Annotated in this window: 55 protein-coding genes, 2 tRNA genes, 2 other RNA genes and 1 riboswitch; of the genes, 9 read left to right on the top strand and 50 right to left on the bottom strand. The window is 28.4% G+C overall.

The window, feature by feature from the left end; translation table 11 throughout:
* Nucleotides 1-143: 143 nt before the first annotated feature.
* The 11 genes from ACVHXK_RS10390 to ACVHXK_RS10340 form a co-directional block, all read right to left on the bottom strand.
* On the bottom strand, nucleotides 144-533 hold the full coding sequence (locus tag ACVHXK_RS10390) for an ACT domain-containing protein (protein ID WP_461206322.1): 390 nt from the start codon (nucleotides 531-533) through the stop codon (nucleotides 144-146).
* A gap of 90 nt (nucleotides 534-623) precedes the next feature.
* A riboswitch (guanidine-I (ykkC/yxkD leader) is annotated at nucleotides 624-720 on the bottom strand.
* Nucleotides 721-768: 48 nt separating this feature from the next.
* Nucleotides 769-1,245, bottom strand: coding sequence for a GNAT family N-acetyltransferase (locus tag ACVHXK_RS10385; protein WP_461206338.1), 477 nt, complete (start codon nucleotides 1,243-1,245; stop codon nucleotides 769-771).
* 83 nt (nucleotides 1,246-1,328) lie between these two features.
* Nucleotides 1,329-1,862: a dihydrofolate reductase family protein gene (locus tag ACVHXK_RS10380; protein ID WP_461206321.1), complete on the bottom strand. Its 534-nt coding sequence runs from the start codon at nucleotides 1,860-1,862 to the stop codon at nucleotides 1,329-1,331.
* Nucleotides 1,863-1,877: 15 nt separating this feature from the next.
* Nucleotides 1,878-2,228 carry a hypothetical protein gene (locus ACVHXK_RS10375; protein ID WP_461206320.1) on the bottom strand — a complete coding sequence of 117 codons (351 nt, stop codon included), beginning with the start codon at nucleotides 2,226-2,228 and terminating at the stop codon, nucleotides 1,878-1,880.
* A 52-nt stretch (nucleotides 2,229-2,280) separates the two neighbouring features.
* Nucleotides 2,281-2,859: a hypothetical protein gene (locus tag ACVHXK_RS10370; protein WP_461206319.1), complete on the bottom strand. Its 579-nt coding sequence runs from the start codon at nucleotides 2,857-2,859 to the stop codon at nucleotides 2,281-2,283.
* A gap of 197 nt (nucleotides 2,860-3,056) precedes the next feature.
* A complete protein-coding gene (locus tag ACVHXK_RS10365; protein ID WP_461206318.1) occupies nucleotides 3,057-3,191 on the bottom strand; it encodes a DUF1361 domain-containing protein in 135 nt (44 codons plus the stop codon).
* A 162-nt stretch (nucleotides 3,192-3,353) separates the two neighbouring features.
* Nucleotides 3,354-5,126 (bottom strand): methyl-accepting chemotaxis protein, encoded by a 1,773-nt coding sequence (locus tag ACVHXK_RS10360; RefSeq protein WP_461206317.1) that lies wholly within the window; start codon nucleotides 5,124-5,126, stop codon nucleotides 3,354-3,356.
* A 479-nt stretch (nucleotides 5,127-5,605) separates the two neighbouring features.
* The gene (locus tag ACVHXK_RS10355; protein WP_461206316.1) at nucleotides 5,606-6,028 is read right to left on the bottom strand and encodes a hypothetical protein; all 423 of its coding nucleotides are present in this window, start codon (nucleotides 6,026-6,028) and stop codon (nucleotides 5,606-5,608) included.
* A 210-nt stretch (nucleotides 6,029-6,238) separates the two neighbouring features.
* Complete coding sequence (locus ACVHXK_RS10350) at nucleotides 6,239-6,400, bottom strand: hypothetical protein (protein ID WP_461206315.1); 162 nt, start codon at nucleotides 6,398-6,400, stop codon at nucleotides 6,239-6,241.
* Between the two features lie 309 nt (nucleotides 6,401-6,709).
* On the bottom strand, nucleotides 6,710-7,390 hold the full coding sequence (locus ACVHXK_RS10345) for a DUF1361 domain-containing protein (protein WP_461206314.1): 681 nt from the start codon (nucleotides 7,388-7,390) through the stop codon (nucleotides 6,710-6,712).
* Between the two features lie 177 nt (nucleotides 7,391-7,567).
* Nucleotides 7,568-8,254, bottom strand: coding sequence for a hypothetical protein (locus ACVHXK_RS10340; protein ID WP_461206313.1), 687 nt, complete (start codon nucleotides 8,252-8,254; stop codon nucleotides 7,568-7,570).
* A 339-nt stretch (nucleotides 8,255-8,593) separates the two neighbouring features.
* Between ACVHXK_RS10340 and ACVHXK_RS10335 the strand changes: the two genes are divergently transcribed.
* Nucleotides 8,594-8,950, top strand: coding sequence for a NifB/NifX family molybdenum-iron cluster-binding protein (locus ACVHXK_RS10335; RefSeq protein ID WP_461206312.1), 357 nt, complete (start codon nucleotides 8,594-8,596; stop codon nucleotides 8,948-8,950).
* A 62-nt stretch (nucleotides 8,951-9,012) separates the two neighbouring features.
* Here ACVHXK_RS10335 and ACVHXK_RS10330 read toward each other — a convergent pair whose 3' ends face one another.
* The 4 genes from ACVHXK_RS10330 to ACVHXK_RS10315 form a co-directional block, all read right to left on the bottom strand.
* Nucleotides 9,013-9,237, bottom strand: coding sequence for a hypothetical protein (locus ACVHXK_RS10330; RefSeq protein ID WP_461206311.1), 225 nt, complete (start codon nucleotides 9,235-9,237; stop codon nucleotides 9,013-9,015).
* Nucleotides 9,238-9,391: 154 nt separating this feature from the next.
* Complete coding sequence (locus ACVHXK_RS10325) at nucleotides 9,392-9,571, bottom strand: DUF4177 domain-containing protein (RefSeq protein ID WP_461206310.1); 180 nt, start codon at nucleotides 9,569-9,571, stop codon at nucleotides 9,392-9,394.
* 67 nt (nucleotides 9,572-9,638) lie between these two features.
* A complete protein-coding gene (locus ACVHXK_RS10320) occupies nucleotides 9,639-10,577 on the bottom strand; it encodes a TRM11 family SAM-dependent methyltransferase (protein WP_461206309.1) in 939 nt (312 codons plus the stop codon).
* On the bottom strand, nucleotides 10,578-11,144 hold the full coding sequence (locus ACVHXK_RS10315; protein WP_461206308.1) for an NUDIX hydrolase: 567 nt from the start codon (nucleotides 11,142-11,144) through the stop codon (nucleotides 10,578-10,580).
* 238 nt (nucleotides 11,145-11,382) lie between these two features.
* On the opposite strand from ACVHXK_RS10315, the gene ACVHXK_RS10310 reads away from it, so the two are divergent.
* Nucleotides 11,383-13,389, top strand: coding sequence for a sensor histidine kinase (locus ACVHXK_RS10310; RefSeq protein WP_461206307.1), 2,007 nt, complete (start codon nucleotides 11,383-11,385; stop codon nucleotides 13,387-13,389).
* 139 nt (nucleotides 13,390-13,528) lie between these two features.
* Here the strand turns inward: ACVHXK_RS10310 and ACVHXK_RS10305 are convergent, their stop codons facing one another.
* The 5 genes from ACVHXK_RS10305 to ACVHXK_RS10285 all read right to left on the bottom strand — a co-directional run bounded on the left by ACVHXK_RS10305 (nucleotide 13,529) and on the right by ACVHXK_RS10285 (nucleotide 18,374).
* Nucleotides 13,529-14,509: a D-isomer specific 2-hydroxyacid dehydrogenase family protein gene (locus ACVHXK_RS10305; protein ID WP_461206306.1), complete on the bottom strand. Its 981-nt coding sequence runs from the start codon at nucleotides 14,507-14,509 to the stop codon at nucleotides 13,529-13,531.
* 211 nt (nucleotides 14,510-14,720) lie between these two features.
* Nucleotides 14,721-14,910, bottom strand: a non-coding RNA gene (ssrS, locus tag ACVHXK_RS10300) — 6S RNA.
* 101 nt (nucleotides 14,911-15,011) lie between these two features.
* Nucleotides 15,012-16,295, bottom strand: coding sequence for a hypothetical protein (locus ACVHXK_RS10295; RefSeq protein ID WP_461206305.1), 1,284 nt, complete (start codon nucleotides 16,293-16,295; stop codon nucleotides 15,012-15,014).
* A 105-nt stretch (nucleotides 16,296-16,400) separates the two neighbouring features.
* Complete coding sequence (locus ACVHXK_RS10290) at nucleotides 16,401-17,606, bottom strand: class I SAM-dependent rRNA methyltransferase (RefSeq protein ID WP_461206304.1); 1,206 nt, start codon at nucleotides 17,604-17,606, stop codon at nucleotides 16,401-16,403.
* A gap of 60 nt (nucleotides 17,607-17,666) precedes the next feature.
* The gene (locus tag ACVHXK_RS10285) at nucleotides 17,667-18,374 is read right to left on the bottom strand and encodes a putative ABC transporter permease (RefSeq protein WP_461206303.1); all 708 of its coding nucleotides are present in this window, start codon (nucleotides 18,372-18,374) and stop codon (nucleotides 17,667-17,669) included.
* Between the two features lie 314 nt (nucleotides 18,375-18,688).
* Between ACVHXK_RS10285 and ACVHXK_RS10280 the strand changes: the two genes are divergently transcribed.
* Nucleotides 18,689-19,678, top strand: coding sequence for an ornithine cyclodeaminase family protein (locus ACVHXK_RS10280; RefSeq protein WP_461206302.1), 990 nt, complete (start codon nucleotides 18,689-18,691; stop codon nucleotides 19,676-19,678).
* Nucleotides 19,679-19,772: 94 nt separating this feature from the next.
* Here the strand turns inward: ACVHXK_RS10280 and ssrS (ACVHXK_RS10275) are convergent.
* From ssrS (ACVHXK_RS10275) to ACVHXK_RS10245, 7 genes are all read right to left on the bottom strand, one after another.
* Nucleotides 19,773-19,962, bottom strand: a non-coding RNA gene (ssrS, locus tag ACVHXK_RS10275) — 6S RNA.
* A 75-nt stretch (nucleotides 19,963-20,037) separates the two neighbouring features.
* Nucleotides 20,038-20,123: transfer RNA gene (locus ACVHXK_RS10270), tRNA-Leu, on the bottom strand.
* A 61-nt stretch (nucleotides 20,124-20,184) separates the two neighbouring features.
* Nucleotides 20,185-20,793 carry a lytic transglycosylase domain-containing protein gene (locus ACVHXK_RS10265; RefSeq protein WP_461206301.1) on the bottom strand — a complete coding sequence of 203 codons (609 nt, stop codon included), beginning with the start codon at nucleotides 20,791-20,793 and terminating at the stop codon, nucleotides 20,185-20,187.
* Nucleotides 20,790-21,401 carry a dephospho-CoA kinase gene (gene coaE, locus ACVHXK_RS10260; protein ID WP_461206300.1) on the bottom strand — a complete coding sequence of 204 codons (612 nt, stop codon included), beginning with the start codon at nucleotides 21,399-21,401 and terminating at the stop codon, nucleotides 20,790-20,792. Before coaE ends, ACVHXK_RS10265 begins: the two co-directional genes overlap by 4 nt.
* Before the next feature lie 239 nt (nucleotides 21,402-21,640).
* Nucleotides 21,641-24,286: a DNA polymerase I gene (polA, locus tag ACVHXK_RS10255; RefSeq protein WP_461206299.1), complete on the bottom strand. Its 2,646-nt coding sequence runs from the start codon at nucleotides 24,284-24,286 to the stop codon at nucleotides 21,641-21,643.
* 33 nt (nucleotides 24,287-24,319) lie between these two features.
* A complete protein-coding gene (locus ACVHXK_RS10250; protein WP_461206298.1) occupies nucleotides 24,320-26,131 on the bottom strand; it encodes a DUF2194 domain-containing protein in 1,812 nt (603 codons plus the stop codon).
* Nucleotides 26,132-26,337: 206 nt separating this feature from the next.
* Entirely contained in the window at nucleotides 26,338-27,294 is a 957-nt protein-coding gene (locus ACVHXK_RS10245) for a ribose-phosphate diphosphokinase (protein ID WP_461206297.1), read from the bottom strand.
* A 212-nt stretch (nucleotides 27,295-27,506) separates the two neighbouring features.
* On the opposite strand from ACVHXK_RS10245, the gene ACVHXK_RS10240 reads away from it, so the two are divergent.
* The 5 genes from ACVHXK_RS10240 to ACVHXK_RS10220 all read left to right on the top strand — a co-directional run bounded on the left by ACVHXK_RS10240 (nucleotide 27,507) and on the right by ACVHXK_RS10220 (nucleotide 33,859).
* Nucleotides 27,507-27,588, top strand: a tRNA-Leu gene (locus ACVHXK_RS10240).
* A gap of 432 nt (nucleotides 27,589-28,020) precedes the next feature.
* Nucleotides 28,021-30,474, top strand: a complete 2,454-nt coding sequence (locus ACVHXK_RS10235; RefSeq protein WP_461206296.1) for a response regulator transcription factor — start codon at nucleotides 28,021-28,023, stop codon at nucleotides 30,472-30,474.
* Nucleotides 30,475-30,726: 252 nt separating this feature from the next.
* A complete protein-coding gene (locus ACVHXK_RS10230; protein ID WP_461206295.1) occupies nucleotides 30,727-30,927 on the top strand; it encodes a hypothetical protein in 201 nt (66 codons plus the stop codon).
* A 17-nt stretch (nucleotides 30,928-30,944) separates the two neighbouring features.
* Entirely contained in the window at nucleotides 30,945-31,937 is a 993-nt protein-coding gene (locus ACVHXK_RS10225; RefSeq protein ID WP_461206294.1) for a hypothetical protein, read from the top strand.
* Nucleotides 31,938-32,284: 347 nt separating this feature from the next.
* The gene (locus ACVHXK_RS10220; protein WP_461206293.1) at nucleotides 32,285-33,859 is read left to right on the top strand and encodes a MutS-related protein; all 1,575 of its coding nucleotides are present in this window, start codon (nucleotides 32,285-32,287) and stop codon (nucleotides 33,857-33,859) included.
* A 99-nt stretch (nucleotides 33,860-33,958) separates the two neighbouring features.
* Here ACVHXK_RS10220 and ACVHXK_RS10215 read toward each other — a convergent pair whose 3' ends face one another.
* From ACVHXK_RS10215 to ACVHXK_RS10190, 6 genes are all read right to left on the bottom strand, one after another.
* A complete protein-coding gene (locus tag ACVHXK_RS10215; RefSeq protein ID WP_461206292.1) occupies nucleotides 33,959-35,941 on the bottom strand; it encodes a methyl-accepting chemotaxis protein in 1,983 nt (660 codons plus the stop codon).
* Nucleotides 35,942-36,137: 196 nt separating this feature from the next.
* Complete coding sequence (locus tag ACVHXK_RS10210) at nucleotides 36,138-36,809, bottom strand: response regulator (RefSeq protein WP_461206291.1); 672 nt, start codon at nucleotides 36,807-36,809, stop codon at nucleotides 36,138-36,140.
* A 4-nt stretch (nucleotides 36,810-36,813) separates the two neighbouring features.
* The gene (locus tag ACVHXK_RS10205; RefSeq protein ID WP_461206290.1) at nucleotides 36,814-38,475 is read right to left on the bottom strand and encodes a sensor histidine kinase; all 1,662 of its coding nucleotides are present in this window, start codon (nucleotides 38,473-38,475) and stop codon (nucleotides 36,814-36,816) included.
* Between the two features lie 301 nt (nucleotides 38,476-38,776).
* The gene (locus ACVHXK_RS10200) at nucleotides 38,777-39,373 is read right to left on the bottom strand and encodes a biotin transporter BioY (protein ID WP_461206289.1); all 597 of its coding nucleotides are present in this window, start codon (nucleotides 39,371-39,373) and stop codon (nucleotides 38,777-38,779) included.
* A gap of 288 nt (nucleotides 39,374-39,661) precedes the next feature.
* On the bottom strand, nucleotides 39,662-39,853 hold the full coding sequence (locus tag ACVHXK_RS10195) for a hypothetical protein (protein ID WP_461206288.1): 192 nt from the start codon (nucleotides 39,851-39,853) through the stop codon (nucleotides 39,662-39,664).
* Nucleotides 39,854-40,116: 263 nt separating this feature from the next.
* Entirely contained in the window at nucleotides 40,117-40,245 is a 129-nt protein-coding gene (locus ACVHXK_RS10190) for a hypothetical protein (protein WP_461206287.1), read from the bottom strand.
* 634 nt (nucleotides 40,246-40,879) lie between these two features.
* Between ACVHXK_RS10190 and ACVHXK_RS10185 the strand changes: the two genes are divergently transcribed.
* Nucleotides 40,880-41,467 (top strand): 3'-5' exonuclease, encoded by a 588-nt coding sequence (locus ACVHXK_RS10185; protein WP_461206286.1) that lies wholly within the window; start codon nucleotides 40,880-40,882, stop codon nucleotides 41,465-41,467.
* A gap of 344 nt (nucleotides 41,468-41,811) precedes the next feature.
* Here the strand turns inward: ACVHXK_RS10185 and ACVHXK_RS10180 are convergent, their stop codons facing one another.
* The 17 genes from ACVHXK_RS10180 to ACVHXK_RS10100 form a co-directional block, all read right to left on the bottom strand.
* On the bottom strand, nucleotides 41,812-43,893 hold the full coding sequence (locus tag ACVHXK_RS10180; protein ID WP_461206285.1) for a complex I subunit 5 family protein: 2,082 nt from the start codon (nucleotides 43,891-43,893) through the stop codon (nucleotides 41,812-41,814).
* A 49-nt stretch (nucleotides 43,894-43,942) separates the two neighbouring features.
* Nucleotides 43,943-45,391 (bottom strand): complex I subunit 5 family protein, encoded by a 1,449-nt coding sequence (locus tag ACVHXK_RS10175; protein ID WP_461206284.1) that lies wholly within the window; start codon nucleotides 45,389-45,391, stop codon nucleotides 43,943-43,945.
* Between the two features lie 11 nt (nucleotides 45,392-45,402).
* On the bottom strand, nucleotides 45,403-46,869 hold the full coding sequence (locus ACVHXK_RS10170) for a complex I subunit 5 family protein (protein WP_461206283.1): 1,467 nt from the start codon (nucleotides 46,867-46,869) through the stop codon (nucleotides 45,403-45,405).
* A gap of 3 nt (nucleotides 46,870-46,872) precedes the next feature.
* On the bottom strand, nucleotides 46,873-47,229 hold the full coding sequence (locus ACVHXK_RS10165; protein ID WP_461206282.1) for a sodium:proton antiporter: 357 nt from the start codon (nucleotides 47,227-47,229) through the stop codon (nucleotides 46,873-46,875).
* A 2-nt stretch (nucleotides 47,230-47,231) separates the two neighbouring features.
* Nucleotides 47,232-47,651: an MnhB domain-containing protein gene (locus tag ACVHXK_RS10160; protein WP_461206281.1), complete on the bottom strand. Its 420-nt coding sequence runs from the start codon at nucleotides 47,649-47,651 to the stop codon at nucleotides 47,232-47,234.
* 14 nt (nucleotides 47,652-47,665) lie between these two features.
* The gene (mbhE, locus tag ACVHXK_RS10155; RefSeq protein WP_461206280.1) at nucleotides 47,666-47,938 is read right to left on the bottom strand and encodes a hydrogen gas-evolving membrane-bound hydrogenase subunit E; all 273 of its coding nucleotides are present in this window, start codon (nucleotides 47,936-47,938) and stop codon (nucleotides 47,666-47,668) included.
* The gene (locus tag ACVHXK_RS10150; protein WP_461206279.1) at nucleotides 47,935-48,174 is read right to left on the bottom strand and encodes a hydrogenase subunit MbhD domain-containing protein; all 240 of its coding nucleotides are present in this window, start codon (nucleotides 48,172-48,174) and stop codon (nucleotides 47,935-47,937) included. The genes mbhE and ACVHXK_RS10150 overlap by 4 nt, the downstream gene beginning before the upstream one ends.
* On the bottom strand, nucleotides 48,161-48,472 hold the full coding sequence (gene mnhG, locus ACVHXK_RS10145; protein WP_461206337.1) for a monovalent cation/H(+) antiporter subunit G: 312 nt from the start codon (nucleotides 48,470-48,472) through the stop codon (nucleotides 48,161-48,163). The genes ACVHXK_RS10150 and mnhG overlap by 14 nt, the downstream gene beginning before the upstream one ends.
* A 177-nt stretch (nucleotides 48,473-48,649) precedes the next feature.
* Nucleotides 48,650-48,907 carry a monovalent cation/H+ antiporter complex subunit F gene (locus ACVHXK_RS10140; RefSeq protein WP_461206278.1) on the bottom strand — a complete coding sequence of 86 codons (258 nt, stop codon included), beginning with the start codon at nucleotides 48,905-48,907 and terminating at the stop codon, nucleotides 48,650-48,652.
* A 2-nt stretch (nucleotides 48,908-48,909) separates the two neighbouring features.
* On the bottom strand, nucleotides 48,910-49,380 hold the full coding sequence (locus ACVHXK_RS10135; protein WP_461206277.1) for a Na+/H+ antiporter subunit E: 471 nt from the start codon (nucleotides 49,378-49,380) through the stop codon (nucleotides 48,910-48,912).
* Nucleotides 49,381-49,639: 259 nt separating this feature from the next.
* Nucleotides 49,640-51,649, bottom strand: a complete 2,010-nt coding sequence (locus tag ACVHXK_RS10130; RefSeq protein ID WP_461206276.1) for a sigma-54-dependent Fis family transcriptional regulator — start codon at nucleotides 51,647-51,649, stop codon at nucleotides 49,640-49,642.
* A gap of 244 nt (nucleotides 51,650-51,893) precedes the next feature.
* Nucleotides 51,894-52,025 carry a hypothetical protein gene (locus ACVHXK_RS10125; RefSeq protein ID WP_461206275.1) on the bottom strand — a complete coding sequence of 44 codons (132 nt, stop codon included), beginning with the start codon at nucleotides 52,023-52,025 and terminating at the stop codon, nucleotides 51,894-51,896.
* Between the two features lie 119 nt (nucleotides 52,026-52,144).
* Nucleotides 52,145-53,068 carry a ribonuclease Z gene (locus tag ACVHXK_RS10120; protein WP_461206274.1) on the bottom strand — a complete coding sequence of 308 codons (924 nt, stop codon included), beginning with the start codon at nucleotides 53,066-53,068 and terminating at the stop codon, nucleotides 52,145-52,147.
* A gap of 95 nt (nucleotides 53,069-53,163) precedes the next feature.
* Complete coding sequence (locus ACVHXK_RS10115) at nucleotides 53,164-53,826, bottom strand: deoxynucleoside kinase (protein ID WP_461206273.1); 663 nt, start codon at nucleotides 53,824-53,826, stop codon at nucleotides 53,164-53,166.
* A 318-nt stretch (nucleotides 53,827-54,144) separates the two neighbouring features.
* Nucleotides 54,145-56,481: a hydratase gene (locus ACVHXK_RS10110; RefSeq protein WP_461206272.1), complete on the bottom strand. Its 2,337-nt coding sequence runs from the start codon at nucleotides 56,479-56,481 to the stop codon at nucleotides 54,145-54,147.
* A gap of 156 nt (nucleotides 56,482-56,637) precedes the next feature.
* Nucleotides 56,638-56,784 (bottom strand): hypothetical protein, encoded by a 147-nt coding sequence (locus ACVHXK_RS10105; protein WP_461206271.1) that lies wholly within the window; start codon nucleotides 56,782-56,784, stop codon nucleotides 56,638-56,640.
* 384 nt (nucleotides 56,785-57,168) lie between these two features.
* Entirely contained in the window at nucleotides 57,169-57,429 is a 261-nt protein-coding gene (locus ACVHXK_RS10100; protein ID WP_461206270.1) for a hypothetical protein, read from the bottom strand.
* Nucleotides 57,430-57,671: the final 242 nt, after the last annotated feature.

Below are 57,671 nucleotides of genomic sequence, written 5' to 3'. Positions count from 1 at the left end.
TCTTTCTTATAATTTAATATAGAAAAGGACAACCTCTTTTTAAACTGCTCATATAAAGTATACACTACGCAGTTATCTTCGAAGGTTGTCCTTTCATCTGAACTTGAATAAAATTATAAAATAACTCTATCTGCTCACCTAAATTATTTTATTACTTCATATCTTTCATCAGATAATGCACCAATCGTATTATCTATCTCCTCATCTTTAACAAGAATATAGTCTGTATCATATGTAAAAATGGCAAATATGCTTATTCCTTTCTGTGCAAGTATTGTACTAATAGAAGAGAGAATTCCTATAAGTGAAAAATCTAATGGACCCTCAATCTTAAGTACCCTCCAATTTTTTTCACATTTCACATCACTTGGTATGCTATTTTCAGTGCATACTACAGATAATTCATCTGCTGTTTTTGTTATAGAATAAAACTCGCTATCCTTTGCCCATTCAGGAATCAGCTCGCTTTTATCTAATCTAGCAACTCCATATTTTGCTTCTAATAATTTCATTGTTAATATCTTTTCTGACATCTTTTATTCCAACCCTTTCTTTAGTGAATATTGATATTATTTTGAAAATAAATAAAAATAAAAAAAAGCCCTTAGAAATATTATTTTAATATCTCCCAGGCTTTTATCCTTCCGTGTACACATCAATCTGTGCGTTTTCTCTTGGACCTAACCAGTTATAAACTGTGGAACCCTAGAAAACCATTTCCAGCTCTTTAATTTTAATTATTTTAACATAGAATAGTCGTAAAATCAATTATTTTAAAGAAATCCAATACCTTTGAGTAATTCTTTCTTCATCTACAACTTCATTTTTTAACACACCACCACTTGCGATAACTGTTTTAGCTGATGCAATATTTTCTTTGTCACAAGTAATAAGTACTTTTTCAATATTCATATCCTTGCATTTCTCCAATGCTAAACTAAGCATTTCTTTTGCATACCCTTTTCTGCGTTCAGATTTTCTTATACTGTAACCAATGTGTCCACCAACTTGAAGTAAATATCCGTTCAATCTATGTCTTATGTCTATCATACCAAGCAATTTACCATCACACTGTCTTATCGCTAAATATGTAGATGCCGGTACAAGTCCTTCTCTTACTGTTTCTTCTTTTAAATTATCCCTTAATATAGAAAACCATTCATCAAAATCTTCAACTTTTTCTAGTCTCGCAGTACCATGTAATGTCTCCCCAGCTAATTCAAATTCATTTTTGTAATCTATTATTTACCTCTGATATTCTTTTGTCGGTAAAATTAAAGTTATTTTTTCCATAGTACCCCCTTGGAATTTTATTTTATGAAAAAAATTTATCTCCTGATATAACTAAGTTCAACCATCCCATCAGTCTCTTTTGTCTCAACAAGTCTAAGTTTAATTTCAGGATTTTCATTCAAATAAAGAGAAATACCATCACCTAAAATTGTTGGTATTATTGTGATAATGTATTTATCTACAAGGTCTTGCTTAATAAATTGATCAATCAATTTACCACCACCAACAATCCAGATATCTTTACCCTGTTGGTTTTTTAACTTATTAATAAATCCTGCAATATCCTCTGATATAAATTCTGCTCTACTATCCTCTTCACGTTTTTTCGTAGTTGCCACATAACACTTTTTCCCCTCATAAACCCAGCTATCAGGAGATAACTCATTAATAACCTGTTCATAAGTGGTTCTTCCCATTACAACAGTATCTATTGAACTATAAAAATCCTCATATCCATTGCTTGCATTAGGGTTATCCCCAACACCGGTTAGCCAATCAACAGCTCCATTTTCCCTTGCTATATATCCATCTAAACTCGTTGCAATATAAAGTATTATATTTCTACTCATTAGTTTATGCTCCTTTTATTTTTTCTCCACTTCTACCAAATCCTCAAAGAAAAATATCCCTTCTGTAACTTTTATAAAAGTGCTGCCATTATCGCCTTTGTGACTGTGTCCTTTTCCATTAACATATACAGTTTTTTCATTTGAACTTATGCCAAAAGAATCACCATCTTTTAAATGAACTACTAATTCCACTAAAGGCTCTTCTTCTTCTTTTCCAGGCTTATATAATAGAAAGTTAGTTAGATTTATTGCCTTTTCTATTTCCTCTATCTCTGTAAATTTTCGTGCATCAACATCTAGCCTAATATCAGAAATTTCAACATAAGAAATCTCTTCAATTTTAGGAACATTTAATATAGTGTTCAAAATAATAAATAAATTATTTTCCTTTCATTTTTAACCTATAAATAATATAAAACTAAAAATTATAATCAAAATAATCCTTCACAAAGTTAGCCATAGGATGTACCTCATATTCTACTCCTATATAATCTAAATCAGAATCATAAAAATATAAATATGCTATGCTTTTTTCCTCATCAGATGTTCCAATCATGCCAAAGGATTTGGGATATTTAGTATTGGACTCTTCATCTCCAGCCACTACTTTAAAATTATAACTATCTATTGAAAACTCATATTCAGGGATAAAATATTTACTTTCATCAAAAATCCCAACGACTTTCTCCTCTAAATAAGTATATTTTTCTAATAATTTATCTTTTTCGATGTTATATGTTTCATCATCATAATTTACAATTAGAGCAACAGAGTCAGATTCAAATACAATCATGGACCTATGAGTATATCTATATAGAATATCCTGATATTCCGGCAAATCTTCAAGACTCGGCATAACCTCTTTTGCATTTAAATCGATTTTTGATCCGGTGTTAAGATATTTTTTTATATTTGAACTTGACCTAGTGCAACCAGTAAAACAAATAACAATAGCAATCAATATAACAATTAAACCTTTTTTTCTCATATTCTTCATTTTTTCTCCCCCACTTCATTCTGCATATATTAATATCTTACTTTTGTGTTGTAGCTTATTGTAGCGATAATCTATGATCCACAATTTTTATACCTCCATCACCAATAAACTTTATTATCCTCCCTCAATGTAATCATCTTCCATTTATATAAAAATCAAATTTGAAATTCAATGTTTTTTAGTTCATTTTACTTCCTTTATAAAATAAAGCTTAAATGTACAAAATCAGTAATGATATAAGGCGCATTAGCATAAAAAAATAGCCATATTATAAATAGAACAATAAGCCAATTAGTCTTCTTTACTCTAAAATACATAGAATTCATTTTCATAGATAAATATAACAGAACAATTCGTTGTCTATATTTTAATCTATTTCCAATAATTTGTTAAGCACTTTGAATATATCATTCTATTTTTAGCATATATTTTGTCATTTATTTATTTTAACTATAAAAAAATAAGCAGAGAAATCAATCTCTACTTATACATTATTAATATTTACCAAATTCACCATCACTTAATTCTATTCTATTAATATTTTGATTTCCTTTTTTAATTTTTTTCACTTTTTTAGATTTACTATTATCATTCATATTATCTAGCATTTTTAAAACTTCTGGATTAAAGCTATCCATATTATCTGTATTTGAAATATCATTTTCCTTTAATTTGAATCGGCTAACATGTTCTCTTAACATCTCTGCTTGACTTGATAGTTCTTCACTAGCTGCTGCTGTTTCTTCTGATGTAGCAGAATTGGTTTGCACTACGTCAGATATTTGAAGTAATCCATTATTTATTTGATCAGCTGCAACTGCTTGCTCATTGGATGCAGTTGAAATATTTTGAACCAAACCCGCTACCTTTGTAATACCTTCTACAATTTCATTTAATGCTACTGCAGTTTCAGAAGCAATACTCGTTCCTTCTTCTACCTTATTTATCGTACCTTCAATTAATTCTGTTGTTTCTTTTGCTGCATCAGCAGAACGCCCAGCAAGATTTCTAACTTCCTCCGCTACAACAGCAAACCCTCTACCATGTTGTCCTGCTCGTGCTGCCTCAACCGCTGCATTTAAAGCTAATATGTTAGTTTGGAATGCAATATCATCAATTACTTTTACTATCTTTGAAATATTTTTTGATGCTTCATTAATTTCATCCATTGATTTAAGCATTTGCTTCATTTGCTTATTCCCATTTGAAGCATTTTCTTTAGTAGTTTCTGATATATCTTCTGCTATCTTTGTATTTTCAGCATTTTGTTTAGTTTGAGAAGTTATTTCCTCCATAGTAGCAGTCAATTGCTCAACAGAACTAGCTTGTTCAGTTGCTCCCTGAGATAAAGCCGTACTTGAATCTGCCACTTGACTAGCACCCGCTGAAACTTGTACTGATGCCACATTGATATTCGAAAGAACATCATTCATATTACTTGACATACTCTTAAATGCCTTTGCTAATTTTCCAATCTCATCTTTTCTATCAACATCAACATCAATATCAATGTCCAAATCACCTTCTGCAAGAGAATTAGCAGAATTTAAAAGTTTATTTATTGGATTTGCTATGGATTTACTCATCAAAAGAGATATTATAACTCCCACAATAATTGCTATTATTAATATAATAAATAAAATTATACTAGTTACTGCAAATTGTTCATTAGCTTCAGTACGCTTAGTTTCAACCATAGTATTTATATCATCAATATAATTTCCAGTCCCTATTACCCATCCAAAGGGCTCGTACAATTTAGAATAACTTCTTTTTGGTTTCGCCTCAGTTTCACCAGATCTTGGAAAATAATAGTCTGTATATCCTCCACCATCTAAAGCCACTTCAATGATTTTCTGTACCATTTTATCTCCATTTGAATCTTCTAAATCGATTCTATTTGTTCCTTCTACATCTTTATTCCCTAAAAGAACAATATTATCACCTTCTACGGTATCTGCCCAAAAATAAGTTCCTTCACCATAATTAGCACTTCTAATAGTATCTGCAGCAATTAATTTTGCTTCATCTTCAGTAAGTACTCCAGTTTCTATTTTACTATAAATTCCATCTAATTGAGAAACAACAATTTCTACCTGACTTTTAATCATAGTATCATAGTCTGTCCTTAACTGAGTCTCCATTGAAGTGATACTACTATCATTACTTTTCTTTAATGAATAAAAAGATACAGCACTTAACATAACAGATACTAGTACTATACTAAAAACGACTATAGATATTATTCTACTTTTTATACTCTTCATTTGATTATCCCCCATCATTAGTTTTTTTATCATTGCTTTTTCATAATAATTATTAATTAACACACATTACTTTAAGTAATATTTTAACATATTCTCTATAAACCTTCAACGAATTATTATGTTTTTATAAGTACAATTATAATTTTCATTAAAAACGTAACGGAATATGTCGATTACTATAACCTGCTTTTTCTTAAGTTTAAATTGTGATTTTACCTTTTTTTCATTTAAGTCGTTAATTTCTGCAACTACTCTACAAGGTAATCCTGTCATATCACTAAAATTAATTGGGTATGTATTTACTGTAAATTCAGTTATCTTTCTTTCATTTAAAACTTCATCTAAATTACAGAGATTTTCAATAATAAATGTACCTCTATCAGCACAATATTGATCTTTAGGTGTATGTTCTGCTCCACATCTTACTCCCGCAAAGTCAATCCCAATAATTGAAACTTTACGTTCAAGTAATTTATCAATTAATTTTTATCACTTAGTTGCATTCCATACTGCTTCATCTTTTCTTTAATATACTTTTCGTTCTCTATTTCATCAAGAACTTCTTTCATTTTATAAGCCATTTTACTATCAAGAACTTCTATTTCTTTTGAATTTTTAATATGTATAATTAGTTTTATTCTATCTTGCTTACCTTTTTTCATATCTTGTAAGTTCAAATTATCACTCCTATTATGATCCATGTTATATATTACTCTATCACCTTCTGCATCATTAGTTCCTGAAGTTCCCCCTGTAAAATCAATAATGTTACCATCTTTCAATTCTATTCTATAATAAAATGATTCATCTACTGTACCAGTATATATCTCACTAACATCAGCATAAGAATATTCATTACCAGATAAATTAAATACGTTATGCATAACTATTTTATCTTCCATAATCTCTTATTTTCGAAAAAAATCTATCAAACAAAATAAAGAGATATATCACTGATACGATAAAAGACAGCCAAAATAGCTATTAATTACAATGCTATTCCAAAGTATAACAATAACTCAACCCCCTATCTTAATAAAAAATGACTCTATTAATCTAAGTAAATAGTCATAGTATTTTACGACCGCGACACAATTTAATAATGTTATAAACTAAATTTTATTTAGCACCTGCAAACTGTTGGCCCATAAATTCCTGGATTTTTTCTGTGATTTCTTCATGAATACAATGAATTCTTCAGAATTTACTACACTATCCTGTTGGACGGTATTATCAGATACAATCTTAGTAGTTTGCTCTTTTCCACATCCCATAATAGAAAACCCAATACATATGATAGATATCCATACAATTAATTTTTTTATAATTATTACCTCCCTTAAAATAATCTTGTTCCATAAATCATCCCACCATAATTGTTTGTATTTCAAAAACAGGTTAATTTTTAATTCATCTTAAATTACTGTTTCGTCGTAACTTTTGACTGTTATGTCGTAACTTTTTATTACAACAACACATCAAAAAACATAACAATTCAAGAATTCAGCATGATTTTTAATTAAAATTTTTATAGTTTACTTTTTCCCATCTATTTCAATCAATTCCTCTCCAATGTTTTTAGTTTATTTTACTTCCTTTATAAAATAAAACAATATATAAATCAAAAACAAGAAAACAGTAAATAAAGTCGTAAATGCTAAAGCAAATCCATCAATACTTAACAATATACTTTTTATAACTCCAATGGGATTAGTAAACACATCCCAACTATTTAATCTTAAAAATCTTCCAAGATAAATGGCAAAACTAGATAAAAAAGTGATCACAAATATTACAATAAAACTTTTCTTTTCACCAAACTTATCTATCAAAACTTCATTTACTTTGTACAATGAATACAACCCCATGAAAAAACCTGTTACTATAAAAGAAAAAAATAAAACAAGATCATACCATATTCTAATTTCTTTAATAGGCGAATAGACATAAACACCCTTTATAAAAAAATCAATAAAACTTAAATGTACAAAATCAGTAATGATATAGGGTGCATTAGGATAAAAAAGTAGCCATATTATAAATAAAGCAATAAGACAATTAGTCTTTTTTCCACTTAAATACATAGAATTTATTTTCATAGATAAATATAATGGGACAATGCAAAGAAATATATTCCATATAAAAAATAAATACGTTGTTCTTCCTGTTATAAAAATTCTCACAGCTAACAAAAGGCTACTTATTATTGTCAGCATAGAAAACATAAAAATTATTTTATTATCATTATTAGTTTTATACTGCATGTTTCCTCCTTAATTATCTTTTTATTATTCAACCTCATATTGCTTCATCTTTTCTTTAATATACTTTTCGTCCTCTATTTCATCAAGAATTTCTTTCATTTAAATAATTGATAAATATTTTTAACTACTAATAAAGCTAATTTAAATTCCATTATCCACTCTTCATATGAAAAATTTCTATATCCTTACTTTAATAAAATCATTCACATTATCTTTATCTTCTAATTTCACATAAATAGATAATTCTTTTATCTCACCGAATTGAAACCATTTAACAGGTTTATCTCTTGGTATACTAAATGTCAATTTATAATATCTACTTATTAGTATTTTATTTGGATATTTTTCCCATATAAATTCTTTTATATCATCCCACTTATATAGACTTCTTCCTGAATATACTCCATCATTATTGATTTGATTTTTATGTGCTGCAATGTGATAAAATATGATACTGTTCATTAAAAATAATATTCCAAAATAAAAATATTTTAATCCAAACTCAAAACTATATACTTTAATAGCTTCTCTCCACATATTATCCATATCTTGCGAAAGTATATTATCGATTTGCTGAATATGTTTATAGCTGAGCATATAATACCATTTAGTTAAATACTTTGGAATAAAAAAAGAATAATATTTAATATAACCCCCAAGAAATATTATCATTGAATATATCGAAAACATAAACCATATAAAAGAAACAACTATGTTATTTTGATTGAAGTGTTTTGATTCCATAGTTTCATTAATTTTTTTATCTTTTCTTTTTTGCACTATAATTAACGCCAAAAGCAAGACTGCTTGTACTATAATTGCAATAATAATCAATTCAAATATGCTTTCCTTACTTAACATCATTTATCCACTCCCCATTTAAAAACATCTTGTGTATATTTTAATGTATTAACTATAATTTGTTAAGTGATTTCAGTCTTTATATGCAGTTTAATCTATTTACTTTCTCAAATACTCTTATTATCTCAACAAAAACAAAACCCAATCTCCTAGAAGAAAGATTGGGTTTTTAATAAAAATTAAATTACTAAAGTGAATTTTATCAATTATTTCTTTTAATTGCTATTTACGATCTTTTACCATTGACATAAGTATCATACCTATATATTATAAAAGGAAGTGTGGTAATATTTTCACAATTTTACCATACTACACTAACTATCTTATAGGGGGAATACTCATATGAAAATCGCATTACCATCTAGACAAAATGTTATAGACAGCCATTTTGGTCACTGTGAATACTATACTATTTTTACAGTTGACAACAATAGCAAAGAAATAATTTCCGAAGAAACTATTCCATCGCCACAAGGCTGCGGTTGCAAATCAAATATAGCACAAACTTTATCAGCTATGGATGTAACAATTATGCTTGCTGGTAACATGGGTGCTGGTGCAGTAAATGTATTAAATAACGCCGGTATTGAAGTAGTTCGTGGATGCTCAGGTGCTGTTAAAGCTGTTGCTTTAAAGTGGCTTGAAGGAACTCTTTCTGATTCTGGTGACACTTGTCATGCCCACGAATGTGATCACTAAATAAATCAAAATTAATATACTATACAGAAAAAATAACCAAGAGTAGGAATACCTACTCTTGGTTATTTTGTAATACGAGATATAAATATAATTAACAGAGCTATTATTATACCAAAATCTGCTGGTCTATTTTTATCTCCTTTTTCTTTTTTTAGAAAAGCAATAAATTTTCCTATTATAAGTAAAACAAGTGATATGCCTATAAATATGTTACTAAAAAACGAGTTGAAGGGAACATCTATAATAAGAACTATAAATATCGGTATAACAATTATTACAGCAGCCATCAAATACAATATCCTATTCAAATTGCTAGTTTTTATATATAAGATAAAATCCAATTTATTAAATTTGATTTTCTACCATTCCTTTCTATATTATTATACAATATCATACTAGTTATTTTTTCTTTAATATATCTTTGCACTTTTATTTCATCAATTAGTTCTTCTCTCTTTTAAATACAAATACCATCATGGAACCAAATCCATCCACGCATTGAAAATTAACAAGTTCCCAGCCTTCTTTTCCATACTGTTTAAGTACTTTATTACTTTTCTTCTTTAAACTTTTTTCTGTATCAAAAACACTATTAAAAGTTTCAGTTGTATATTCCCACATAATTAACTTTTTTCCTTTATATAAATATAAATTCTACATATAGATTCTTACTTCCTTTAATAATTTATCACTCACAAACCCATATGTACCTTGAAAAACTCTCGATTTCCTTTTTACTTACCTTACAAGAATCAATAATTTTAAGATTCTCTTTTAATATTTCCTCGGTAATGTCACTTGACGAAACTAGCACTACTTTTTTTGAAATTCTTTTAGCATTTCTAATGATTTTCATTTCATTATCTTCAGTTGTGAGACTAAAATTGCCATATGGAAGGTCTACAATTGAACTATCAAAGTTTTCTTCTATATCTTGAATATCCCCAGTAGTAACCTTGCGTGGATAATCAAAATAACTGAGATTACCTATCGCACTCTCTGCAACTTTATTGTTTATTTCCCAACCTATAATATCATAGCCTGCAAAAAATCCTTCTAAAAGAACTGTTCCTGCTCCGCAACATGGGTCTATTAATTTCTTTGTAAAATCACCATTTCCAGCAATATTTAAAAGAGCTTTTGCTATATTAATCCCTAAAGAACTTGAATATGGATAAGGTTTTTTATTATGTTCTTTCCATATAGCATTATTGGCAAGCAAAATACCAAAATACCAATTTTCTTTATAAAAAGTAATACCAAAAACTATTTCAGGAGAAGAAAAAGAAGGAAACCCTTCAATTATAAGACCTATTTCCTTAGAAATTTCTTTTCTCTTCTTAAAATAAGGGTCATCCCTAAGTATCTCAAGATATACAACTTTAAAATCCTTTGCCTTTACTTTATCTTTTTTTATCAACTTAAGTATATCTGAAAAAGATGAAGTCTTGTATATAATCTCTAACCTATTTTTTATAAAAGGGCTACTAGACGGATTTATTCGTTTATTTGAAAAAAAGATTTTTTCCTCTAAGTTATAATTAAATAGTGATCTTAGCTCAAGAGCACAAAGCTCTTTTTCATAAATACGATAATTAACATTATACATGTATTGATTAAAATTCATTTATAAACACTCCGTCCTAGCTTTATCTATAATTTTCCTATAGATATCAATTATATATTGTTCATTTGAATATTCCACTAACCTATTAACATCAATCCATGCAACACCAGTAGTTTCTTCTTCATTGACAATCATTTTTTCTTCTTCATCAGCTATTAAAACATAGGATATATTCAAATGTAAATGAGAAGACACATACTCATCTCTTTTAATATGTCCATAAACAGGAAGTATATCAATAGAAGCTATTTTATCTGATTGAGGTATAATATTTAAAACTCCAGTCTCTTCTTTAGCTTCTTTAAGGGCAACGTATAACATATCACTATCACCATCTGCATGTCCACCAGTCCAGGTCCAAGTATTATAGATATTATGATGAATCATAAGCATTTTATCTAAAGATTTGTTTAAAATCAATCCTGAACTTGTTATATGAGCTATTTTGTTTTTTCTAGTTAATACCTCTTCATTAAATATGTTAATATACTCTAATATATTATTTTTATCATTCACTTCTTGTTGATTAGCCGGTTGATATCTTTGTATTGCCTCTTTAAAATTCATAAGTTTACACTTCCTTATATATATTTTACAATACTTTCTTAAAGCACTCAAAATATAATACTTTGTCTATATTTTAATATATCGCCAGGAATTTGTTAAGCAATTTTATTATTTTTTCCATATTTTTTAATATAATATATTTTTTTATATTACATGCTAAGTTATTACAAATTTTGCATATTTTTTATGTTACAATAAATTATAGTTTACAGATAAAATATTGAAAGGAGTATTGTTTATGTATAAGCCTACTACTAAATTTACAATTTTCAAAAAAAGTGAAGCTGTTTTAATTATACTAACTATTGTTTTATTTTGGTATTTAAATACCTATAACTATATACTCTTTCATACTTCTATTGAGATGTTTACTATCGTAATCAGTTTCAGCTTATTTTTGATTGGAATTTCTACTAGCAAATTTTATAGCAATAGTATTTTGACTCATTTTAGCTTAATTTACGGTTCTATTAGCATAATAAATTTCATCTATATTTTAACATACATGAATATTATTATATATTCATGTAATATAAATACTTTGATACAATTATTCATCCTCAGCAAATATTATGAAATCATAGCCTTATTGTTTTCAGTATATTTTTTTAACAAAAAGTTTACTATAAGAAAAATATTTTTAGTTAATTTTATCATATTAATTGTATCACTCTCTTCAATTTTTATATTTAATATTTTCCCTACCTGTTACATTCCTTCAAATGGATATACAAATTATAAAAATATGAGCCAAATAATTATCGTCTGCATCTATATGCTTATTATATATATTTTGAATAATAATGCATATGCTAATAATAACTTATCTCGTAACACTCTTAATTTATTTAATATTTCTTTTATTTTTAAGGTATTATCAGAAGTATTTTTTATTTTTACTAATAACATTTATAATAATTTTAATTTCTTAAGTGATATAACTAGATTTCTTTCTTTTTACGTAATATATAAAATTATTATTATTACAGTAATAACTGATCCCTTCAATAATATGTTTAAGGAACTAAATAAAAAAGCAAATGATTTAAAAAAAGCAAATGAAACAATTACTAAAAAAACTTTAAAATATAGAACTATTTTAGATTTTTTACCTCTCGGTATTGTAAAAAAAGAAAATGATACAATTGTTTTTGTCAATAAAGTATTCACAGAAATGTTCAATATTAATGCTAATGATAAAATATCAACTAATAATTTTATAAACAGCTTATATTCAAATAAATTATTAATGACTAACGATTCAAAAGAACTTAAATCTTTAGATTCTCATATAGAGAAAGAATTTTTAATAAATAATAAAAAAATAATTGCAGATATATCTACTTTTAATTTCGTTAAACCATGGGTAAACTCAACTACCTTTGTAATTAGAGATATTAGCTATAAAAAAAGAGAAGAAGAAATAATATCAAAATTAAAAGAAAAAGAAAAAGAAGATACTTTAAAAGCGGATTTTTTTACAAATATATCTCATGAATTAAAAACACCTATAAATGTAATTTATACAGCTCTACAAATGGAAAATATCTTATTAGAGAATAAAGACATATCAAAAATTAAAAAGTATAACTCTATCATTAATCAAAATTGCTTTAGATTAATTAGAATTGTAAATAATCTTATAGATACCACAAAAATTTCATCAAATTTTATGCATCCTAATCTAACTGTAGCTAATATAGTAGAAGTTATCGAAAATATAACTCAATCAGTTATGCTTCATCCTAAATATAACTATATTAATCTTATTTTTGATACCGACAAGGAGGATATTTACATTTACTGTGATATAACATATATTGAAAGAATTATATTAAATCTTTTATCAAATTCAATTAAATATAGTGATAATGGTTGTAATATTACAGTTTCTTTACATTCTAAAGAAACTGGTAAAGTATCAATTATAGTAGAAGATAAAGGCATAGGAATTCCTGACGATAAAAAAGAAAAAATATTTAATAAATTTGAAAAAATAGACAAAAGTCTCATTAGAAAAAATGAAGGTAGTGGCATGGGCCTTCATATTGTTAAATCTTTAGTAGAGCTACTAAATGGATCTATCACTCTAGAAAGTAGTATTAGCAAAGGTAGTAAGTTTTTTATTACATTTCCTACAGTTGAAATATGCGATGAGCTTTGTGCAACCATAGATGGATCTGTTAATAGACAAACTTATAATATCACCGAAAAGATAAATATAGAATTTTCTGATATATATTAAATTAAAATAAAATTTAGGAGCATATCACAGTTCATTCTGTGACAGCTCCTAAATTTTATTTATATAATTCTAAAATACATTTACTCTATAATTTAATCCTAGTAGTATGAATATTTAATAAAAATACTAATCAGAAAATTTACAGTACCTGCCAAGGATTTTCCTTTCCTTCTATAAATAAAACACAGCTTTTAATAGAAAATTCTACCATATCACTTACAGCTTGGTCTGTATAAAAAGCAGTATGTGGTGTAAGTGTTACATTAGGGAAAGATCTTAAAATTGCTAATTCTTTATGATCTATAATTTGACCCTTCTTCTCACTATAATATATGTTCATGTCATTTTCAACTACATCAAGAGCTGCCCCACCTATTTTCTTCTCTATAATTCCATCAATCAAATCCTTAGAACTTAGAAGAGAACCACGGGCTGTATTTACAATAAAAACTCCATCTTTCATTTTAGCTATAGATTCTTTATCAATTATGTGATAGTTTTCATCTGTAGCTGGTATATGCAATGTAATTACATCACTTTCCCTATATAAAGTATCTAAATCAACATATTTAGCATATTTTTTAACTTCTTCTTTTTCATAGAGATCAAAGGCTAATATTTCACAGTCAAAACCACTTAAATTTTTAATTACAGTTTGCCCAATTTTACCTGTACCCATAACCCCTACAGTTAAATTGTGTAACTCTCTTCCTCTGAAACCTTTCAAATCATAATCTTGCGCGCTACTTCTTGCCAAAATTAATTTTGTCTTTCTAATTGCCATAAGAATTAGCATAACTGCATATTCAGCTACACTACTTGGTGAATACGTTGCATTTCCTGCATGCATACCTAGTTCTTCAGCTTTTTTTAGGTCAATATGCTCATATCCTATAGTTCTTGTTGATATAAATTTAATTCCTTCATCATGAAACTTTTCAACTAACTCTGCTGAAATTTCTGTAGTAACTACACTGATACAATCATAGCCTTTTGCAAGTCCTGCATTTTCCATAGTTGGCTTTTCAGGTGAAACCCCAAGTTCAACACCATAAATACCACTAAACTCATTAAAATACTTTGCTTCATCTGCTCTTACACTGTACGCAAAAATCTTCATTTAAATTGTCCCCTTTTACTTTCGTTAATTTTTATTTTCTTATATTTAAATAAATATTATTTTAAATTATAACATTATCAGCTTAATTTTCAAAATTTTTTTCCACTTTATTGCTCTATTATAGCCTAAAGTGATAGTAAATATCAATAAACATATTCTATTGCTAAAAAAAATGCTAAGGAATAAATTCCTTAGCACAAGATTTACTTGTATAATTACCAAAATATCGTTATTCTATAATTGACACCTATCCATTGATAGGTGGGTGCTCTCAATGATGCATCTATCTCTTAAAAGCCGCCTTTGGGTCTCATAATAAGTCCATATCAACACCAAAATCTTGAACTCCCTTGCTCGAACTGTAGGTTCAATACAAGAATTGACGTATATCTCAGAAAAAACAATTGTTTGAATTTTCAAACTATTTCTCTATCTATATATAATATAGCAAACTTTCTTAAGTATATCAATAGCTAATTTGAAATTTATATTATAGGACATGCTAAATTGTTAAATCTCCATCGTTTAGAGCATACAAAAAAATATCCTCAACTTTTGTTCCATTGTAACTATCATCAAGTTTTGAAAATTTAGCTTTTACCTTTTTATTTAGTTTATTCATGTATCTAGGTGTATATGGAAAGTAATCCTTAATCCTTTGATAATAGCAATCACTATAAAATGATTTATTTTTTGCTATTGCGAAATATATTAATAATAAACAATTTTTTCTGATTAGTTCTTTAACTCCATTTATATTATCTATATTAAAACAGCCAGCTTTATTTAATAGGTCACAAGTGAAATTCACAAGCGCATTTGTAATATTATCTAGTGAATATTTCGTAGCTATTTGTGAAACAATGGTCATATGATTATTTTTCAAATCATCTTTGGCATCTTGAAGATCATCACAAAGCTGAAGTAAAATACCATATCCAAAGAAAAATTCAACATATTCATTAGTGAGAGTACCATTTGCCATGTACGCATCTGCTAATACAGAAGTGCCACCTTTTTCAAAGCTTATACCCAATATATCCATTTCGTAAGGTGCAGATATTTTTTCTTGTTTGTAAAAGCTCTCTTCCTGAGCCTTATGAATCATAAGTAAACTGTCATAAACAGATGGATACTGCTCTCTTACGTATTGGCTTTCTATTTTGGACACAAGAGAAAAAACATCCTGCTCATAGTTATTGCTAGCCTTAATTTCTTCACCTGTCAATTTTATTTTTAGCTTATTAGAAAATAACTTTTTATCATTAATCGTATTATTTACGTCATCCAAATAATTATCAGTATAAGGATACAACATACTATATCCAAAGACAGCTGGTGTTGTTTCTATTTTTATAGAAAGTAATAACTGAATGATATTTGTAATCCATATATTTCTCAATGCCTGTCCAATTTCTTCTATCTCAAGTTTTTCATTAAATACTTTTGCTTCTTTTACAAAGTGCTTTGTACTATTTATTAGATCTTCACTAAAAAGGATTTTTTTATCTTCTTCCGTAATTATATTAACATCTTTAATAAATTTGTTTATTAATTTTTGAACTTCGATTTTCCATTCTACTTTACTTTTTTCATCTTCTGGAAAGTTCCTAATCTTTTCAAGAAAATCTTCTATAAATTTATCTGTATTCATTTCATTTTTTTTCTTGTTCCAATAATTTATTTTTGGATTTAACTTCGGGAATCTTTTATCAATATCCCACCAAATTTTTGTATATTTTTGCATTAAGCCTTGAAGTCGTGCTTCTCTAATTGTTTCTCTCATTTATGTTCACTCCTTCTAAAAACATTGTAATTATTGGAACTAAATTAAGGAAGTCAAATTTGGCTTCCTTATAATTTATATAATTATATTCTAGTACCAAAAATTCTATTCTAAAATTTCAAGTTCTATTATCTTTATAAAAACAACTTTTAAATAGTTACCTTCTGGATATTTTTCAGAAATGGCAAAATCATTTGGAAGTTGATATTCTTCAGCAATTTGATATCTTTTATTTTTTTCTTTAAAAGCTTCATCTATAAATTTCTTGAATTTTGTCATATTAAAAAGACTACAATTAGTAGATGCTACAATTAATCCGTCATCTTCTGTAATATCAATAGTATTTTTAAGTAAATCTTTATAATCTCTAGCAGCACTAAAAGTATTTTCACTTGAAGTTGCAAAACTTGGTGGGTCAAGAATAACTACATCAAATTTTATTTCATTCTTTATAGCATGTTTGAAATACACAAAAAGGTCTTCCACAATTATTTCATGCTTTTTATAATCAATATTATTTATAGTGAAATTCTCAATAGTTTTATCTAGGCTTCTCTTAGCTAAGTCAATACTTGTAGTAGTTGCTCCGCCTTTTGCTGCGAACATTGAAAAAGCTCCTGTATAAGAGAAAGTATTGAGTACCCTTTTATTTTTTGAATATCTATTTCTTATAGCTTTTCTTACTTCTCTTTGGTCCAAAAAAACTCCTACCATAGCTCCATCATTAAGATATATTGCAAAATTAACACCATTTTCTTTAACTACAAGAGGTTCCGGTGCTTTTCTTCCTAGTAAATAACTATCTTCATCTATAACCATTCCGTTTTTCTTAAATCTCTTTTTTTCATAAATTCCATGAAAAGGCACTAGAGCTTTTATAGCTTTTATTATGTTATCTTTAAAAGCATACATTCCTTCACTATACCAAGTTAGAAGATAAAATCCTTCAAAATAATCAATAGTAAGTCCACCTATCCCATCGCCTTCTCCATTAAATACTCTGAATGCAGTAGTATCTTTTGAATAATAATATTTCTTTCTCTTATCTAATGCACTACGAATCTTATCATAAAAAAACTTATCATTTAAAGTACTCTTACTACTATTACTTAAAATCCAACCGTAACCTTTGTTTTGTTTCCCATAGTATCCTCTACCTAAAAAAGTATTCTTTTTATCTATAAGCTTTATTATTTGCCCTTCCTCTTTTAATTCATTTATATTTTCTATAGACTCTTTAATAACTAAAGGATATCCATACTTATATTTCTTTACATATTCATTTTTTATTACAAGAGTAATTTCTTTCATATTTACCATCCTAAACTATATTTATTGTATTTTAACTTCAAGTAATTATACCATATATTATTAATCCAATTTAAATCTATTAAAATGTTCTTTAACCTGATTTTTTAAATTATAATCACCTTTAAATGGCAAAAGAAATGATGGTTTTCTAGCTCTACCTTTCAATCCTTCAAATTTCTCTTTTATCTCACATTTCAACTGTTCAAAATAAATGACCTCTTTACTTTCTTCTGTAATTTCAATAATTTTCTTCATTCTTGCTATAAGATTAAATGAATTCACAACATCAACTAAAATAACTCCATATATTATTCCTATAAAAAGCGAAAATTCTAAATGTTCATATAAAAATTCAATTTTATTGTAAAAATAAGGATACAAAATAAAATAGAATACTAAAGATAATATTGTCCAAAACAAAGAATATAATGGTGCAATTAATCCCTGTATGTTAAATTTTAGTTCAGTATAATCCCATAATCTTATTTTATAATATTTAAGGAAAAATAGCCCCGTTAAATATTCGATTAATGTAGTAACCAAACAATACAGTATAATCTTAATAAAAAAAGCAACACTTAAATCACTTACAATATATAATAAACAAACTCCAAAACCATATAGCGGCAAAAATGGTCCAGATAAAAACCCAGGATTAATCCAATTCTTTGCTTTACCAAAATAACGCCTATAGACAACCTCAATGCCCCACCCCATAAGAGCCCCTGTTATAAATAAAAATAAATACTTCAAAATAAAAATAGTCATTTCTTCCACCTCAAAATTATTTTCTATTGCTAGTATCTTTACTAAAATCTATTCATCTATTACTTGTCTATTTATTATACCATTTTAAAAAAATATGTCTAAATAATTGTTTTCAACCCACTTTCAAAAAAATCTTCATATCCTAAGATACGAAGATTTCGATTTATTCTTTAAATTATTTGAAATCATTAAAGCTTGATCTAATTAGCTTTCTTTGAGACTTGTTTATATTTAAATTTCCAGTTATCACAGTATCTGCTATAATAACCTTGTAAAGAATTAGCTTAAATACTTAGCGAAAGGATGTATGATATATGTTAATTTTAAAGAAAGAAGATATTCAAAAGGTCTTTAGTATGAAAGATGCAATAACATCTGCTGAAACAGCCCTTAAATATCTATCTCAAGGGAAAAGTGATGTTCCCATAAGAACAAATCTTGGTATTCCAAAATTTAACGGTCAATCTTTATTTATGCCTGGTTATGTTGGAGATTTAGATGCTTTAGGTATAAAAATAGTATCTGTTTTTCCTGAAAATATAAAAAGAGGTATTCCTTCCTTACCTGCCAATATGATTTTACTAGACGGAACTACAGGCCAAATTTCCTGTATCATGGATGGTGCTACTCTTACACATATCAGAACCGGTGCTGCTGCTGGAGCTGCAACTAATCTATTAGCTAAAAAAAATGCAAAAATAGGGGCTCTTATCGGTACTGGCGGCCAAGCTGCAAGCCAACTTGAAGCAATGATAACTGTAAGGGATTTAGAGGAAGTTAGAATTTTCAGTAGAAATTATGAAAAAGCAGAAAAATTTACAAAAGAGATGAGCGAAAAATTTAAAAACTTCCCAACTAAATTTATAACTGTTAAGAGTTCACAAGAAGCAGTAACAAATGCAGATATTATTACTGCTGCAACCACATCTAAAGTACCAGTATTTGACGGAACATGGGTCAAAAAAGGTGCTCATATAAATGCCATGGGTTCTTTTATCCCAGAAATGCAAGAACTAGATGAATATATTGTGAAAAAAGCTGGCTGTATATATGCAGATTCAATAGATGCTGTTTTATGTGAAGCCGGGGATTTATTGATTCCTATGGGTAAGGGCCTATTAGATAAAGAACATATAAACGGAGAGATTGGCACTCTTATTCTTAATAAAACAACAGGAAGAACAGATGATGATGAAATAACTATTTTTGAATCTGTAGGAACCGCTGTATTAGATGTAGTTGCTGCATCCTCAATTTATGAAAAAGCTATAGAGAATAAAATTGGTTTTGAAATTAATCTATAATTTTTTTATTGAAGAATAATTTAATATAGAAAAACAACTTCACTATATAACTAAAAAAGAGAAGGAATAAATTCCTTCTCTTTAAAATACATATAATATTTCCAAAATACCGTTACCCTATAATTGACACCTATCGACTGATAGGTGGGTGTCCTCACTGATGTTTCTATCTCTTAAAAGCCGTCTTAGGGTCTCACAATAAGTCCATATCCACATCAAAATCTTGAACTCCCTGACTTGAACTGTAGGTTCAATACAAGAGCACACGCATATCTCAGAAAAAATCACTATTTATTTTTTTATATCGCTGTTTAAATATACTATATCAGATTTTACATCATATTTCAATAGTAAATTATTGGTGCAGATGATGGGACTTGAACCCATACGCCATTAATGACATAAGTCCCTTAAACTTACGCGTCTGCCATTCCGCCACACCTGCATTAATCAAAAATCACTCTTCCGATTAATTAATATTATACTACCTTATTTAATCATGTCAACTATAAATTAAAATATTGATAAAACAATTGTCTAAAAATACTCCATATACTTTTTTTATCTTCATAAATAAATTGATAAATATTATAGTTTACTAATACTTTTTTTATATATTTATCCGTTTCATTAAAAGGTATATCCACTAGAGTTTCGCCATCTTCTGATATCTCTTTATCAAGAAGCCATTTATTTACATTTCCACGTCCAGCATTATAAGCAGCTAATATATTCTCATTATTGTCCCCAAATTCTTCTCTCAAATCATTTAAATACCAACAACCAAATCTAATATTTGTTTCCGGATCTTGAAGCATTTCTACATCAAAATCGTATACTCCAATCTGCTCAGCTATCCATTCACCCGTCGATGGAGTAATTTGCATTAATCCTTTTGCATCTTTGTGAGACTCTGCTTCTACCTCAAAATTACTCTCAGCTTTTATAACTGAAAATACAAAATAAGGATCCAACTCATATTCCTCTGAATATTTAGCTACAAATCCATTAAAATATATAGGATAAATATTTTTCAAAATCATCTTGATATTCATAAAAAAAATTAAAATCAAGACTACTATTATTATATTCGCAAATCTTTTTTTTGATTTCATTCTTTCTCCTTAAATCGAGTCTTTATTTCATCTAATATTCTATTTAATTGTATTTTTGTTTGAACTAAATCTTCACTATTATTAATAATATAATCTACGACTTCTTTTTTATCATCCAAAAGCATCTGCGATTTTATTCTATTTATAGTATTTTCTCTATTCAAACTATCTCTAATCATAACACGTTCAATTTGAATCTCCATGGGAACCCAAACTAAAATTGTTGTATCCATGTCTTTTTGCATATCTTGCTCAATCAAAGTTGGTGCATCAATAACTACTAATCTATCACCATTGTTTTTATGCTTTATAATTCTTAAATTAATTTCTTTATTTATATAAGGAATAATTATCTTTTCAAGCAATTCTTTCTTTTCTTTGTTTGCAAAAATATAATTACCTAATTTTCGCCTTATTAAATTTCCCTCGTTATCAAAAAAATTTATTCCAAATAACCTCTCAATTGATAATTTAATTTCAGGATAGATATTCATAACTTCTCTTGAAATGATATCTGCATCTATAACAGGAATGTCAATTTCACGTATCATACTAGACACTGTACTTTTTCCACTCCCTATTCCACCTGTTAATCCTATTTTTATCACTACACTATAAACCTCACTTTTTCCTACATTTCATTTCTTCTATTAATTTTACTAAAGAAAAACTTTATTAATTCACACGTCTATTAAACTTATTTATTATCAATATCTCATAAAAGTATATATTAATCCCAATAAAATTCTTTAATCACAAATTTATTATAAAACAATTGCATTTTTTTTCAAGAAAAATATAAAGCATGCAATCAAATTTTAATTGTATGCTTTATATATATTTGTAATTACTTAGCATCATACCATGTACTGCCAATATTCATATCAACATCTAGAGGTACTGAAAGTACAATAACCCCCTCCATCTCTTCTTTTACAATTGCCTTTACCCTATCAACTTCATCCTTGACAACATTCAAGATAAGTTCATCATGTACCTGTAGTAGTAATTTAGATTTTAACCCTTCAGCATTAAGCCTATTATACACTTTAATCATGGCAAGTTTTATAATGTCTGCGGCACTTCCTTGAATTGGTGTATTCATAGCAAGCCTTTCTCCTGCTGCTTTTACAATCTTACTAGTGGAATTAAGCTCTGGTAAAAATCTTCTTCTATTTAGAATTGTAGTTACATACCCATTTTCCATAGCATCCTTAATAACTACATCAAAATAAGTCTTAATTTTAGGATATCTTTCAAAATATAACTCAATATATTTCTTTGCTTCTTTCCTTGGAATATTTAAATCCTGTGAAAGTGAATAAGCCCCTTGCCCATATACAATACCAAAATTAACGGCTTTAGCGTTACTTCTCATAAGTGAAGTTACTTCTTCCATAGGTACCTTAAACACCTCTGACGCTGTCTTTCTATGAATATCATCATGATGAATAAAAGCATCAATAAAATTATCATCCTCTGAAATGTGTGCAAGTACTCTTAGCTCAATTTGAGAGTAATCTGCAGATAACAAAATATTCTCTTCTTCTGGAATAAATACTTTTCTCACTTCGCGACCAAGTTCATACTTTATAGGTATATTTTGAAGATTAGGTTCTGTACTAGATAATCTTCCTGTTGTTGTAACTGTTTGATTAAAACTTGTATGAATTTTGTTGTCCTCGTCAATTACATTCTTTAACCCTTCAACATATGTAGAGTTTAATTTTGTAATCTGTCTATAATAAGTTATTTTTTCAATAATCGGATGTTTATCTTTAAGCTTTTCTAATACATCAGCATTAGTAGAATATCCTGTTTTAGTCTTTTTGATTACTGGTAAATCTAATTTTTCAAAAAGTATCTTTCCTAATTGTTTTGGAGAATTTATATTAAATTTTTCATCTGAATATTCAAAAATTACTTTTTCAGTATTTTCTATCTCAATTTTTAACTTTTCACCGAGATCATCAAGAATTTTTCTATCGACTTTAAAACCATTAAACTCCATTTCAGAAAGCACTTTAATTAAAGGCATTTCTACATTATAAAAAAGTTCTTCCATATTTGCTTCTTTAAGCTTTGTTATATACTCATTGTAAAGCGAGTCCATGTATGCAAGCTCTAATATATCTATTTTATCTTCTTCCATTGTATCAAAGGAATTAGTATTTGCAATATCTTTTATAGCATATGATTTTGTTGATGGCTCTATTAAATATGCTGCTACTTCAATATCAAATATTAAATTAGAAAACTCAATAAAATCCTTTCTTAATACTACAAAAGCTTTCTTAGCATTATGTGATATTACTTTTATAAACTCATTATTAAATATTTTTCCAAATAAATCAGCTAATATATCTTTATTTTCTGAAATAATTTGCTGATACATTATTTCATAATAATTATCATTATTCATAATATATATCTTTTCAAAGGATAATTTAGAGAATAAGCTTTCATTGTTGTATACAAATTTTACAATGACATTTCCATTTATCTCAGGTACTATTTTCTCTAATTTTTCAATTGTATCAATTTTTTCAACTTCTGGAATATCTATATTAACTGTTTCTATATCTTCATCATCTTCACTCTCAATCTCTTGCAATAATTCTTCTCCTGCATTAAATCTTTGCAATAATTTTTTAAATTCAAGTTTCTTATATATATCGATAACACCTGAAATATCGTAACTTTCTTTTGATTTTATCTCTTCTAAATTAATTTCTATAGGTACATCAGTTACTATAGTTGCTAACCTTTTACTGAGTATTGCTTGTTCTGCAAAATCAATAAGATTCTCTTTTATTTTTTTACCTTTTATATTATCAATATTATCTAAAACATTTTCTACACTACCATACTCTTTAATAAGCTTAAATGCTGTCTTTTCTCCTATACCAGGTACTCCTGGGATGTTATCTGATTTATCTCCCATAAGACCTTTACAATCAATGAACTCTGTTGGTGTTACTCCATATTCTTCAATCATCCTATCTTTATCGTATATTGTTTTTTCTGTCATTCCTTTTTTGTTAATAACTACCTTTACATTATCTGTTGCTAATTGAAGAGCATCCCTATCTCCCGTAACAATAAACACTTCAATATTGGCTTTTTCTGCATGCTGCGCTAATGTTCCAATTAAATCATCAGCTTCAAATCCATCTATTTCAAAAATATTTATGGCAAGTTTCTGCAATATCTCTCTCATTATCGGAAACTGCTCTCTTAATTCAACTGGCATTGTTTCTCTATGAGCCTTGTACTCACCATATTCTTTTTGTCTAAATGTAGGTGCTTTTCTATCAAAGGCAGTTACTATATAGTCCGGCTCTAATTCATCTTTAATTTTATATAACATATTTATAAACCCATATATTGCATTTGTATGTAAACCTTCTTTATTTGTAAATTGAGGAAGTCCATAGAATGCTCTATACATTAAACTATGCCCATCTAATATTAATAATCTTTCTTTTTTCATCCTTTACCTCCACTGCCTTATGATGCAGGCATTTTATTTTAATTCTATAGTAAAATTTTGTGCTTCTGCTACTACATGATAGTAATTTTCATCTATTTTCATAATTTCACAGTTTTTATATGACTTCAAATCCTTCTCAGATCTCAATATAAAATCAATACCTTCTCTATAATTATTTATAAATACATCTATTTTATTCTCCTCTTTTTTCAAATAAATTTCTGCTTCTAAATATTTTATTGTCTGATTTGCCGCTTCTGAAACTACTAAGCTTTCTAACCAAGGATAATTATTATAGGTTGTTTTTTGAATTTGATGAAAGTTTGCTTCTGCTTGTTGCCATAATAAACTCTTAGATCTCTCTTTATTAAGAAAATCATCGGGATGTACAAAATGGGAAAACACTCCAATAGAAGTAACTCCATTGGCAATATTCCACATAGTTTCTGCATCATTTACATATCCCGAAGTAATTCGCGGGAATTCTACTACGCCATCCTTTACCTCAAATTCTTGTTGATAACTACTGGTATTTTCTTCTTTAACATATATTGACGAGATGACTTTCAAATCAGGCATTGCATTAATCAAAGCATTTTTACCATCATCACTTAAAATATTATCAGTAGGACTATAAAATTGAAAAGAATAATTTTCAAATACTGACTTTCCAAAATCATTAACTGTTTTAATCGCCAGCTCCATATCTTTTATAGAAATCCACGGACTATATTCTAAATCTTCTTTGATATATCCTTCGAGAGCTAAAGGCATACTATTGTATCCATTAATACCGATTTCATCATCACCTTTTATTATTTCCTTCCCAAAAATAGACAACCTTTTTTTATTAGCACCAGTATCCACCTCAAAAGGAGGTGTCACTATTTTAGAATAACTTTGCAGTATAGAACATGAATACTTTAAGTCATAAAGATTCTTTTCTTTTATCATAAAAGGCCACCAAATATCACTATAAAATTTTGAAGAAGAAATACCCATTTGACTTCTTATGGACTGATTATATTCCTCTGAAACCGGACCTGGAAAATCATCCAAAAAATTAACCTTGGCATTAATTATTGGGTAAATAAAATCATCCATCAATAAGCTAGTACATCCAACTATGATTCCTCTGTTTATTTTTTCATCAAGCATAGTCCCATTAAAGAATACCACTTTACCCTCTTCATAATCCACACTCCATATAATTGGAGTATCATCATTTGCACCTGCAAGTAAATTAGCGTTTGCATTTATTTTAACAGCTAAGGATGAATTACTAATAAAGTCTTCCTTAATTTCCATATCAGCTTCTTTAATTAGAATATTTTGCCTCATTTTAATACCTTGTGTATCTATCATTGTATTTTCATTATCTACACCATATATACCAAATAATTTCATTTGTTCGTTTTGATTATCATCATATGCTGGACGAACAGCCACAAATAGCTTACCACCTTTTTTAATGAAATCTGCAAGCTTTTCCAAATCATTATAAGTTTTATAATCCTTAAAAGCAGAAATAATAAAATCATAATCATTTAGCTTTGTTTCATCTATTTCTCTAAAATCCACCTTACTACTATCTACTTGTAAATATGCCATAGTTTTCTCTAAATTTTCAATTAACTCTTTATCATCAGTTTGGTCTTTATTATATATTATCAATGTTTTTTGTCTCGCATATTCTTCAGGCACTAAAGAAAGATCTGAATCTGAAAAAGAAATAATCTGTGCATTATTTTTTAAATACACATTAAAGAAATCAAATCTAGAAACCTGTATAATTACAGCTGTAAATATTATAACAAAGAAAATAATTATTGTATTCTTTTTCAATTATGCTTCCTCCTACTGCTACTTTATACTACATTTCTTTAATTATATCTTATATCAAACTATAAAACTATAAAATAGTTCTATATTGCCTATGTATTAAATATAAATTATATTGTAAACAATAATAGACTATTCTATAATGAAATATCAATCATTATAAAACAGTCTATTCTTTAATTAGCATTATCTTCTAACTATCTTTAATTCTATATATACAAGTTACTTACTGGTTTCTCATCATATATTCTTCTAATTGCTTCAGCCATCAGTGGGGCTACTGATAGAATAGTAAGCTTATCAATTATATTTTTCTCTGGTTGTTCAATTGTATTTAATATTACAAATTCTTTAATTGGCGAGTTATTAATTTTCTCTATAGCTTCACCTGATAGAACACCATGGCTACATGTTGCATATATTTCCTTCACTCCATGCTCTTTTAATATTCTTGAACCATCTGACATTCTAGTACCAGTATCACAAATATCATCCATTAGTATTGCCGTTTTGCCTGCCACTTCTCCAATGATATTAGAAATAACTCTACCATCTGTTTGAGTTTTTCTCTTATCTATAATTGCAATAGAAGCATCTAATCTTGTAGCAAGCTTTCTAACTCGAGGAACACTAGGTGGATCTGGAGCTACAATAACAATATCATCTCTATCACTAAAACCTTTATCTAGAAAATATTTACCAATTATCGGCTCTCCAAACAAATTATCCACAGGTATATTAAAATACCCTTGTATCTGCGAAGCATGTAAATCTAAAGTTAGTACTCTACTAGCTCCAGCAGAAGTTAACATATCTGCTACTAGTTTAGCAGTTATTGGATCTCTAGCTTTTACCTTTCTATCTTGTCTAGCATATGCATAATATGGAATAACAGCAATAATCCTTGCAGCAGATGCTCTTTTGAAGGCATCAATCATAATTAATAACTCCATTAAATTATTATTAACAGGTTCACTTGTGGATTGTATAACGTAAACGTCTAATCCTCTAACTGTTTCATAAGTATTTACACTTATTTCTCCATCACTAAATGTCGCTACTTCGTTTTTTCCAAGATTAGTTTCTAGAATATCACAAATTTCTTTTGCAAGTGGTTTATTAGAATTTCCAGTAAACAACTTCATATCTTTTCCATGGGTTATCATTTAAAATCCTCCTATATTGTCACTTCACGCTCTTTGTAAATAATTATTATTAATTATCTACCATCATAAAATATTATACACTAATTATAAAATTATTAAAACGGTTTAAATTTAAAGTATATAAATTTTCAGATAATTCCTCTATATTCATAAAAACACTTGACTATATTATAAAATCATGATATTATTTAATTCGTTCCAAATTATTATGTGCCGATGTGGCGGAATGGCAGACGCACACGACTCAAAATCGTGCGGGAAACCGTGTGGGTTCGACTCCCACCATCGGCACCATTTATTTTTAAATTCAAAGAACTATTACCTGATATATCTCCTGTGCATATAGGAACGTATATATCAGGTTTTATTTTTACCATATTCTCTATACTATATTCGTATATAAAAACAAAACCTAAAACTAATCCTAATTTTTATATTATTCCCTTAACCTTTTCTAAAAAATTCTTAATGCTATCATTTACAACCTAATAAACCTCTATAACCTAATAAACCTACCCCTTAAATTATATTTTTAAAAGCAATTTACTTCTAATCATATTGCTACTCAACCATTGCCACAAAATGTTTTTTTGTCTTAATACCTAGCACTCCCTTTTCAATTTTTATCAGTAATTTTCTGTTAATAAATTTTGATTTTAAATATGTAAAAATGTATAATTAATATGTAATAAATTGAATATTTTACTATGTTGAGGTGATTGCATAATGGATAATATTAATGAAATATCTATTTACATACCAGAAAAACTACAAAAGAACTTTCAATCACTATACAAATATCCTCTAGTTATACTGCAAGCAGAGTCAGGCTTCGGAAAAACAACTGCAATAAATGAGTTTCTGAAAAATTCAAACTTGCATAATATTTATAGCTACACATGCATGGGTGAAACTGCAAAAAAATCATGGTCTGGAATTTGTGATACTTTTAGATATATTGATATTAATCTTTCTAATAAATTAAAATCCATAGGATTTCCTACTAAAGAAAATCTCGTAGATATTTTGAATATTATAAGTGAATGTGATGTTAAATACGAGGTTTGGATGATTATCGATAATTTTCAAAACATACAAAATTTTTTACCTTCCAATATACTCTATCCTCTTTCTTGCCATCAATGCACTAATTTACATATTGTTATTAATACTCAATTTATAAAATCTATAGATATATTAGGTATCCAATCAAACAATATTTTTTTAATAGAAAATAATATTTTTGTTTTCACTGAAAATGACATTGATGCATATTTTAGAATCAATGGAATATTATTATCCAAAAGCGAAATAATAAAATTGAAGAAATATACTGGTGGATGGGCTTATGCACTTAGCCTCCAATTGATTCATTATATCAACGAAGGTAATTTTGACTCATCTAACAGCATTAGCCTCTTAATGCGAAGATTAATTTATAATCGTTTAGATGTGAAAAATCAACGTTGTCTTCTTGTATTGTCACTACTTGATCAATTTTCAATAAAGCAAATTTATACAATAACAGAGGAAAACTTTGTTCCCGATAAAATTTCTCGCTTAATTTACAGCAAAGCTTTAATTAGATACGAGCCTACAGACGATACTTATATTATTCATGATTTACTTAAAGATTTTCTAAACAAGGAGATTAAATCTTTATCCCCTGAAGAAATCATGGAAATAAACAAATTAGCTGGTGATGCACATGCTATTATAGGAGATTATTTTACTGCAATTATGTATTACTTAGAAACAAAAGAAATGGATACTCTACTTTCACTTCCAGTAAAAGCGGCAAATTTTTCTTTATACCCCAGAAATACCATTGAAAATGTTTTAAAGAAAATCTTACTACAGTGTGATGATACGCTTCTTGCTTATTATCCTGAAACTCTTACAATGATTATTTTCCAATTTTTTAGAATAGGTTGTTATTCTGAATTTGAAAGCGGACTTAACTTTATTGAAAAAATTATATCACAACCCAATAAATTCAACCTTTCTGGAAAAAATATTAGAAAATTAACAGGACAACTGTACTTATTAAAATCTTTTGCAGAATTCAATAATATTGAAAAGATGAGCTTTTATCATCGCAAAGCTTGGGAAGTAATGGAATGTCCTTTTTCCAACAGGATAGATTGGGATGACTCATGGACTTTTGGTCAACCCTCTATTGTATATATGTTCTGGAGTAAAGTCGGAAAACATAATGAAATCATTAATCATATGGATAAAAGTTTACTTTACTACTTAAAACTTACAAACGGCCACGGATCTGGTGCAGATTATGCACTTAAAGCAGAATTCAAATTGTTGAAAGGTGATTTTTTTTCAGCAGAAGTTTTAAGTTATAAAGCTATTTATATAGCAGAAGCCCATCAACAAGATAGTATATGTTTTTCAGCCGAAATGACTCTATTAAGAATTGCTATTACTAATGGAGATATTAAGGAATACAAAAGGTTGTATGAAAATATTAAAAATAGAGCAAAAAATAGTATTGAACCTCACGGCAAAAAAACTGCAGACATCATTTTATCATTTTCTGCTCTAATTACAGGTATATATGATATTTCTGATTGGCTAAAAGATATTTCTATAATAAATCAAGAATTATATGATGTAGCCAAGCCTTTTGCAATATTACTTCACTTGAATTGGTTGCTAAGGAAAAAAGAATATATTAAAATAATCGCAATTGCACAAGAATTATTACCAGTCATTGAAGAATATCATTTTTTACTTCCACAAGTTTATTTACATATTTTGATATCAATTTCATACTACAAAAACAACAGAAAAACTGATGCTGAAAATGCACTATCTAAAGCTTTATCTATAGCAATACCTGATGAAATATATTTGCCATTTGCTGAGTTAGAAAAACATATAAGCCCTATCATTATGATTAACAATACAGAGATAAAAAATCTAAGTGTAAAATTAAAACAAGGTATAGAAATTATTAAAAAATCCCTTAGACAAGAAAAATTATCTCCCCGTGAACAAACGGTAGCTATTTTGGCCTCTGAGGGTCTAACTAATAAAGAAATAGCAAATCGACTATTCATATCCCCAGAAACAGTTAAAACTACAATGAAAGGCTTATTTAAAAAACTAAATATTAAATCTAGAGTACAATTGCAATCACTAAGAAAAAATAATTTTATTTAATTAAATTTGAATAAATTACTCTTTACAATGTCATGTTTCAAGTGACATTTTTTTTTATTAAAAATAAATCCCCAATGGGTGATACAAATAATAGAAAATATTAGATATTATAATAAATGGAAAATTATATTAAAACAAAAAAGGGGGAGGGATTTATGATTTAAGATAAATTATTAGCTGCAAAAATAACTGAGTATAATGCTAACCATTTTTTTAAGAACCTGTATGGTAAATTTATTGGGGTGGTAAAATATGCAATTAATAATTACTTTTATTTTATTTTTAGTAGGAATTTTAGGCTGTATAGTAGGATTCTCTTATGTTAAAAGAAAAAATCTACACGGTACAAAATTATGGATTGTTATTCTTATAAATATAATTTTTATTGTAATAACATTACTGTCCATGTTTTATATAATAGCTACCCTTTTATTACTAGGTGGCATAGACTAAGAAAGCGAGGTATAGAGATGAAAAAAATTATTGTTTTAATATTAACATTAACTTTATGTATTATGGCTTTTGGTTGTTCTAGTCAATCTCAATCCAACAATAAAAATAACACTATACAAAACAATCAAGAACAAAAAGAATCTGATGAAGAAGAATCTAATGACAAATCATCTGATGATGATGAATCCAATGATAAAACATCTAATGATAATGAATCTACTAAAGAAGCTACCCTTTTTATAAATATGGAGGGTGGAAGCGAAATAGCTTCATATAAAGAATATCCTTTTGAATATTCTGGTGAGCTTACAGCAGAAATGTTAGCTGACGGTCTTTCAGATTTAACAGGTTTAGATTTTAGTATAACATCTTCAACAATTTCAGATGGATTGATTATTGATTGGTCTGATAACTCAACTCTAATAGCAGGTTTAGGAAATCGCGAACAAAAAGAGGAGTTTCTTCTTCTTGACAATGATTCTTTAACATGGATGATGCTAGATAGCTTATGGATAACACTCAGGGAAAATTTAAATGTTGAAAATATTTATTACTCAATGTTCGGTGGTAGTGACCTATGGTTTGAAGCATTATATCCTGTCAATGTATTTCCATTAGACACTCCTTATATGGGCAGTGCATTTTACTTTGCCCATAGTGATGTTGTAGGGGATGTAGATGATTATACTAATATTCCTCTTATAATAGCAAATAATATTACGTTAAGTGACCCACCTGAAGGAGAATTATCATGTAATGAAGCATATGAAATACTATCTGAAAAAGTACTTGCCTATGAGCAAATAGAATCCTTTGACGAAAATAATTTATCTTTCCTTTACCAAGGTATAATGGTATATCAAGGTGTAGAATACTATACCTTATCATTGTGTGAATATTATAGTTCAGACGATTTTGAAATACTATATGCTTATTTAGTAGATGGACAGGGAAATGTCTTAAAAGGTACTCCTTATGGTAACAGTACAGTATGGGATCCTATTTGGTAATTTTCAAAACTAGGATAAGCCTTGAATAATCATTGTAATTTAATGCAAAATAATTATTGAGCAACTTCATAAATGATAAAACAAAAACCTTTTCTAATACACAGAAAAGGTTTTTGTTTTATGTAAATTTATGATATATTATTTATTATTAGGAAAACATAGAAATGTACAATAATTTAATAATATATGAAACCAAATTTGACACAAAAGCTTTAGTATGACCTAACCCAATAGTAAGTAACATTATCAACTATAAAAAGAATACTCAACATTTCAATAAATGCACAGAAATACTGTACTACTTAAAAAGGTATTGAAATAGCTAAAAATACATAACGGAGGCAATTATGTTTAAGAAAAAAAACCTTTTGGAAATAAGAAAAGATTGGGGTCACGAGATTCAAAGAAAACGAAAAATAGAAAAGAGCAAAAAATTTTTCAACAAATTAATTAAATATTATAAACCAGAATATTATGTAGATAACCAAACAAGTAAAGATATAGACCTAGATAATATCTATAAGAAAATAGACAGAACTTACTCTTCTGCCGGCGAAGATATTTTGTATTATACTTTAAGAACACCTAAATTTGACGAAAATATATTAGTTAATCGAGATAAAGTAATAAATGAATTTAAAATTAATTCTTCTTTAAGAGAAGAAATTCAATTAGCATTGAAAAAACTAGACAGAACTAAAAGTAATGTATCTACAATATTTTTCGGCAGCTTAATGAAAAGTAAACAATTAAAAATCCTTGCCAATATACTAACTTTATTATTCACTTTCTTTTTGCTTTTATCCTTAATTACTTTTAGTTCACAATACGTTATGCTTCTAATTATAATAGGTATCTATAATATGTTTTTTCACTATTCCACAGACAAAAAGATAGAATCAATGTCAGATGCAACCTTATATGTTGGTTCTGTTATAAATGCTTCTATAAAAATATCATCTATTTTAGAAAAAGAAGATAAAGGAAGAGTTCTTAATACATATACAGATAAACTCACTCTTTTAAATAAGAAATGCAAGAAAATCTCCAAAAAATCTTCATTAATTGGTAGAGTTACAGGCTTAGATGTATTTGGTGATTATATATTCGCTATTTTTCTTGTTAAAATAAGAGGTTATTTCTCTATGGTAGATACTATTGAAAAATATAAAGACGAACTCTTAGAGATATATTATCTTGTTGGAGAAATTGATGCTCTACAATCTATTTCTTCCTACAGAGAAAATCTACCATTATATTGTAAACCCTCTTTTCAAAATGAAAATAGAGTATTTGAAGTTACAGATATGGTTCACCCGCTATTAGAAAACCCTATTGCAAATTCTATCAATATCGATAATAACGGAATTATCATAACAGGTTCAAATATGGCTGGAAAAACAACCTTCTTAAAATCCCTTGCCATAAATGCTATTTTTGCTCAAACTATTTATACTTCTTTATCCACTTCTTATAATGCTTCATTTTTTAATATCGTTACTTCTATCGATCCTGAAGACAACGTATTAGAGGGTAAAAGCTACTATCTTGGAGAAGCTGAAGCAATTTTAAGAATAATAAAAGCTTGTGATAATAAAGTACCTTGCCTTACTGTAATAGATGAAATATTTACTGGTACAAACCCCACAGAGAGAATAGCCTCTTCTACTGAGGTTCTTAATTATCTAAATAGACACAATTCACTTGTTGCTGTAGCAACTCACGATTTAGAGCTAACAAAACTTGTAACTGGCTATCAAAATTACTATTTCAGAGAGCACGTTGATGGCAATGAGCTTTCCTTTGACTATTTAATAAAGAAAGGTATTTCCCCTACTAGAAATGCCGTTAGAATACTGAAAATGATAGGCTATCCTGATGAGATAATTGATGAAATCGAGAAAAACATTTCTCTCAATTGATGAATTTTATAAGTGTATTCCCTATAATATAATTCTATTATAAAAAACAAACCCAGGCTAATGGGTTTGTTTTCCTATATTATTTCAAATGTACAAATTCTATTTAGAGCTCATATCTGTAAGCATTTTTATAACTTCAGGGTTTAAATCGTCAAGATCATTTTCATAACTATCATTGTATTTTATATCATTATACTTTATATCATTATACTTTATATTATTATCTTTTAGCTTAAACATGCTTACTTGTTCTTTTAACATTTCAGCTTGGCCTAAAAGCTCTTCACTAGCAGCAGCTGTTTCTTCTGATGTTGCTGATGTAGTTTGTACAACATCTGTTATTTGAATAACCCCTTTATTTATTTGTTCGAGTCCTATAGCTTGTTCATTTGAAGCAATTGCAATATTAGAAATCAATTCACTTACCTCACCTATACCTTCAACAATCTTATGTAATGCGTCAGCAGTACTATTTGCTATTTTAGCACCATCTTCAACTTTATTTATTGAGTTCTCAATCATAACTGTTGTTTCTTTTGCTGCTGCTGCAGAACGTGCAGCTAAATTTCTTACTTCTTCAGCCACTACGGCAAAGCCTTTACCATGTTGTCCTGCCCTCGCTGCTTCAATTGATGCATTAAGCGCCAAAATATTTGTTTGAAATGAAATATCATCAATTACTTTTATTATTTTAAAAATATTATTGGAAGCCTCATTTATTTGAGACATAGCATCTAACATTTCATTCATTTGTGAATCACCATTAAATGCCTTATCCTTTACAAAATAAGAAATATCTTTTGCCTTATCTGCATTTGAAGCATTATTTTTTGTTTGAGCTGTAATTTGCTCAATAGATGCTGTTAACTGCTCAATAGGACTTGCCTGTTCTGTAGCTCCCTGAGATAATGACATGCTAGAATCAGATACTTGGCTTGATCCATAAGCTACTTGCTGTGACGCAGCATTTATATTTGTAATAACTTTATTTAAATTATGTGCCATATCTGTAAAAGCATTGGCAACTTCTCCTATTTCATCATTACTTTTAACATCTATTTTTACATCCAAATCTCCATCTGTAATTTTTCTTGCTGATTTTAATAAGTGTTTTATTGGTTTACTTATACTTCTGCCTAAAAACATTGCTATAATAACCCCAAATATACACGCTATAATTGAAATTACAATGATTGCATTTGTCATAGAATCGATATTTTTCAAAATAGTATCTCGATAATTACCTACTAGTATTGTCCATTCGGTGTTTGGTATTTTAGCCATAGCAGCCAATCTTTCTGTTTCTTCATATTCATAATCTACGACACCTGAATTGCCTAATCCTAATTCCTCTAAAGCTTCAGCAAAACTTGCAAAAGGTCCTTGTGTTTCTAGACTATCAAATACATTTACTTGATTCATAACATATTCATGATTTGGATGCGAGTAAATCACCCCATCCTGTCCTAATATAAAAGAGTATCCTTTCTCTCCTATACCCATTTCATCGGTTATTTCATTTAAAGCTACGCCCTCTCTTCTCCCAATTAAAACTCCAACGACACTTCCGTCTTTTGTAATTGGAGCAGCATACATAATTACAGCCTCATTTGTCACTTTACTTATAAGTACATCTGATATATTAGCTTGTCCATCAAAAGCTTTCATTACATATTCTCTATCCCCAAGTTGGGAGGTTCCTCCACTAATGATGTAATTTGCCGTACCATCTGGTAAAACAATTGCCATATCTAGATAACCTAATCTTTCAACATCATCGTAAAGAGACTCTACTTGGATAGACCAATCCATACTTCTAACTGTTTCTCTATTTGCCAATTCATTTAGTATTCCAATATTTTTTTCAATTGTTAGATTAATATTTTGAGCACATTCATCAGCATATTCTTGCATATTTTGTTCCGTTTCTGCCATAATAAACTTGGAACTAAAGGTTACAGATAATGTCCCTAATAAAATCGATATTACAATTATAATTATACCGACAAATAATGCAATCTTTTTAGATAAATGAAATTTCATATTTTTATTATTCTTAGATTTACTTTTCTTTCGTATCATATAATCCTCCTCACCAATTTATCTCTTTTACAACTCAAAAGTTATTTTTTCTATATTATAATATTTTTAAACACTAATTTAAGTTTAAAATAAAATTTGAATTGTATTTTTTAATAATTTTTAGATATCTAACTCATCATTCATTTTTTATTATCAAATTCCTTTATCATATGCGAAAATATTACACATTTCACTTTTAATCTACATTATCTATATAGCCTAACTTAATAGCATAAGAAATCGCTTGTGCTCTATTTTCTGCTTGTAAAATTTCTATAATTCTAGCCATATGATATTTCACTGTACCTTCTGTAATGTTCATGATTTTTCCTATCTCACTATAATTTAACCCTTTAATTATAAATTTCAAAATATCAATTTGTTGTTTACTTAGTTTACTATCATATTTTCTAGAAAATTTTCCACTTTCACCTCTTAAATAGTCATTATAAATATCTTTTGTTATTTCATTTTCTATAAAAACTTTTCTATTCAAAACTACATTATTTATTGCTTCCACTATTTCACTAGAATTTGAACTCTTTAAAAAATAACCTGATGCTCCATATTTTATAGCCTTATAAATATTTTTTTCTTCATCACTTGTAGTTAAAATAATTATTTTTATTTCAGGTTTCATTTGTTTAATCTGCTTTAATGTCTCAATACCATCAAGCCCTTCCATAAAAATATCCAATAAAATAACGTCAGGTACAAATTCTGATATCCTTTTTACAGCTTCTATGCCATTGTTAAAATACTCAACTATATTTATGCCACTTATTTCAAGCATATATTTTAAACCTTCTACAAATAAAATATGATCATCAATTAACATAACATTTACATTGGAAAGTTTATCTTTCATCTATTTACTCCTTTATGTCAATTTCTATTTTAAAGCCTTTATAATCTAAATAAAAATTTATATTTCCATCTATTTCTTTTACTCTTGATTCCATGAATTTCAATCCATAATGCTCTTCATTAGTCTCATTATCTTTAGATTTCATTCCTATGCCGTCATCTTGAATACTAATCTTTATATCATCCTCTTTTTTCAAAATACTTATCCAGACATTCTTAGCTTTTGAATGCTTTGCAACATTAGTTAAAGCTTCTTTTATAATATATTTAATATTTCTTTTTATATCTCCTGAAACATAATTAAATTCACCATCAATTAATAAAGTTGGCTTTGTACTAGTTTGCAGTCTAAATTTTTTTATTTCTTCATATATTTCCTCTTTAAAATCATTTCCTATATTACCTTGTTCTTTAATAACTTTTATAAGCCGTCTTATCTCTTTATGTGCATCTTGCGATGCTATTATAATCTTATCAATCTTATTTATATCAAAGTCAATTTCACCGTTAATCATTTCTTGCTTTATCCCTTGAGATTGCATTGCTACAAAAGCCATAAGTTGTCCTAAATTGTCATGAATATCTCTAGCAATGACTTTTCTTTCGTTAACAACTGCTAATTGTCTGTTTTTATCTGCAATAATCTTTTGATCTATTTTTTTATCCGTTATATCATAAGCAGTAATCAACTTATAACTTTCTGTATATTTGTATTCATTAATATTTATAAGTCTAAATTCATAAATCCTAAAACCAATCTCTATTTCAGTTAATGTTTTATTCCCTAATAAAAACTCTATAATCTGTTTATTTTCAAAAAATACAGTTATAGCAGAATAACCTAAGTAATTACCACTTAAGCCTAAAAGAGTCCTGCATTTAATATTCATATCTATTATTTTGTTTTCCTTATCCACAACAAGGTATGCTATATCCATATTTTTGACAATTTCATCCCTTGCAACGAATGTAATATCTAGAAGTCCATATTTAAAAATTGACCAAGCATTAATAATACCTACAATACCAAAATATACGGGCGTTGTATCAAAACTACTAAAAATGCCAATCCTTAATCCATATAAAATATTAGGTAACAATACTATCGATTGACTAATAAGTAATATAATAGCCCTCTTTTTTACTATTCCTTTTTGTTTTACAATACATATAACTAATGTTAAAAGTGATGCCATACTGATTATGTAGCTCAACCCAAGTTGTACAAAAATATAAGGGCTAAAATCTTTTTTGATAACTGTAAAATACCCGTTATATACAAAACTTAAATTTGTTCTAAAAAGTCCATGTATTTGATCTGTTAGAACAAACATTAAAGAAAGATAAGATAAAATCATAAAATAATACAATTTCTTTTTTCTAAACCATTGTTCATATCCTGTTATTTTAAGACTAAAATGCAGAAGACTCCAAGGTATAAAACAATATGGAACATATTGTATATTAGCCCAAACTAATTTGATGCTAAGTTCACTAGATATAAGTTCCATCATATTAGAAAAAGACCACAAACTAAGCAATAATGCATTATAGAAAAAAGCTTTAGCAAATTTAGCATCTCTTTTCTTTAAAATTGCATATAGCCCTAATATAAATGTAATACTAAATGATAATGCAAGTAACATAAGATAAATTTTAGCGTCCATTTTTCCCCTTTATAATGGCTATAATTTTATATATAGTCATTATATACTTTTTTTTTCAGGTTATCCACTATGAAACTTTATTTATGCTCATTTAAAATCTTACTTAACTTACATTATTGTCAAAAATATTTAATCATATTACAATGCCTATTCCATACTTATAATACTTAAATATATTTTTAACCATAATAGTTTCAAAAAAAATACCCTAAATTATGTATAGTATATACTACAAAATTTAAGATATTTTGATAAATATTAACAAGTTAAATGTTTCTACTTAAAAACTAAATTATTGATTTTAAATTTCAATATAATTCGACTTTGAATTCATAGGTTTTATAGAATACCCATTCTTCCTTAAAACAGGTAATACAGCAACTGTAACTCCTGCTACTATCAAACACTTTATTAAATCTGGAATAATAAAAGGTGTAAATCCAATATTAATAGCCCCTAGTATACTTACAGATTTCCCCAAATATAGATTAAGCATTAAATACAGATAAGTAACTCCTAGTACATAATCTATCAACAAACCACAAACTATAGCTAAAAATATTTTAATAAAATTAATTTCTTTAATATATTCTGTTATTTTACCAATTACAAAAGCACATAAAACAAATCCAATTAAATAACCAAAAGTAGGTTGAAATATATAAGTAATTCCTCCTCCATTAGTAAATATAGGAAAGCCAATAAGTCCAATTAGTATATATACTAATTGTGAAATCATCCCATTTTTAGCTCCTAAAAGAATTCCTGCAAAAGTGCAAAACATAATTTGAAGCGTAAAAGGTACCGGTCCTATAGGGATTCTTACAAATGCACTAACAGCTGTAAGTGCCGTAAATAATGCAATAAGTATCATATTTCTTGTATTTATTTTCCTCATAGATAATTCTCCTCTTTTATAATTGTCCATTTATAGTTTATTTGTACAGATTTTTTTGATTTTCTACTAGCAAAAACCAAATTACGTTGTGAAACTTCTCCACTTGTCCCTATTGTAAACTACTAAGACTATCATTGTCAACCCATGTTTTATTTTTGGTTTACAATTGTACTATTTACCTTTTTCTCTGTAGGAAAACCTTCCGGAATATTTAAATAAAAATAAAACGACTTATAGGAAATCTATCTAGAAATTCTATAGTCGCTTTTTTTATACTTAAGTTTTCAATTATCTAAAGTTAGGGTCGTTATACTCTTTTTCGTTTTTCATTTCCAGTTTCCTTTTTATATTGCCAATTTGTTCTTGTGAAAGATTTGTTTGCTGTACCATTTGTCTCATACTATATCCTTGTTGCATACATGCTCTAACTTGTTCTACAGCATCTTCATACTCACCTTTATTAAAACCTTCTCTAGCCATTCTAATGGACTCCTTTCTTTTAAATGTAAAGTACATTTTTTTTAAAAGATAATTTGCAATGCTTTTTTAAAGATAATTTGCAATGTGCAATGTGCAATGTGCAATGTGCAATGTGCAATTGTGGATGCTTCTCTCCTATCGTCGAGAAGCTTTAATAATTTAATATATTAAAAGATTTTGCGTAGCAAAATCATCCTTAATTGCTAATTGCTAATTGCAAATTGCAAATTGCAAATTGCTAATTGCACATTTCTCTTTAAATATCATTCTCCACTAATAACTCCCTTAGATTTATGTTTTCTAATATCATCATTATTTATTGTTTCATCTTCGCTTTTATAGCTTGATTTTTTCTTTCTCCTTTTCTTTCCAACGCTATTACTTTGAGCCATATTTCAACCTCCCCTTTGTTCAATGGATACTATTATTTTACCTAAATTATTATAAATAATTCACTTTTTTATAATTTAATTAGGTATATTAATTTTAAAGTTGGTTATCATAATTAAAGATTAATCAAGAAAGAGAGGAATAGTACATTATGGCTAAAAAGGGTATGTCAAGACCTTCACCTGAAGAAAATCAAAAAGGTGTTACTCAAAAAAAAGGTAAAAGAAATAATCCCAAAAAAGTTAATGAAGTAAAATAACATCTCATATTTTACTTTAATTAGTACTATGATAAATTTTATTCTCCACTATTTCAATTAAATCGCCCTAAATTGTAGGGTCAAGTACATAAGAGAATTTATAATTCTCTTAAATGCCTTGTTACGACCGATGACAGATACTTGTAGTTTTCTACTTAAATCTATCATCGGTCGTATTCATATGCCCAATTGTACTTCAAAAATATATATGCTATAATTCAGTTAATGATAAACTATCCAAAAGCTTGTATCTAAGTCGTTTATCAATAAATTACAGCAGTTCTATTCTATATATTAACTGTACACTTCACACCGTAAACTCTAAACTGTGAACTGTGCACCGTGAACTGTGAACTATAAACAGAAGGAGCATATTTATGAGAAGTATTTTTCTAGATACAGAAACAACAGGCCTAAAACCTGGGAAAATAGTTCAATTAACTTACATAATTGAAGAAAACAAAAAGTTTATTGATGCCAAAAACTTTTTTTTCATGGTTGAAGATGGTGAAATGGAGGAATCCGCTGCAAGAGTTCATGGATTCACAGTTGAAAGGCTAGTCAGCTTATCAAAAGGAATGATTTTTGAAGATGCTATCGATGAAATAATGGAAGATTTAAACGGAAGTATCTTTATAGCACATAATGCAAAATTTGATTTACGCTTTATGAATGCTGAATTCGAGAGAATTCAAGCTATTCTACCAATAAAAAAAGAATTTTGTACAATGGAATATTTTAAAAACATTTTAAAGTTACCTTCTAGAAGCAATAGATATAGTGGTTTTAAAAATCCTAAAATGGACGAGGTTGTTAAATATTATAACCTTTCAAACGAAGATATTCTTGAAAAAACAAAAGTTATTTTCAACACAGATAATATATCATACCACGACGCAAGGTATGATACTATGGCAATGTATCTTTGTTGCCTAGTTTCACAAAACAGGAAGATAGAATTATAAGAAATTCAATACACAGTGCACAGTGCACAATGCACAATTAATGATAATTTTCTTCCTTTTAGTCAGAAAATCTTTAAATTAATTACAAAATCAACAAGGCAGTAAATATAATTGTACGAATACAAATATATTTACTGCCTTTAATCTTTTAATGCTTCGATTTTTAATGTTTCAATGTTTCAATGTTTCAATTAAATTCCAGTAATATTTTAGCTCTGCTAAAATATTACTTCCTTAATTGTGCATTGTGCATTGTGCATTGTGCATTAGTTTTTGTTCTGTGCATTGTGCATTGTTCATTGTTCATTAGTTTTTCTTCTATGCATTGTGCATTATAAATACTATCATCTAAGCATCAATATCAAAAATACAACCAGTACAATAGCAAACATCAAAATCGAATAAGTTACACTATTCAAAGTAGCTCTAGTACTTTTAAATGCTTCCCTCATGTTAGTAACAACTTTATCTTCACTATCCATAAATTTGCGGAATAATTCCCAATCTTTTATTTTTCTTCTTTCTCTAGTTATCTCAACAATTTCATTCACTTCATCTTCTTTTTTTCTTTCTGAAAGTTTTTTCATTTTTTCATAAGAATGGTCCACTGATGTATAAAGAGATTTACTTACTTGAATTTCTTTTTTACCAAATGAGTCTATTGCACCACTAACCAAAGCTGCCGTTCTAATAACACTTTGATCTAATATTAGAAGCAAAAAGGACGATACAACTATTAAAAAATGGCCTACAGGTTTATATAAATGATTTTCAATATTAAACCAATCAAGTCCAATGTTTTTATACCACCAGTCTAAACCTGAACCTTTTCTCAAGAATTTTCTAATAAACCCAATATAAATTACAACACCTAAAGCTATCGTAAACAAAGATGTCTTTACATTGTCAAATGTGTAAATATGAATATCCTCTAGGGCATGCATATGATCAAATGATATCATTGTTTTTCCTATAATATTCAAAACAAAATCAGGTCTCACACCTATGAATATAACAATAGCACCTAATATACCCATTGGAAGTAACGCTCTTTTTGTAATTTCAGCTTTTACATTTTCTATATTATGATTACTCTTTTCAACAAATACAGCAATAAATATTTTCAAAAGATAAGCACATGTAAAAGCACTGCTTATTGTAAATACTATTTCACCAACAGTAAATAGCAAACCTCCATATATTTCATGTGCTTCTGATAATGCATGATGCAGAAGTGTTTTACTTCCAAAGCCATTAAAGCCAGGCATACCAATAATGGCACATAAACCTATGAAAAATACAATTTTTAATATAGTTTTATTTCTACCAAACCCACCTATTTTATTAATACTTAATTCATGTAAAACCATATATACAAGTCCTGCTCCCATGAACAAAAGCACTTTAAAAATAACATGATTAATTATATGAAATAATACCCCATATATAGCAATTGCTCTGTGGTCTCCTAAATAACCCATAAGTCCAATACCAACTAAAATATATCCCATCTGACTCATAGAACTATATGCAAGTATCCTTTTTATATTCCTCTGCATCATAGCCAAAAAGCCACCAACAAACATAGTTATAAAGCCTAATATTAGTATCATACGTGAAACTACTATATCGTTACCTAGCATAAATTCACAAGTAATAAATATACCAAATATACCTGTTTTAAGAAGTATACCCGATAAAATTGCACTTGCCGGAGCTGGGGCTGCTGGATGTGCCTTTGGTAACCATATATGAAGTGGAAACATACCTGCTTTCACTCCAAAACCTGTTATTATAAGTCCACTAATTAAATATTTTATATTTCCAAGTTCCTTAAACTCTTCTTTCATGTCTGATAAAACTAAAGTTCCTGTGTAATCATAAACTAAAAATAATCCCATTAGCAATATAAGACCACCAGCAACGGCCATTATTAAATAAGTGTCCCCCGCTTCATGAGAATACTCATCTTCATCGTGTATTATTAATGGATAAGATGCCAAAGACATTATCTCAAAAAAAGTAAATAGATTAATCAAGTTTTCTGATATAAATATACCTATAGTACTCCAAAGTGTTATCATAAAGAATAAATAATATCTATTCCTATTTTTATAACTAATTAAATATTGAGTAGAATAAATAGTAATTAAAAACCAAATAAAGGTAGTTAACCACACAAAAATATATCTAAATAAATCAATTTTAAGATGAAGTCCTACACCCATTATATTATCTATTGTCAGTTCTATAGTTTGAACAGATACATATTTGTATAGTAGTGTAACAAGAGCAAAAACTATTCCCGTCATAAGGACATTAAATATATTTCTGTATCTTTCACTTTTAAAACCTATAATGAATCCTACAAATGAACCCACAAGAGGAATAACCATAATAAAAATTAAAATCACCGTTGGATTCAAAGAGACACCTCCATTTTATATAGTGCACAGTTCACAGTGCACAGTTATTTTAAAAAACTGAGTTTGCTATTTCTCTTAAAAAATTCAATATCGGATTCGGCCATACTCCTAATATTACTGTAATTATTGTTATACAAACTATCGGTATTAGCATATTTAAAGGAGCTTCTTGTACTCCTGCCTCAAAATTACTTTTTTTGAAGAAGGCCGCTGAAACAACAGGGAATAAATACATAGCTGTTAATAATGCTGAAAGAAGTAATATTGCTGGAAAAATAATCTTACCTGCTGCTAATCCACCTATCGCCAAAAACCACTTACTTACAAATCCATTTGTTGGCGGTATTCCTACTAATGAAATTGAAGAAATTCCAAAACACCACATAGTTATAGGCATTCTTTTCCCTATTCCCTCCATCTCACTTATGTTTTTCTTATCTGTTGTATACATTATTGCACCAGCACAAAAGAATAATGTTATCTTAATTACAGCATGGTTTATTAAATGAAGAAGACCTCCTACAAAAGCATCTTCATTGAGCATAATTATTCCAAGTAAAATATATCCTAACTGACTTATAGTAGAATAAGCCAATCTTTTCTTAAGATTATCTTGATGCAACGCTAAAAACGACCCCATCAATATAGTAAGCACTACAAAAACAGCCATATATACCTGTCCGCCTGTACTAGCAATAACATCAACACCAAAAATAAAGTAGCATACTCTTATTAAAGCAAAAACACCAGATTTTACAACAGCAACTGCATGTAATAATGAACTAACAGGTGTAGGTGCAACCATAGCTGCCGGCAACCAAGAATGAAATGGTGCTAAAGCTGCTTTTACTCCAAATCCAAGAAACATAGCTATAAAAACTATCAAAACAAGAGTATTATCATATGAAGCTACCGTTCCAAAAACTCCCTTAGGAATAAAATTTAAATTATTAGTAATACTAAAAAGTATTAGTGTCCCGAAAAGCACCATTGTAGCACCACTAAAAGAATAAATTAAATATTTTTTACCACTTTGCAATGCTTCGTTACTACCATTATGAATAACTAATGGGAAAGTACACAAAGTCAAAAGTTCATAAAACAAATAAAGTGTGATTAAATTACCTGCAAAAGCAATACCTAATGTTATCCCAAGTGTAAGGGTAAAAAATGCAAAAAATCTCCTTTCCTTTCCTTCATGCTTCATATATTCTATAGAATAAAAAGTTGTAAAAACCCATAATGTAGCAACAAGTAAAGAAAAGAATACTCCGAGTTTATCTATTTTTAAATAAATATCCAGGAAATCATTAAACTTAAAAATATGAAGCATATCTCCTTCAAGATTAAACACCACATATATAGTCAAAAACAAATTCAAAATAACCCCAGTTGCCACAAAAATATTTCTCTTATTCCTTTCAAAATCTGTTAATGCTAATACAACAGAAAGAATTCCAGGAAATAAAATAGGCAGTAAAATCAATAAATTATTCACTTTTTATCCTCCTATATTAAACCCGAACTAATAAATGCAATTATATTTTTAGATGAAAATCCTACTATTATCATAGCTAAAATCAACATTGCAATAGGTATTAATTCCTGCACACTCATATTTTTCGATTTATATATTTTATTTTCTAAATTTTCCTCTCCAAAATAACCGTTTATAACTATAGGGAAATAATATACCGCGTTTAATAATGAACTTACAAGGATTACAATTATGAGTAAAACCTTGCCACTTTCAATACTCCCAATAGCTAGATACCATTTACTCACAAAACCTGGCAGAACAGGAATTCCAACCATTGATAAAGCTCCAATAAAAAATAAACCAAGGGCTTTAGGCATTTCTTTTCCTATGCCTTTTAATTCATCAACTTTCTTAAATCCTGTTTGATGTATCATTGCACCTGAAATCAAGAAAAGAGCTGATTTTGTAACAGCATGCCCTACCATATGAAATATAGCAATAGTTACCCCAAGTTCAGTTCCAAGTCCTATACCAAAAAATATATAACCCATTTGAGCAACTGAAGAATACGCAATAACTCTTTTTAATTCCTTTTGCATAATAGCAAAAATCGATCCCATTATCATACCTGCACTACCTAATATTAAAATCAAATCAAGTACTGGGAACTGACCTATTATTTCAAATCCAAAAATTCTATATAAAACTTTTATTAAAAGAAAAATATATCCCTTCAATACTAAAGCTGATAAAATTGCAGAAGATGAAGTTGGTGCACTAGAATGTGCATCTGGAAGCCATGAATGAAGAGGAAACATAGCACTTTTAACTCCTAATCCTATTGTAAATAATCCTAAAATTATTAATATAGCATCAGGATATTCCATGTAGATACCTAAAAGCACTTCATGCATACTTGTCATATTTAACTGTCCGGTAATTGAATATAAATATGCAATACCCATAAGTACAAGTCCTGAACCTAGTATGCTCATAATAAGATATTTAAGCGTAGCCTTTATTGTTTCTTTTTTATCCTTAACCACGATTATTCCACAAGACGCTAATGTGCCAATTTCTATAAATACATAAGCATTAAAAAGATCATTAGTATAAACTAATCCTAGAATTGACCCTATTAATATATTAATTAGTAAATAATATAGTGATATTCTATTTTCTTTAATATCATGGTCTATACTGTAAATTGAATACCATATAATCATTAAGGCAACAAAACAAAACACAAACGCTAATAAAACTTCACTATTGCCTATAAAAAATTCTATTCCATAAGGTGCATCAAAATGCCCTACTCTATAAAAATATGACCCGTTATTTGCTGTATATATTAAAGATATCAAGGCTAATAAAGTAGCAATGCCCATCGATACCATACTTAAAAACTTCACTCTTTTTTTATCATTTAAAAGAGGCATTACAAAAGATGTGATGAATAAAACCAATATTATAATTAGTGGAAAACTCCTACTCATAAATTATCCTCCCATTTTCATAATTTCATCTAATTCAACTGTTCCAAATTTTTCATAAACCTTAATAGTTAACGCTAACGCAAATGCTGTCATACTAACGGCAACAACAATACCTGTTAGCATCAAAGCTGAAGGAATAGGGTTAATATAATTCCCAGTAACATTGCCATTTATAATAATTGGAGCTTCTTTGCCAACTATATATCCTTTAGCTATAAAAAATAAAAATATAGCAGTATCCATAATATTCATTCCTATTATTTTCTTTATCAAATTATTATGCAATAAAAGAGTAACAAAACCAATTCCAAATAATATTATTGCTCCAGCTTCATAATAATTTCCTATTAATTCAATCATTTTTATATTTCTCCTTCATCGAATAATGAATATAAAGTGTACATAACAATTGAAACTACTGTTCCTACAAAAATATTAAGTGGTAATAGATATTTAGCACTCAAAATATTTCCCGGTGTACCTATTGGAGGTTCTGGCAAATTCAAATGTGCTCCTCCAGTTATAAAACTATACCCTTTCACAAACCCATATAAAATCATGGCCCCACATAAAAATTTCAATAATTTATTATAAGAAAGCTTTTCTTTTGCTTTATTTTTTCCATATACAATTCTATAAAGTATAAAACTAGCTCCTATTATCGTTCCCCCAGCAAATCCACCACCTGGACTTAAGTGTCCATAGAAGATTACATATACCCCAAATATCTGGATAAAGGGGATTATTATTTTGCTAATTTCTTTAAGTATTATATCTTTCAAATTCCCCACTCCTTTTATTCTTCTTTTTTCAAAACCAAAATAACACACATTGCTCCTGTAAATAAAACAGCTGCTTCAACAAATGTATCAAAAGCTCTATAATCAAGAATAATTCCTGTAACTATATTAGTTGCTCCAGTATCTTCCATTGTATGTTCAATATAATACTTTGTAACTTCATTATTTGAAGGCTTTTCCTCTACCCCAAATTCAGGTAAATCTACAACACCAATTAAAAGAATATATATCAAACTAACCGTAACTAAAATTGATAAAATCTTTCTCATTTTTTCGCTCCTTTAATCCTTTTCAATGTCAGAATAAATAAAATTGTCGTTATCCCCGCTCCTACAGCCGCTTCTGTAATGGCAAGATCTGGAGCATTTAACTGTTGCCAAATAATAGCCATAATCAAACTATAAACCATAAAAACAATTATTGATCCAAGTAAATTTTTTATAGCTGAAACTGCTATAGAAAAGACTATTAAAGATAATAAAATTACTATGCTAAACATCTTCATTGTTATTCGCCTCATTCCCTTTATCCTGTGAAACTAAAACAGCCTTTGCTATTAAATGTGTTGCTGTTGGATTTGTAATCCAAATAAACACTATAATTAAAACTAGTTTTAAACTAACAAAATTCATTCCATTATATATAATAAGAGAAGTCAAAGTTAAAACCGCTCCTAAAGTATCACATTTTGCTGCACTATGTGCTCTTGTAAAAACATCTGGAAATCTTAAAATACCTACCGTCCCCACCATAAAGAAAAACAGTCCGCCAAACATAAATATCGAAGAAATAACAATCCTCACCAAGTTCAAACCCCCTCTTATCAGTTCACAGTTCACAGTTCACAGTTCACAGTTCATAGTTTAAGGATGATTTTGCTACGCAAAATCCACTATTTAAATTAAAGATTTTCTGAGCAAAGGGAAGAAAATCCTCCTAAATTGTGCATTGTGCATTGTTCATTGTGCATTGCTTTTATATTATTTTTCTTTCTCTATATATTTCGAAATAACTACTGATGCAATAAAACTTATAAGTGCATATACTAAAGCTACATCTACAAAATATGTTTCATGAAGGATAAAAGAAACAATCAATATCAAAATAATTGTCTTAGTTCCAACTACATTAACTGCAATTAATCTATCTGCAGGAGACGGCCCTTTAATTGCCCTAAACATGCAGAAGAATATTGTAATAGACAAAAACATTATTGCAAATATAAAAACTCCATTCATAACTATTCCTCTACTTTCATAAGAATCTTTTCAAATTTCGAATCAATAACATCCTTAATATATTCTTCTTTCAAACAGTGTACTGTGAAAATATCTTCTTCCATTTTTATAGTTAGAGTACCAGGTGTTAGCGTTATAGAATTCGCCAATATAGTTCTTAACATATTACCTTTGAGTTTAGTCTTAAAGGTAATTACCTTAGGGTTTAAAACTACTCTAGGGTTTAAAACTACTGCTGCCACATGAAAATTGGCAATTACTATTTCTTTAACTAATACAATCAAGTACCATATTAAATACTTTATTTTTTTGAACAATTTTATTTTACTAATTTTTATTTTATTAAATTTATCTTTATTAAATTGAAAAACCATCCAGCTTACAGCTATTCCGATAATAAAAGCTTCCACAGTTAGTCTTTGTCCTAATATAATCCAAAAAGCAATATAGATTAAAATAATTACAAATCCCATGTCACCCCTCCAAAATTATTCTTTCAATTTATTATATAGCAATTTCCATACCAAGATTATCTGTAAACATATACATCATTGGCAAACGGTCATTTCATTGAAGTTGATAATGCAGATGATTTATTTCTAATTGCAATAACAATAAAAGATTGCTATTTTTTTATCAATATTTTTGTTTAGTGTTTCACTATGATACACTAAAACCTTTCATCTCAATTTTATGTGTATTATTTTGAGGCACTTGTATCATTTTAAAACACTATGGACCAAGGTATTTTTTTTCATCGATTCCGTATTTTAACATTTTTCTGTACAATGTACTTCTTCCTATACCAAGTATTTTAGATGAAGCAGTTATATTACCTTTCATTTCTTTCAAAGTCCTCTTTATAGCATCCGCTTCAATCTGTTCGAGCGTTCTTAATGGCTGAATATATGATTTTTCTCCACCTTCATCTCTATTCTTTATATTCATAGGCAAATCTTGTACCGAAAGAATAGCACCATCTTCTTCAATATTTACTACCCTCTGCATTACATTTTGCAATTCTCTTACATTTCCTGGCCAATTATAAGCTATTAATGAATTATAAAAACCCTCGTCAACACCCTTTACTTTCTTACCACTTGTTTCGCAAAATTTCTCTAAGAAAAAATCAACTAAAATTTTAATATCTTCTTTCCTATCTTTTAAAGCAGGTGTATATATAGGCATAACATTTATTCTATAAAAAAGGTCCTCTCTAAAATTACCAAGTTCAACCTCTTTTTTTAAATCTTTGTTACTTGCTGCAATAACTCTAACATCAATAGGTATTACGTCGTGCCCTCCAACTCTTACTATCTTTCTTTCTTCAAGAACTCTCAAAAGATTAGCTTGTGTATCTAATGGCATATCACCTATTTCATCAAGAAATATAGTTCCTCCATCCGCTAATTCAAATTTCCCAGGATGTCCCCCTCGTTTTGCTCCTGTGAAAGCTCCTTCTATATACCCAAAAAGTTCACTAGAAACAAGTTCCCTCGGAATTGCTCCACAATTTAAAAACACAAAAGGATATTCTCTTCTATCACTTTTATTGTGAATTGCTTGAGCAAACATTTCTTTTCCTGTACCACTTTCTCCTTGGAGTAAAACAGTAGTATTTATATTGGCTGATATTGATGATAATTTAATTGCTTTTTTTATTGCTTCACTTTCTCCTAAAATATCATTAAAGGTAAATCTAGCATTTGCCCCTACTATTTTATTAACTAAATTATGCACTACTTTTTTCTCTCTAAAAGTTATAACTGAGCCACTTAATTTATTTCTATCCATAGATCTAATAGGGAATATATTTGCTATACATACTTTTTTCCTACCCGTTCTAGTTTTAAAAAACATTTCCTCTTCTTCAAATCTTCTCCCTTTAAAAATCCCTTGAACTAATTGCAATCTATTTTCTTTTCTTAAAATCATCCTAAAATTTTTACCTATCAATTCATCTTCTTCATATGCAATAAGATTTCTAGCAAATCTATTAATACTCACTATATTTTCATTTATGTCTACTTTAATAATACCTTCATAGATAGACTCTGTTATTTGATGAAACCCATCATTGACTGTCTTCAATTTCTCATTATACTTCTGCAGTTTCATTTCTTTTTCAATAGCTTGTGCTGCTGCTACAATCATACCAAGAGTATGAGGATGAACCAGCTCATAACTTCCCGTTATACTTAAAACAGCCATAATTTTTCCATCAAAATCTCTGATAGGTGTAGCTGATGAAGTGTACTTATGATTCATTTTAAGATAATGCTCTGCCCCCATTACTTGTATAGGTTTTCCTGTATATAAACTTATACCAATAGCATTTGTACCTATGTATTCTTCTTTTACATTATATCCATCACTAAACCCTATTCTTTCGTAAAATTCTATCACTTCATCAGAACCACTATGCATAATTACATAACCATCTTTATCAGTTAATCTAATTATAAATTGAGTTTCTTCTAAAAATTTATAAAGACTATCCATAAAAGGTTTAGTTAATTTAAGCATTTCCATCAAATCTCTGTATCTACTATTCAATTCTCTTTTGGTAAGAAAATTGTTGCTATAATCTCCATATGGATCTAAATCATATTCACTACATCGTTCCCAGGAATGATATATCTCTTCTCTCAAACCCTCTTTATCTATTTTGTTTTCTTCAATAAATTCTTTCCATTTCTTATACACAAACTCATCGTTTGATAATAATTTTTTTACAGGCAATTATTTCACCTCTCTTATTTAACTTGTTAGATTTTACAATTGAAAACACACATAATCATAAAAGTTTTTCTTCACACCATCACGAAGTCTTATATTAATTATTATATACTAACCTTACAGTGTTTCCAACTCAACTATTTATTTATAAAAAAAACAAAAGACCATTTTAAAGTCTTTTGTTTGTTTTTTTATTTTATTAAAGTTTCTCAAAAGCAAATAAAATCACTCTTAATGTTCACTCAACCTACTCTATTTCTTCCCCTTCAAAGCTTTTATACTTCGGAGGGTTTTTCTTGTTTCTTCTAGGTTTTGCTTCCAATTCTGCTTCTGTTCTTTCATTTCTTTTACTTTTTTTATGACTTAATCCTTTTATCATTAAATTCACTCCTTTTCTAATAGTAGATAAACTATTTCAACTATTAATCTATACGTGTCCATAACTCGTTAACACACGGAGTTGTGTATAAATACAGATTAAGTTTACGTATAGCTTATCTATAGTTTATCCAAATTAGAAAAGTTTATTTCTTTTTGTATAAGCGCATAACCTATGCATGTGTTTTTAAATTTATCCAATGCATTATGAAGAAATTCCTCCGGTTCTACCATAGAAGGACTAAAATGCGTAAGCCATAACTCTTTAACACATGCCTTATTTGCTAATTCTGCACATTCTGAAAAAAGCATATGTTTATTAGCTATAGCTTTGTCTAAAAAAGCATCATCTCCATACATCCCTTCTCCAATAAAAAGGTCTGAATCTTTTACAAACTCCACCATTTCATCTGTTGGTCTTGTATCCGTACAATAGGATATTTTTATACCTTTTCTATTTTGTCCTAAAACATCGTCTGGTATATATAGCCTTTTTCCGTCCGCTATTATTTCACCCTTTTGAAGTTTACTCCAAAATTTCTTTGGTACATTATTTTTTTCTGCTTTTTTCGCAGAAAATTTTCTCTTCCTGTTTATTTCAATAGAATATCCATAGCACTCAATACCATGATTTAATAGTATTGAGTTAATACTATATCCTTTGTATCTAAAATTATTTAAACCAGTTTTACCACATTCCACAAGCTTTAACTCAAAAGCTAATTCAGGTACTATAACTGTAAGACCAGCAACAACCTCTTTTATTCCTTGGGGACCTATTATTAATAATTCCTCTGTCCTACCACTATTAGATATAGTGCTTAGTAACCCAGGTAAACCAGCAACATGATCTGCATGATAATGGGTTAAACATATAACATCTATATTTTTAATTCCCCATTTCATTTTCTTCAATTGTATTTGAGTCCCTTCACCACAATCAATCAAAATGCTGCTACCATAAAAATTTATCAGTGCAGCACTCAAGAACCTGTCTGGAAGTGGCATCATTCCACCTTCACCAAGCAAACCTACTCTAACCATAACTAAATACTTCCTTTTTAAAGGCTATGCTTTAAAGATTTGTTAATATACTTCAAAAACAACATTGCCATAAAACAAATCCTATTTATAGAATATTATTCACAGCCTACCATCTCTAATTCTTTTCTTATTAAGTTTATTATATACTCTTTATCTTCTTTATTATTTACAAAATCTATACTGTCAACATTAATAGTTAAAATTCGAGATGCATTATATACTTTGAAATAATCTGAATAATGTGTATTAAGTCTTTCCCAATACTCTCTTTCAACTATTTTTTCATAATCTCTTCCTCTTGTATTAATTTTCTTAATTGCATTATCTACATTTGTTTCTAAATAAATCATAAGTTTAGGTGGATGACAATGTTCTATCATATTTTCAAATAAATCTATGTATAGATCATATTCCTCCTTGCTCATTTCATCTTTTTCCATAAGCATTTTTGCAAATATTAAATCTCCATAAATACTTCTATCAAGAATAGCATTTCCTATATTAGCGGCTTCTTTGATCATTCTAAATCTGTTATTCAAAAAAAATATTTGAAGAGAAAAACTATATCTCTTTCTATCATAATAAAATTTATCTAATATAGGGTTGTCTACTACTGGTTCTAAAAAAGGCTTATAGTTAAATTCATCTACTAATATTTTCATCAAACTCGTTTTTCCTACTCCTACTACTCCATCTACTACTACCAAATTCCAACAATCCTTTCCCTCTAATTTCTTTAGCAATTGATAATCCATCATAATATTGGTTACTCCTTTATTACAAACTACGTTATATTATGACATAATTATCGCTATTCTGCAAAGGATTTCTCAGTATTTTAAATTACCAAATATCACTATTTTTACATTATAAAAATATAACGTATACATAAATTTCGCTGCTTAAAATATTTTACAGAGTTATCCACATTTTCTTACCCTATATAAAAAAATCCACATACGACTGTGGATTTTTTTAATTATTGAAATTTTATTTATAGTCTTCATTCTTCATAGTTTGTTTTTATTATAATTTTTAGTTTTAATTTTTTAATATTTTTTCCAAAAATTCTACTTCTACAAAGTTTTTCTATAGTAATTAATCAAACAACCTGCTAATATTATTTCTCTTTCACTTTGTGTAAGGTCATCAATATATAAAATCAATTCCCTCTTCTCATTATCATTACCAATAATGAACGCTTTAACTTCTGTTTCATTTTCCTTTATTGCTTTTTTAATATTAGGTACAAAGATATATTCATTATTTTCTAGTTTTATATCCTCTTCTTTTGTCTTAAAAGGTATCAAACCCCAATTTACACAATTACTTCTATATCTTTTAGTCGCATACTCTACAGCTATATTTGCCATTCCACCTAAAACCTTTTGACAAGAAGCTGCTTGCTCCCTTGCTGAACCATCACCTGGTTTATTAGCATATATTACGCTTCCTAGTGATGTCGTCTTAATTAAATTATCCATATCTTCATCTTGCCCAAGAATTTCAAATACTTTTTTTACTTCACCAGTAATTTTTTTATCATCTTTAATTAAACTAATTCTTTCATCTTCAAGTTTCTTTATTCCTTTAGCTCTACCTACATATTCTGGATCTTTTCTGCTCAACGTAAACTCTGAAAGTTTATAAGGATCTGATCTATAAGATGACGTTTCTCCTGACGGAATTAACTCATCTGTAGTAGTAACAGGATCTTTTATAACGCATGCTACCTTAAGCAAAAGATTGTCAGTGAGTTCTATAATTTCTGGCCAATCTTTTATATTTGGTCCATAAACAAGCTCTGATTTAGTATCTCCACTATTGAAACCTGAATAAACTCGATGTTTGTATATTTTATCATTAAAATCATATTCTTTTATTTCATTAACAGTTGGAAACTCCTCTGCTGATGTTAGAATTCCTCCATTAATAGCTGTTGCTGTAATTGACTTCGCATCCATCAAAGCTACTGAAGAAATCTGTCCATCTTTTGGTTTAGAACCTTCTCTATTTGGGAAATTCCTAGTAGTATGTCTGATACTTAGGGCATTATTTGAAGGCGTATCTCCCGCTCCAAAGCAAGGTCCACAAAATGCCGTTTTAACAATCGCTCCTGCTTGCATTAATTTATTTATTGTTCCATTTTGGTTAAGTGCAAAGTTAACAGGTTGACTTGATGGATAAACACTTAATGAAAACTCATCATGTCCTATAAATTTATCTTGTAGCATTTCCCCGGCAATACTTATATTCTCATAAGTTCCACCTGCACATCCTGCAATAATACCTTGGTCTACTTTAATTTTACCATTAACTATTTTATCAGTTAATTTGAAGTTTAAATTAGAATTACTAAATAATTTCTTAGCCCCTTCTTCAACACTTCTAAGTATCTCATAAGGATTTTGATTCAATTCCTTTATCGTATAAACATTGCTTGGATGGAAAGGAAGGGCAATTACTGGTTCAATAGCACTTAAATCTATTTTTATAGCTCCATCATAACAAGCCACTTTTCCTGGAGCCATTTGTTTATAATCTCCTTCTCTTCCATGAACTTTAAGATAGTCTTTAACCTTCTCATCAGTACACCATATGCTTGATAAACAAGTAGTTTCAGTTGTCATTACATCTATACCAATTCTATAATCAACGGATAAATTCCCAACTCCAGGTCCAACAAATTCCATAATTTTATTTTTTACAAATCCAGATTTAAAAACTTCTTTTATAATTGATAAAGCTACATCTTGAGGTCCTACATATGCTTTTGGTGCATTTTCCAAATACACTGCAATAACTCCAGGGTATTTTATATCATATGTTTTTTTCAGCAATTGTTTTACAAGCTCCGGGCCGCCTTCACCCATTGCCATAGTTCCTAATGCTCCATATCTAGTATGGCTATCTGAACCTAAAATCATTTTGCCACCACCAGCCATCATTTCACGCATATACTGATGTATTACTGCTTGATGAGGAGGAACATATATGCCTCCATATTTTTTAGCTGCTGATAATCCAAAAACATGGTCATCTTCATTTATTGTCCCACCTACTGCACACAAACTATTATGGCAATTTGTCAAAACATATTCCATAGGGAATTTTTCAAGACCACAAGCTCTAGCTGTCTGTATAATACCTACAAATGTAATATCATGAGAAGCTATTTTATCAAATCTAATGTTTAAATTCTCCATATCATCTGATAAATTATGCTCTTTTAAAATATGGAAAGCCATAGTATTTTTCTTAGCTACTGACAATTCAAAATCATCTTCTTGCAATTTATCATTTTCTTGACGGAAAAACTTCCCGTTCAATTCTTCAATATTTATTTTTTCATCTTCTTCAACTAATTCGGTATTTTTTAATAAAAATACCTTCTTATCAATAATATTAATCATCCTATCATGCCAGCCCCTTTTGTTTTTATAATTTAATCACCTGTCCCTAATTTGTCTTCGATTATTAAAATTATACTCTAAATCGTCTCAAATTACAAATAGCTAGCTTTGATAAATATGAATTTTTTTTTTCAAATACTTGCAAATACTAATTTATTACCTCTTCAAATTAATAGGATTTCCATGACCTAAATCTTTTTTCTTATCCTGAAGGGAACTTTTTTGTTGCTCTTCAAGGTTTACTTTACCTAATTCATCTTTTGTTTTTTCACTCAATATGTTACTTTTGCTTTTTTTACTCATAAGACACCGCCTTTTTTTATATATAGAGTGCTTCTTTATATAGAGTGCAGTTTGCAGAGTGCAGAGTGCAGTTAAAACATTAAAAGATTAAACCTTAAAGCATTAAAAGATTAAACCTTAAAACATTAAAACCTTGAAAGCTTAAAAGATTACAATATTAAAACCATAGAAACTGTAATTCATAACACTTTATTTTCACTCTAAAGTGAAAGATGATTTAGCGTAGCTAAATCGATGTCTAAATTCAAAGATTTTCTGACGGGAGGGAAGAAAATCATCCTTCACTGCACATTGCACTCTGCACTCTGCACTCTTCACACTTGTTTTAAAAATAGTGTTCCCTTGATATAAACTCTTATTCTTTCTTCTACAAAGCCAGTTAGTCTATATCTTAAAAAGTATCCATCTACAATAATTCAATTCATATTTAATTTCGTAAATCTTCAAATCATTATTAAATATACTTTGACACGTATATACTATGACCTCATTTCCTGCCAACTTCTGCTTCTCTCTATTTAGTATTCTATCTATTTTTTTAACATCTTCCGATTTCTCTTTCTCAATTTTGAATTTCACAGGATGTGGAAGTCCATCTCTATCAAACCAAGCAACCATATCTATGGGTTTTGCTATAACCTTCACTTCTAAAGCCCCCTTTTTTGAGTGTGAAGTGTGGAACGTGAAGTGTGAAGTTAAGGATGATTCTCTCCTTGCAGTCGAGAATCTTTAATTTAATAGTGGATTTAGCTTCGCTAAATCCTACTCTGTTTAGTAGTGATAAAATTTTTAGCGTAGCTAAAAATTTTATCACACTTCACACTTCACACTTCACACTTCACACTTCACACTTCACACTTCACACTTCACACTTCACACTTCACACT

Source organism: Clostridium sp. DL1XJH146 (genome assembly GCF_054819755.1).
This window is presented reverse-complemented; position numbering and strand designations above follow the sequence as displayed.

Bases quoted from the DNA above. Each gene is read 5' to 3' on its own strand.
- ACVHXK_RS10390 (WP_461206322.1), bottom strand. From the start codon at position 533: ATGTCAGAAAAGATATTAACAATGAAATTATTAGAAGCAAAATATGGA.
- ACVHXK_RS10380 (WP_461206321.1), bottom strand. From the start codon at position 1,862: ATGAGTAGAAATATAATACTTTATATTGCAACGAGTTTAGATGGATAT.
- ACVHXK_RS10370 (WP_461206319.1), bottom strand. From the start codon at position 2,859: ATGAAGAATATGAGAAAAAAAGGTTTAATTGTTATATTGATTGCTATT.
- ACVHXK_RS10365 (WP_461206318.1), bottom strand. From the start codon at position 3,191: ATGAAAATGAATTCTATGTATTTTAGAGTAAAGAAGACTAATTGGCTT.
- ACVHXK_RS10360 (WP_461206317.1), bottom strand. From the start codon at position 5,126: ATGAAGAGTATAAAAAGTAGAATAATATCTATAGTCGTTTTTAGTATA.
- ACVHXK_RS10355 (WP_461206316.1), bottom strand. From the start codon at position 6,028: ATGGAAGATAAAATAGTTATGCATAACGTATTTAATTTATCTGGTAAT.
- ACVHXK_RS10350 (WP_461206315.1), bottom strand. From the start codon at position 6,400: ATGGGATGTGGAAAAGAGCAAACTACTAAGATTGTATCTGATAATACC.
- ACVHXK_RS10345 (WP_461206314.1), bottom strand. From the start codon at position 7,390: ATGCAGTATAAAACTAATAATGATAATAAAATAATTTTTATGTTTTCT.
- ACVHXK_RS10340 (WP_461206313.1), bottom strand. From the start codon at position 8,254: ATGATGTTAAGTAAGGAAAGCATATTTGAATTGATTATTATTGCAATT.
- ACVHXK_RS10335 (WP_461206312.1), top strand. From the start codon at position 8,594: ATGAAAATCGCATTACCATCTAGACAAAATGTTATAGACAGCCATTTT.
- ACVHXK_RS10330 (WP_461206311.1), bottom strand. From the start codon at position 9,237: ATGGCTGCTGTAATAATTGTTATACCGATATTTATAGTTCTTATTATA.
- ACVHXK_RS10325 (WP_461206310.1), bottom strand. From the start codon at position 9,571: ATGTGGGAATATACAACTGAAACTTTTAATAGTGTTTTTGATACAGAA.
- ACVHXK_RS10320 (WP_461206309.1), bottom strand. From the start codon at position 10,577: ATGAATTTTAATCAATACATGTATAATGTTAATTATCGTATTTATGAA.
- ACVHXK_RS10315 (WP_461206308.1), bottom strand. From the start codon at position 11,144: ATGAATTTTAAAGAGGCAATACAAAGATATCAACCGGCTAATCAACAA.
- ACVHXK_RS10310 (WP_461206307.1), top strand. From the start codon at position 11,383: ATGTATAAGCCTACTACTAAATTTACAATTTTCAAAAAAAGTGAAGCT.
- ACVHXK_RS10305 (WP_461206306.1), bottom strand. From the start codon at position 14,509: ATGAAGATTTTTGCGTACAGTGTAAGAGCAGATGAAGCAAAGTATTTT.
- ACVHXK_RS10295 (WP_461206305.1), bottom strand. From the start codon at position 16,295: ATGAGAGAAACAATTAGAGAAGCACGACTTCAAGGCTTAATGCAAAAA.
- ACVHXK_RS10290 (WP_461206304.1), bottom strand. From the start codon at position 17,606: ATGAAAGAAATTACTCTTGTAATAAAAAATGAATATGTAAAGAAATAT.
- ACVHXK_RS10285 (WP_461206303.1), bottom strand. From the start codon at position 18,374: ATGACTATTTTTATTTTGAAGTATTTATTTTTATTTATAACAGGGGCT.
- ACVHXK_RS10280 (WP_461206302.1), top strand. From the start codon at position 18,689: ATGTTAATTTTAAAGAAAGAAGATATTCAAAAGGTCTTTAGTATGAAA.
- ACVHXK_RS10265 (WP_461206301.1), bottom strand. From the start codon at position 20,793: ATGAAATCAAAAAAAAGATTTGCGAATATAATAATAGTAGTCTTGATT.
- polA (WP_461206299.1), bottom strand. From the start codon at position 24,286: ATGAAAAAAGAAAGATTATTAATATTAGATGGGCATAGTTTAATGTAT.
- ACVHXK_RS10245 (WP_461206297.1), bottom strand. From the start codon at position 27,294: ATGATAACCCATGGAAAAGATATGAAGTTGTTTACTGGAAATTCTAAT.
- ACVHXK_RS10235 (WP_461206296.1), top strand. From the start codon at position 28,021: ATGGATAATATTAATGAAATATCTATTTACATACCAGAAAAACTACAA.
- ACVHXK_RS10230 (WP_461206295.1), top strand. From the start codon at position 30,727: ATGCAATTAATAATTACTTTTATTTTATTTTTAGTAGGAATTTTAGGC.
- ACVHXK_RS10225 (WP_461206294.1), top strand. From the start codon at position 30,945: ATGAAAAAAATTATTGTTTTAATATTAACATTAACTTTATGTATTATG.
- ACVHXK_RS10220 (WP_461206293.1), top strand. From the start codon at position 32,285: ATGTTTAAGAAAAAAAACCTTTTGGAAATAAGAAAAGATTGGGGTCAC.
- ACVHXK_RS10215 (WP_461206292.1), bottom strand. From the start codon at position 35,941: ATGATACGAAAGAAAAGTAAATCTAAGAATAATAAAAATATGAAATTT.
- ACVHXK_RS10210 (WP_461206291.1), bottom strand. From the start codon at position 36,809: ATGAAAGATAAACTTTCCAATGTAAATGTTATGTTAATTGATGATCAT.
- ACVHXK_RS10205 (WP_461206290.1), bottom strand. From the start codon at position 38,475: ATGGACGCTAAAATTTATCTTATGTTACTTGCATTATCATTTAGTATT.
- ACVHXK_RS10200 (WP_461206289.1), bottom strand. From the start codon at position 39,373: ATGAGGAAAATAAATACAAGAAATATGATACTTATTGCATTATTTACG.
- ACVHXK_RS10195 (WP_461206288.1), bottom strand. From the start codon at position 39,853: ATGGCTAGAGAAGGTTTTAATAAAGGTGAGTATGAAGATGCTGTAGAA.
- ACVHXK_RS10190 (WP_461206287.1), bottom strand. From the start codon at position 40,245: ATGGCTCAAAGTAATAGCGTTGGAAAGAAAAGGAGAAAGAAAAAATCA.
- ACVHXK_RS10185 (WP_461206286.1), top strand. From the start codon at position 40,880: ATGAGAAGTATTTTTCTAGATACAGAAACAACAGGCCTAAAACCTGGG.
- ACVHXK_RS10170 (WP_461206283.1), bottom strand. From the start codon at position 46,869: ATGAGTAGGAGTTTTCCACTAATTATAATATTGGTTTTATTCATCACA.
- ACVHXK_RS10165 (WP_461206282.1), bottom strand. From the start codon at position 47,229: ATGATTGAATTAATAGGAAATTATTATGAAGCTGGAGCAATAATATTA.
- mbhE (WP_461206280.1), bottom strand. From the start codon at position 47,938: ATGAGAAAGATTTTATCAATTTTAGTTACGGTTAGTTTGATATATATT.
- ACVHXK_RS10150 (WP_461206279.1), bottom strand. From the start codon at position 48,174: ATGAAGATGTTTAGCATAGTAATTTTATTATCTTTAATAGTCTTTTCT.
- ACVHXK_RS10140 (WP_461206278.1), bottom strand. From the start codon at position 48,907: ATGAATGGAGTTTTTATATTTGCAATAATGTTTTTGTCTATTACAATA.
- ACVHXK_RS10135 (WP_461206277.1), bottom strand. From the start codon at position 49,380: ATGGGATTTGTAATTATTTTAATCTATATTGCTTTTTGGATTATATTA.
- ACVHXK_RS10125 (WP_461206275.1), bottom strand. From the start codon at position 52,025: ATGATAAAAGGATTAAGTCATAAAAAAAGTAAAAGAAATGAAAGAACA.
- ACVHXK_RS10120 (WP_461206274.1), bottom strand. From the start codon at position 53,068: ATGGTTAGAGTAGGTTTGCTTGGTGAAGGTGGAATGATGCCACTTCCA.
- ACVHXK_RS10115 (WP_461206273.1), bottom strand. From the start codon at position 53,826: ATGATGGATTATCAATTGCTAAAGAAATTAGAGGGAAAGGATTGTTGG.
- ACVHXK_RS10110 (WP_461206272.1), bottom strand. From the start codon at position 56,481: ATGATTAATATTATTGATAAGAAGGTATTTTTATTAAAAAATACCGAA.
- ACVHXK_RS10105 (WP_461206271.1), bottom strand. From the start codon at position 56,784: ATGAGTAAAAAAAGCAAAAGTAACATATTGAGTGAAAAAACAAAAGAT.